Annotated in this window: 46 protein-coding genes and 1 pseudogene; 19 read left to right on the top strand and 28 right to left on the bottom strand. The window is 50.0% G+C overall.

From position 1 onward, the window contains the following. The first annotated feature begins 496 nt into the window (after window positions 1–496). Entirely contained in the window at window positions 497–5,503 is a 5,007-nt protein-coding gene (locus tag C233_RS0110015) for an N-6 DNA methylase (protein WP_026314821.1), read from the top strand. Between the two features lie 674 nt (window positions 5,504–6,177). On the opposite strand, the gene C233_RS0110020 is transcribed toward C233_RS0110015, so the two are convergent. The 5 genes from C233_RS0110020 to C233_RS24510 all read right to left on the bottom strand — a co-directional run bounded on the left by C233_RS0110020 (window position 6,178) and on the right by C233_RS24510 (window position 12,212). Continuing rightward, window positions 6,178–7,836: an ATP-dependent helicase gene (locus C233_RS0110020; RefSeq protein ID WP_018667460.1), complete on the bottom strand. Its 1,659-nt coding sequence runs from the start codon at window positions 7,834–7,836 to the stop codon at window positions 6,178–6,180. Next, the gene (locus C233_RS0110025) at window positions 7,821–9,866 is read right to left on the bottom strand and encodes an AAA family ATPase (RefSeq protein ID WP_018667461.1); all 2,046 of its coding nucleotides are present in this window, start codon (window positions 9,864–9,866) and stop codon (window positions 7,821–7,823) included. Before C233_RS0110025 ends, C233_RS0110020 begins: the two co-directional genes overlap by 16 nt. 95 nt (window positions 9,867–9,961) lie before the next feature. Further along, the gene (locus tag C233_RS0110030; RefSeq protein ID WP_241217545.1) at window positions 9,962–10,486 is read right to left on the bottom strand and encodes an RloB family protein; all 525 of its coding nucleotides are present in this window, start codon (window positions 10,484–10,486) and stop codon (window positions 9,962–9,964) included. 40 nt (window positions 10,487–10,526) lie between these two features. Continuing rightward, the gene (locus tag C233_RS0110035; protein ID WP_018667463.1) at window positions 10,527–11,759 is read right to left on the bottom strand and encodes an AAA family ATPase; all 1,233 of its coding nucleotides are present in this window, start codon (window positions 11,757–11,759) and stop codon (window positions 10,527–10,529) included. Window positions 11,760–11,930: 171 nt separating this feature from the next. Beyond that, the gene (locus C233_RS24510) at window positions 11,931–12,212 is read right to left on the bottom strand and encodes a hypothetical protein (protein ID WP_128081937.1); all 282 of its coding nucleotides are present in this window, start codon (window positions 12,210–12,212) and stop codon (window positions 11,931–11,933) included. Here C233_RS24510 and C233_RS0110045 point away from each other — a divergent pair. The 8 genes from C233_RS0110045 to C233_RS0110085 all read left to right on the top strand — a co-directional run bounded on the left by C233_RS0110045 (window position 12,199) and on the right by C233_RS0110085 (window position 15,528). Continuing rightward, window positions 12,199–12,750 carry a hypothetical protein gene (locus tag C233_RS0110045; protein ID WP_018667465.1) on the top strand — a complete coding sequence of 184 codons (552 nt, stop codon included), beginning with the start codon at window positions 12,199–12,201 and terminating at the stop codon, window positions 12,748–12,750. The two genes, C233_RS24510 and C233_RS0110045, sit on opposite strands and share 14 nt — an antisense overlap. Beyond that, the gene (locus C233_RS0110050) at window positions 12,747–13,235 is read left to right on the top strand and encodes an SLOG family protein (RefSeq protein ID WP_018667466.1); all 489 of its coding nucleotides are present in this window, start codon (window positions 12,747–12,749) and stop codon (window positions 13,233–13,235) included. The genes C233_RS0110045 and C233_RS0110050 overlap by 4 nt, the downstream gene beginning before the upstream one ends. A 21-nt stretch (window positions 13,236–13,256) precedes the next feature. Continuing rightward, window positions 13,257–13,526, top strand: coding sequence for a hypothetical protein (locus C233_RS0110055; protein WP_018667467.1), 270 nt, complete (start codon window positions 13,257–13,259; stop codon window positions 13,524–13,526). 407 nt (window positions 13,527–13,933) lie between these two features. Next, complete coding sequence (locus C233_RS0110065; protein ID WP_018667469.1) at window positions 13,934–14,221, top strand: hypothetical protein; 288 nt, start codon at window positions 13,934–13,936, stop codon at window positions 14,219–14,221. Between the two features lie 11 nt (window positions 14,222–14,232). After that, entirely contained in the window at window positions 14,233–14,475 is a 243-nt protein-coding gene (locus C233_RS0110070; protein ID WP_018667470.1) for a hypothetical protein, read from the top strand. Further along, window positions 14,472–14,798: a hypothetical protein gene (locus C233_RS0110075; protein ID WP_018667471.1), complete on the top strand. Its 327-nt coding sequence runs from the start codon at window positions 14,472–14,474 to the stop codon at window positions 14,796–14,798. Before C233_RS0110070 ends, C233_RS0110075 begins: the two co-directional genes overlap by 4 nt. Before the next feature lie 20 nt (window positions 14,799–14,818). After that, window positions 14,819–15,172, top strand: a complete 354-nt coding sequence (locus tag C233_RS0110080) for a hypothetical protein (protein WP_018667472.1) — start codon at window positions 14,819–14,821, stop codon at window positions 15,170–15,172. An 11-nt stretch (window positions 15,173–15,183) separates the two neighbouring features. Beyond that, entirely contained in the window at window positions 15,184–15,528 is a 345-nt protein-coding gene (locus C233_RS0110085) for a hypothetical protein (protein WP_128081936.1), read from the top strand. Between the two features lie 81 nt (window positions 15,529–15,609). Here the strand turns inward: C233_RS0110085 and C233_RS0110090 are convergent, their stop codons facing one another. Together C233_RS0110090 and C233_RS0110095 are read right to left on the bottom strand one after the other, a co-directional pair. Continuing rightward, window positions 15,610–16,365 (bottom strand): LEM-3-like GIY-YIG domain-containing protein, encoded by a 756-nt coding sequence (locus C233_RS0110090; protein ID WP_025068906.1) that lies wholly within the window; start codon window positions 16,363–16,365, stop codon window positions 15,610–15,612. A 14-nt stretch (window positions 16,366–16,379) separates the two neighbouring features. After that, window positions 16,380–16,982 carry a recombinase family protein gene (locus tag C233_RS0110095; RefSeq protein WP_018667476.1) on the bottom strand — a complete coding sequence of 201 codons (603 nt, stop codon included), beginning with the start codon at window positions 16,980–16,982 and terminating at the stop codon, window positions 16,380–16,382. 513 nt (window positions 16,983–17,495) lie between these two features. On the opposite strand from C233_RS0110095, the gene C233_RS0110100 reads away from it, so the two are divergent. The 7 genes from C233_RS0110100 (at window position 17,496) to C233_RS0110130 (ending at window position 24,090) form a co-directional block, all read left to right on the top strand. Then, window positions 17,496–18,485 carry a hypothetical protein gene (locus C233_RS0110100; protein ID WP_018667477.1) on the top strand — a complete coding sequence of 330 codons (990 nt, stop codon included), beginning with the start codon at window positions 17,496–17,498 and terminating at the stop codon, window positions 18,483–18,485. A 35-nt stretch (window positions 18,486–18,520) separates the two neighbouring features. Then, complete coding sequence (locus C233_RS0110105) at window positions 18,521–18,973, top strand: hypothetical protein (protein WP_018667478.1); 453 nt, start codon at window positions 18,521–18,523, stop codon at window positions 18,971–18,973. After that, window positions 18,970–19,320, top strand: coding sequence for a hypothetical protein (locus C233_RS0110110; RefSeq protein WP_018667479.1), 351 nt, complete (start codon window positions 18,970–18,972; stop codon window positions 19,318–19,320). Before C233_RS0110105 ends, C233_RS0110110 begins: the two co-directional genes overlap by 4 nt. An 18-nt stretch (window positions 19,321–19,338) precedes the next feature. Next, window positions 19,339–19,830, top strand: a complete 492-nt coding sequence (locus C233_RS0110115) for a hypothetical protein (RefSeq protein WP_018667480.1) — start codon at window positions 19,339–19,341, stop codon at window positions 19,828–19,830. Window positions 19,831–19,927: 97 nt separating this feature from the next. Further along, a complete protein-coding gene (locus C233_RS0110120) occupies window positions 19,928–20,764 on the top strand; it encodes a hypothetical protein (RefSeq protein WP_018667481.1) in 837 nt (278 codons plus the stop codon). A 224-nt stretch (window positions 20,765–20,988) separates the two neighbouring features. Continuing rightward, window positions 20,989–22,449, top strand: coding sequence for a MobV family relaxase (gene mobV / locus C233_RS0110125; RefSeq protein WP_018667482.1), 1,461 nt, complete (start codon window positions 20,989–20,991; stop codon window positions 22,447–22,449). A gap of 174 nt (window positions 22,450–22,623) precedes the next feature. After that, complete coding sequence (locus C233_RS0110130; protein ID WP_025068905.1) at window positions 22,624–24,090, top strand: OmpA family protein; 1,467 nt, start codon at window positions 22,624–22,626, stop codon at window positions 24,088–24,090. Between the two features lie 103 nt (window positions 24,091–24,193). On the opposite strand, the gene C233_RS22570 is transcribed toward C233_RS0110130, so the two are convergent. Both C233_RS22570 and C233_RS0110140 read right to left on the bottom strand, forming a co-directional pair. After that, on the bottom strand, window positions 24,194–25,264 hold the full coding sequence (locus C233_RS22570) for a phosphoribosyltransferase family protein (protein ID WP_241217542.1): 1,071 nt from the start codon (window positions 25,262–25,264) through the stop codon (window positions 24,194–24,196). Between the two features lie 56 nt (window positions 25,265–25,320). Then, window positions 25,321–25,572, bottom strand: a complete 252-nt coding sequence (locus C233_RS0110140; RefSeq protein WP_018667485.1) for a hypothetical protein — start codon at window positions 25,570–25,572, stop codon at window positions 25,321–25,323. Between the two features lie 87 nt (window positions 25,573–25,659). On the opposite strand from C233_RS0110140, the gene dnaN reads away from it, so the two are divergent. The 3 genes from dnaN (at window position 25,660) to C233_RS0110155 (ending at window position 28,668) form a co-directional block, all read left to right on the top strand. Continuing rightward, window positions 25,660–26,781 (top strand): DNA polymerase III subunit beta, encoded by a 1,122-nt coding sequence (gene dnaN / locus C233_RS0110145; RefSeq protein WP_025068904.1) that lies wholly within the window; start codon window positions 25,660–25,662, stop codon window positions 26,779–26,781. A gap of 79 nt (window positions 26,782–26,860) precedes the next feature. Next, window positions 26,861–27,439 (top strand): hypothetical protein, encoded by a 579-nt coding sequence (locus C233_RS0110150; RefSeq protein ID WP_025068903.1) that lies wholly within the window; start codon window positions 26,861–26,863, stop codon window positions 27,437–27,439. Window positions 27,440–27,606: 167 nt separating this feature from the next. Further along, window positions 27,607–28,668, top strand: a complete 1,062-nt coding sequence (locus C233_RS0110155; protein WP_025068902.1) for a DUF1848 domain-containing protein — start codon at window positions 27,607–27,609, stop codon at window positions 28,666–28,668. Between the two features lie 408 nt (window positions 28,669–29,076). Here the strand turns inward: C233_RS0110155 and C233_RS0110165 are convergent. The 19 genes and pseudogenes from C233_RS0110165 to C233_RS0110255 all read right to left on the bottom strand — a co-directional run. Next, window positions 29,077–30,147 (bottom strand): annotated as a pseudogene (locus C233_RS0110165) (ArdC family protein); the annotation flags it as partial. Between the two features lie 2 nt (window positions 30,148–30,149). Then, window positions 30,150–30,767: a hypothetical protein gene (locus C233_RS0110170; protein ID WP_018667491.1), complete on the bottom strand. Its 618-nt coding sequence runs from the start codon at window positions 30,765–30,767 to the stop codon at window positions 30,150–30,152. Window positions 30,768–30,808: 41 nt separating this feature from the next. After that, the gene (locus tag C233_RS0110175) at window positions 30,809–32,278 is read right to left on the bottom strand and encodes a glucosaminidase domain-containing protein (RefSeq protein ID WP_018667492.1); all 1,470 of its coding nucleotides are present in this window, start codon (window positions 32,276–32,278) and stop codon (window positions 30,809–30,811) included. A gap of 31 nt (window positions 32,279–32,309) precedes the next feature. Further along, window positions 32,310–34,946 (bottom strand): MutS N-terminal domain-containing protein, encoded by a 2,637-nt coding sequence (locus tag C233_RS0110180; RefSeq protein ID WP_018667493.1) that lies wholly within the window; start codon window positions 34,944–34,946, stop codon window positions 32,310–32,312. A 17-nt stretch (window positions 34,947–34,963) separates the two neighbouring features. Continuing rightward, window positions 34,964–36,796 carry a hypothetical protein gene (locus C233_RS0110185; RefSeq protein ID WP_018667494.1) on the bottom strand — a complete coding sequence of 611 codons (1,833 nt, stop codon included), beginning with the start codon at window positions 36,794–36,796 and terminating at the stop codon, window positions 34,964–34,966. Window positions 36,797–36,800: 4 nt separating this feature from the next. Continuing rightward, window positions 36,801–37,085 carry a hypothetical protein gene (locus tag C233_RS0110190; protein ID WP_018667495.1) on the bottom strand — a complete coding sequence of 95 codons (285 nt, stop codon included), beginning with the start codon at window positions 37,083–37,085 and terminating at the stop codon, window positions 36,801–36,803. Window positions 37,086–37,108: 23 nt separating this feature from the next. Further along, the gene (locus tag C233_RS0110195) at window positions 37,109–37,936 is read right to left on the bottom strand and encodes a M23 family metallopeptidase (RefSeq protein WP_018667496.1); all 828 of its coding nucleotides are present in this window, start codon (window positions 37,934–37,936) and stop codon (window positions 37,109–37,111) included. 30 nt (window positions 37,937–37,966) lie between these two features. Continuing rightward, a complete protein-coding gene (locus tag C233_RS0110200) occupies window positions 37,967–38,602 on the bottom strand; it encodes an antitoxin (RefSeq protein ID WP_018667497.1) in 636 nt (211 codons plus the stop codon). A 33-nt stretch (window positions 38,603–38,635) separates the two neighbouring features. After that, window positions 38,636–39,289 carry a hypothetical protein gene (locus C233_RS0110205; protein ID WP_164835499.1) on the bottom strand — a complete coding sequence of 218 codons (654 nt, stop codon included), beginning with the start codon at window positions 39,287–39,289 and terminating at the stop codon, window positions 38,636–38,638. A gap of 54 nt (window positions 39,290–39,343) precedes the next feature. Beyond that, a complete protein-coding gene (locus C233_RS0110210) occupies window positions 39,344–40,036 on the bottom strand; it encodes a hypothetical protein (RefSeq protein ID WP_018667499.1) in 693 nt (230 codons plus the stop codon). After that, a complete protein-coding gene (locus C233_RS0110215) occupies window positions 40,017–40,523 on the bottom strand; it encodes a PH domain-containing protein (RefSeq protein WP_128081935.1) in 507 nt (168 codons plus the stop codon). The genes C233_RS0110210 and C233_RS0110215 overlap by 20 nt, the downstream gene beginning before the upstream one ends. Beyond that, window positions 40,520–41,770 carry a toprim domain-containing protein gene (locus C233_RS0110220; RefSeq protein ID WP_018667501.1) on the bottom strand — a complete coding sequence of 417 codons (1,251 nt, stop codon included), beginning with the start codon at window positions 41,768–41,770 and terminating at the stop codon, window positions 40,520–40,522. Before C233_RS0110220 ends, C233_RS0110215 begins: the two co-directional genes overlap by 4 nt. Window positions 41,771–41,816: 46 nt before the next feature. Next, complete coding sequence (locus C233_RS0110225; RefSeq protein ID WP_018667502.1) at window positions 41,817–43,430, bottom strand: hypothetical protein; 1,614 nt, start codon at window positions 43,428–43,430, stop codon at window positions 41,817–41,819. 31 nt (window positions 43,431–43,461) lie between these two features. Then, a complete protein-coding gene (locus C233_RS0110230; RefSeq protein ID WP_018667503.1) occupies window positions 43,462–43,686 on the bottom strand; it encodes a hypothetical protein in 225 nt (74 codons plus the stop codon). Window positions 43,687–43,692: 6 nt separating this feature from the next. Further along, window positions 43,693–44,457: a DUF4099 domain-containing protein gene (locus C233_RS0110235; protein ID WP_018667504.1), complete on the bottom strand. Its 765-nt coding sequence runs from the start codon at window positions 44,455–44,457 to the stop codon at window positions 43,693–43,695. 214 nt (window positions 44,458–44,671) lie between these two features. Continuing rightward, window positions 44,672–45,292: a Fic family protein gene (locus tag C233_RS0110240; protein WP_018667505.1), complete on the bottom strand. Its 621-nt coding sequence runs from the start codon at window positions 45,290–45,292 to the stop codon at window positions 44,672–44,674. A 75-nt stretch (window positions 45,293–45,367) separates the two neighbouring features. Further along, window positions 45,368–46,393, bottom strand: a complete 1,026-nt coding sequence (locus C233_RS0110245; RefSeq protein WP_018665808.1) for a tyrosine-type recombinase/integrase — start codon at window positions 46,391–46,393, stop codon at window positions 45,368–45,370. Next, window positions 46,380–47,303, bottom strand: coding sequence for a tyrosine-type recombinase/integrase (locus tag C233_RS0110250; protein WP_241217659.1), 924 nt, complete (start codon window positions 47,301–47,303; stop codon window positions 46,380–46,382). The genes C233_RS0110245 and C233_RS0110250 overlap by 14 nt, the downstream gene beginning before the upstream one ends. A 76-nt stretch (window positions 47,304–47,379) precedes the next feature. Beyond that, window positions 47,380–48,627 carry a site-specific integrase gene (locus tag C233_RS0110255; RefSeq protein WP_039747134.1) on the bottom strand — a complete coding sequence of 416 codons (1,248 nt, stop codon included), beginning with the start codon at window positions 48,625–48,627 and terminating at the stop codon, window positions 47,380–47,382. Between the last annotated feature and the right edge of the window lie 145 nt (window positions 48,628–48,772).

The raw sequence follows: 48,772 nt of genomic DNA on the forward strand, positions 1-48,772 counted from the left end.
ACGTGAACACGCCCTTTCCCCGTCGGCGTACAAGTCCGCTGATAGGGAAAGGGCAAGTTCCTTTTTTGTTTGCCCGGCAATCCGTCTTTGTTTTTTGACAAGCCTTTCCTGTTATATCCCCTTTTTATGGCCATGCCGAACCTTTTTTAATGCCCATTATCCTGTTATGACCGGACAGAATCCAAAAATAAATCTGCTTGTCCATTTATAGCTGACCGCCTTCCTTTTCTATCTATTCCACACGGAATTATTGCATTCTGCCATTCGATGCTCTGCCGCGGGTATTTTGCTGCAAAATAAATGTGGCGCGTCTTGTCGTTGCAAACCGTCCTTGGCAGAAATCTTCCTTGGCGCTTCACTTCAAGCGTATTTCCGCAGTCCGGTTTGCCGAAAAGCCATTCCGCCCCATTCCCGGATGCAGAAAAATACCCCGCAGCAGGCCACCGAAGAAAGGCCGAGAGCAGGGAAAGAACAAAATCTGTCAAATATGAAGACTATGAATTACAACAAATTGCAAGCATTGGAAGCAAACACGGCAGCCATCGCAACAGCCTACCAAGTGCGGAACGAGAAAAGGACGGCGACAGCAGCCGAGCGAGAAACCCTTTCCCTGTATTCAGGCTTCGGGGGTATCAAAGAGGTACTGGACTTGGGAACAAACAAGCCCATGCCCGAAAAGATGAAACAGGCTTTAGACCATCTTGTGCGCATACTGCAATCCGTAGCACAAGGCGATGAAACGCTATACAGGGAGTTTGTGGATAGCATAAAGGCATCCGTCCTCACCGCTTTCTATACCCCGAAAATTCTCATTGAAGCAGTGGCTGACCAAATACAAGTCACATTCCGAGCCCACGGTTTGCCAATGAAATCCTTTCTTGAGCCATCGGCTGGAATTGGCGGTTTTCTGCCAGTGGCAATGCCCGACACCTGCAAGGCAGCGTTTGAAAAGGACTTGGCGACAGGGCTTGTGCTTTCTGCCTTGCACCCCGATGCAAAGACTGTCATTAACGGCTTTGAAACCATCGACACACAGGAGTTGGAAAACGACAAGTTCGATGTGATAGCGTCCAACATACCTTTCGGCACGATAAACGTGTTCGATACGAATTTTGAGCGCAGGGGTACACCTTACAAGCAATCCCTCAAAGCCATTCACAACTATTTCTTCATCAAGACGATGGAGTTGCTGAGTGAGGGCGGCTTGCTGGCTTTCGTCACGTCAAGAGGCGTGGCTGACAGCCCGTCCAATCGCTTTGTGCGTGACTATCTGGTGCATCATGCCCATATCATCACCGCCTTGCGCTTGCCCGACACGCTTTTCATGCAGACGGGTGGCATCGAGGTAGGCAGTGACCTTATCATCTTGCAAAAGGACAGCCACAAGCATGGCCTCACCGCAAGGGAACGCCTGTTTTTGGAAACGTGCAGGGAGCGCACTCCGCAAGGCATGGAAACGGAATATGCAAACAAGGCATTCTCTTTGCCGCAAAGCACGTTATCCACAGGCACGGCCATCGGCACAAACCAATTCGGCAAGTCGGTGCGCAAGTACGAGTGGAACGGCACAGAAGAAGCCATGCTACAACGGCTTACCGAGATATTGAGAGCCAATTTCACCCACTATTTCAAGCCCTCCCTGTTGGGTGGGCAAAAGCAAGCGCAGTCACAACAGGGAGCGATACTATCCCTCTTTGACCTTTTCGGGGAAGCCACGGCAGCGGCACAGTACAAGCCAAACACAGGAAAACGACCCTACACGGACGAAATGCCCGGTTGGATGAAAGACGGTGCGTTGGTGCTGTTTGAGGGTCAGCTTGGCACTATCCTAAGCAGACGAGCCGACCGTTTTTCTGAAATGACCGCATGGTTCAGTCCTATTAGAGTCAATGGTGCGGACATGGAACGGGCAAAGGACTATCTTCCTGTGCGAAAGGCTTACTTTGAATTGTCGGAGAGCGAAGCGGAAACAAGGGAAGAGCAACCCTTGCTCCGTGAGCGGCTGAACAAGGCATACGATGCGTTTGTGGCCAAATGGGGCAACTTCCATGCAAACGGCAACAAGGAACTGGTGACGCTTGACAGCCTGGGATTGGAGGTGTATTCCATCGAAATGCAAGCACATGGCGAAGTAGTGAAAGCCGACATCATGCGCGAGCCTGTGGCTTTCAAGAAGATAGATATGTCTGTACGCCTTACCCCGATGGAAGCGTTGGCTAGCAGCTTGAATTATTACGGCAAGGTGGATATGGATTACCTCGCCCAAACCACAGGCAGTAGCGAGAACGAAGTGATAGATGCGTTGGAGGGCGAAATGTTCTACAACCCCGAAACAGACTGTTGGGAAGAAAAAGGGCGCATACTTGCCGGAAACGTGATAGAAAAATGCAAATTGTTCGCCGGACATATCCACGGCCTTGCAGGACAGGCAAGGGGCTGGACTGAAAAGACGGTAAGGGCGTTGGAAGATGTCACGCCCGAACTGATACCTTATGAGGAGCTTGACTTCAACATGGGCGAACGGTGGATTCCGACCGAGGTCTATGCCGACTTTGCCGAGCATTTGTTTGGGGTCAAGGCCGATGTGATGTACTTTGAGGTGAACGACACCTATGTCATATCCCTGCATGGTTATTCCCCTGCCGCATACAATCTCTACTGTTCGCATGGTTACACGGGCGAGAAACTGTTTGCCTATGCCCTGCATGATACCGTTCCCGAAATCAAGAAAGAAGTGATGCGTGGCGGCGAATATGTGAAAGTTCCCGATGAAGAAGCCATGCAGGAGGTGGCAAACAAGATACAGGAGATTAGGGGCAAGTTCAATGCTTGGCTTGACAGCCAGTCTATCGCCGTCCGTGACGAGTTGGTAAGGCTCTATAACGAGCGTTTTAACTGCTATGTGCGTCCGTCCTACGATGGCTCGGCACAGACCTTTCCCGGACTTTCTTTTGAGCAATTCCCATATAAAGAACTTTACCGCTCACAGAAAGACGCTGTTTGGATGATTAAGCAGAACGGCGGCGGTGTATGTTGGCACGAGGTCGGCGCAGGGAAAACGATGGTGATGTGCGTGGCGGCCTACGAAATGAAACGCTTGGGCTTGGTGCAGAAGCCTTTGATAATAGGGCTGAAAGCCAATGTGCATGAGATAGCCGAGTGTTTCAGAAAGGCATATCCTTTTGCCAAGCTGCTCTATCCGGGTAAGGAAGATTTCACTCCAGCCAGCCGTGAGGAACTTTTCAGCAAAATCAAGAACAATAATTGGGATTGCATCATTCTGACACATGACCAGTTTGCCAAGATACCGCAGTCCGAACAAACCATGCTGCGCATCATGCAGCAGGAGCTTGACGATGTGGAACGCTCCCTGCAAGTGTTGGAGGAGAGCGGCATGGCATGGCGAAACCGCCGTATGCAGAAGGGATTGGAAAGACGGCAGGAAAACCTTAAATCCGACCTTCAATCACTGAGAAAACGCATCGAGGAAAAGAAAGACAACGGCATAGACTTCCATACAATGGGCATAGACCACATATTTGTAGATGAGTGCCACTACTTCAAGAACTTGATGTTCCAGACACGCCACACAAGGGTGGCTGGTATCGGCAACAACCAAGGTTCTCAAAGAGCCATGAATTTACTGATTGCCATCCGTGACATACAGGAGCGCACAGGCAAGGACTTGGGAGCTACGTTCCTTTCGGGTACGGTGGTGGTGAACGCCCTGACCGAATTATATGTGCTTTTCAAGTATTTGCGCCCCAAGGAACTTGCCAAGCAACGGATAAGCTGTTTTGACGCATGGGCGGCTATCTTTACAAAGAAAACGACTGACTACGAATTGAACGTGACAGGCTCCATCAAGCGAAAAGAACGGTTTAGGACTTACATCAAAGTACCCGAATTGGCGGCTTTCCTGCGTGAGATAACGGATTACCGCACGGCAGAAATGATAAATCTCGACATTCCCGAAAAGAACGTGCGGTTCCTCTCGGACAAGCCGACTATGGAACAGGAGGCGATGATTGAACGGTTGGTGCGTTTCGCCAACAGCGGTGAATGGTCGGACTTGGGCTTGGAAATCCCTGCGCCCGAACACATGGACAAGGCGAAGATGCTAATCGCTACCAACGTGGCACGGAAAATGGCTTTGGATATGCGCCTGTTGGGCGACCAGTTCAGCGATGACCCTGCCAACAAAGCTTCACGTTGCGCACAGACCATCTATGAGTATTATGTGAAATCGAACGCCCACCGTGGCACACAGTTCGTGTTTAGCGACCTTTCCACATACAAGCCGAACGAGTGGAACATCTGCCAAGACATCAAGGACAAGCTGGTGGCGATGGGCATTCCTGCCTCTGAAATCCAATTCATCCAGACCGCCAAGACCGAAAAGGCGAGGAAAAAGATATTTGAGGGCATGAACAACGGCACTATCCGTGTGCTGTTCGGGTCAACTTCCATGTTGGGGACAGGTGTCAACGCCCAGCAGCGGGCGGTGGCGGTGCATCATTTAGAGATTCCCTGGCGCCCAGCCGACTTGGAGCAGCGCAACGGTCGGGCGGTGCGCAAAGGCAACACCGTGAAGCTGTGGGGCGGCAACGTGGTTGACATCATCATCTATGGCACGGAAAAGACCTTGGACGCTTACAAGTTCAACCTCTTGCGCAACAAACAGCTTTTCATCAACCAAATCAACAACGGCACTATCGCCGTGCGCCGCATAGACGAGGACGGCATGGACGAGGACACAGGCATGAATTTCGCCGAGTTCGTGGCCATCCTTTCGGGCAACACCGACCTTTTGGAAAAGGCGAAACTTGACAACAAAATCATGCAGTTGGAAAAGGAACAAGCGGCTTTCAACAAGGAGCGTTACCGTGCGGAGCGCAAGGTTGGGGGCAACCGTCAAGAGATAGACACCTGCAAACGCAACATCGGGCGCATGACAAAAGATTGGGAGTATTTCAACACGCATAAGGAAGATTGCGCCATTGAGATAAACGGTGATACCCAACTGACAGCCGAGGAAACAGGGCGAGCCTTGCATACACTGTCAAGGAAACACCGTGGCGACTTTACGCCCATCGGCTGTTACAATGGCTTGCGGTTGTTAGTACGCAGCGAGTACCGTCTTGACGGCAGCTTTGACCGCAACACGTTTTTCGTGGAGGGCAAGAGCGGCTTGAAATACAAGTGCGGTATGTCCGGCTCATTGCCACCGAGTTTTGCGGCGGCTGCGGTGTTCCCACAGACCACCTTGGAAAACATACCCAAGCTGATGGAACGCCAAGCTGAGCGGCAAAAACATTTGGAGGAAGAAATCATCACCTTGCAACAAGTGATGGCAAAGCAATGGGGCAAGGAAGAAGAACTTAAACGGCTCAAACAGGAGTGTAAGGAGTTGCAGGAGCGCATCAACCGCACCCTTGAAGAAGCGGAACGCCCAACCGTACCGACACCCGGCACCGAGCCGGTGACAGTACCGGCGGCATAGGCATCATTCATATTTGACACCCTTCTCCTGCTTTGTTGAGAAACACGGCAGGGGATTTTTCCATTTGCCAAAGCAAGGTCTTTGTTTGCAACCCAAGCCGACGGGCAGACAAGCAGCCCTATACCTATTATATATAGGTGCGCAGTCGCAACCATACCTGCGGTTCCCGCCACTTGTATCTCTCCCTGCTTTTATGGACTTGTGCCATTTTCCTTTTATACCAGACATACCCGGCTTCCCCGACCCGGAATAATCAGCGGAAGCCTGTCCTTGCGCACGTCTGTCCATTGGGCAGACCCACGCAAGGAGGGCAGACGGACGCACGTTGTCCTTGGCAGGCACACGGGAACTTCAGCCTTGCTGAAACAACCTCGTATGCCTCTCCCCGGTCAACAAGCGTCCTCTATTGTCTGCCTTACAGGCGATTGTTTGACCCACCCAAGCCGAAAGTATACAACAGTTATAGTGTCCAACTTTTTCTCTACTTCCTTGTTTCCTTTTCCTCTTGTATTTTCCTATCACCATCTTCCGTTCCATACGCTTCCCGCACCTGCCTGGATTATTTTCCCACAAAGGTAACAGGCCGTTGCAAGCCCTTGCATACTTATTCTGCAAATGGCTTCCAATCTGGAGGTTTCAGATGCACACTTACTTCTTTAGAACTCACGCGTAGGTCACGATACATGTGAAATATTAATAGGTTTACCTTCAAACCTTGCTCGGTTTTCTGCACTCAACGTAGGCACATTAATAAACAATCGTTTAATAGCACGACTGGCAGCCACATAATATACCCGATGTGCATTGTTGCCATTAAGGTCTGGTGATAGCAGGAACTCTATGTCATCTTCATCTTTCAAAATGACAAACACATTATCAAATTCCTCTCCTTTTGATTTATGGATAGTCTTATGTTTATCATTTGAATCACCATACTTCACCCCAAGGGCAGCGTTGACGTATGTATGGTTCACGTAGAAATCCTTGATTGTCTTCCTTTTTATCATAGGCATCTTGATATGTAAATCACTCACCAGAAAATTGTAGAAATCCATCAGATTTCCGTCTTTGTAATCCTTATAGCCATTCAGCAAGCATCTTAGAACCACGATGGTTTGTGACCTATCGCGATTGATAATGTCTAACTGATGCCAAGCGTTTCGCAAGTCATTCATTCTTGTATATTCTACGGCTTTTATCAACGCTCTTATCATCATCTGACGACCTACATTGCTATCAAAATCTATTTCTAATACTTTCTCAACCTCCCTCACCCCGTTCTTTTTACGCATCGAATTGGCAAGTACGTTTTGAAAGGCCAGCGATTGTATTTCGTCTGTTCCACTCTTTTCTATGCTTTGTTGGTAACAGTTAAGCATATCGCCTACAAGCAATTCTGGTACCATCCCTTCTGACCCATTCAGCCAATCTTGCGAAAAATCAGTCCTGATGATATTCAGCAAGTCTATTATCTGCTTCGTACTACGTCTATTTCCTCGTATCTCATACTCCTGCATCCCTGATACAGTAAAATTGTCAAATTGCTGCACCGTAGCACCGAGAAAGTCATAAATTGATTGAGCTTTGTCGCCAACCACACCCACAATCACCCCTTCATTGCCTAATTGGGTCAGAAAGTCAACTACAAAAGGTATTGTGTCTTGAAATTCGTCCACGAAAATATATGGATATCTGGCCTTTATCAATTTGTATAAGTTAGGGTATCTCGAAAGTAAAATACAAGAGAAATACAAAATATCATCAAACGATATATACCCTTTCCTCCAAAGCCATTTTTTGAATTCCATATAACAATCATTACTCACAAACCATTTGCCACTCTTCTGTGGATATTTAGGTTTATAATGTTTATATTCATGACTTTCATAGCACCACATAGCTTTTCCCAGTCCTTTCAGAAAAATTGTTGTATCTATCCACGATTTTCCCATGGCTGTTAATATCTGTGATGCTACACCTCCAGATTTGAAATTTGAGTCATCTATAACAACAAGTTCATCAATCTTTACCTCAAACTCCTGAGCTACCAAATGAACATAAGGTTTTATCACATTGGCATACAAGAAACTGTGGATGGTACATACCTCAACCACATCATTTCCCATATTCAAACGTGAAGTGATGGTATCAATACCCACGTTGGTATAAGTGATACAAGCCACCTTCTTCACCACATTAAGTTTGTGGCTGTTTGACACCACATTCTTGATATGACTTATCAGCCAATGCGTCTTTCCCGCACCAGGCCCAGCACTTACCTTAAACGGTTCGTCTATAGGTATGGTTTGTTCTGATGTTATGATAGTAGCCATGTTAATGCGTCAACAATATATTTGGGTACATTGAACTCTTTTCTATCTGCTGCAGGTTCCTCTAGATTAGCCATAAGTGCCACGTTTAGTTCCAGTGCATTGCTGCCTTTTGAAACGGAGTTCAAATAACGTGATGCAAGTAAGGCTTTTCGTTTTTCTTCATCCGACCATCCCGATACACCTATAGATGCCTTGATGCGGGTATTTGCCTCGCTACTTCGCATTTTACTTATCATCTCGTTCACATCCTGTTCTGCCATCATAGCTTTTATCTCCTTCTTATTGGAAACAGAGTTAGTCAGCAGCAGTTCACAATCGGGATTCTCACGCATTATATCATATTCCAGTGTTTTTCCATACTTTACATCTTGCCTGTAGAACCTGATGTTGGGATGGTCAGCATATTGATCTACCTCTGCATCTGCATGATGCTTATAGTCGTAGTTTTCTGTATCTATATTGTACTCATATGGGTAGCAAACTTCATATTCCCCGTCAGGTTCTTTCTTTTTTCTACAGGGGTCAATGTCAGTCAAACAGACTATCTTCTTGTTGATAGTGTATGGATTGTTCGTATCAAACAACTTTAGAAAGTGGTTGAAATAGCGACCACCCATATTCACTACCAGTACATGCTCATCTGTAAGGTTTTTATTCATATATCTAGCAAAGACTGGAAGCAACAACTCCTCTGCAACGCCCTCAACGAATATCAATCTGTTAGCAAAAAACATATCCGCTTTGGTTGCATCCAAAAATCTCTGAACATATTGCTTAGATATCACATCTTCAACATTATCTTCTCTATAAATGACACGCGGATAGCCAACATTAATCTGCCCTAATACTGGTGAAGTTAGGCAAATCAAGTCATCTAGTTTCACGGCTGATGCGATCTGAGTAGAATGTGAAGTCATAAATATTTGGCGTACATGTCCATTGGCATTGTTATCCTGTAGAAACTGTAGAAACTTGTATTGCATAGCTGGATGCAGGTGTGCTTCACATTCTTCTACAGCGAGGAATGAGAGTACCTTGGCATTGCGTTTCATGTAGGTGACGCTACTGTCTGCCTGCATTTTTGCAAGCAAAAGCGACATATAGATTAGATTGTTATAACCTAATCCATTATACGTTGCTGGCACTTCTATACCAACAGTATACTTGATAATCATTCTCAACACTGCAAACATCTCATTCTCCGTTACCTCTCCATCAAAATTTGGCACGGCTCCATTGAATGTCGCGCCTGTATCGAGTGCGTACTTCAGAAATACATTCTTCCCATCCTGTAACCTATCTTGTAAAGTTTGCATCAGTGGCCTAGACTGTTGGACAAAATCATCTCTTAAGGCTTTCAACTGTTCCTTTATCTCATCCTCTGTCTTTGTGGTATCATTCTTAACCGAGTAATCAATGAAGAAATTCAGAACATCCCTAAGGAGCGGATTATAACCAGCATATAGGTCGTGACTGACATCCCGAATGGCATCAAGGAACTGGAAGTCAATCTGACCCAAAGCATCATTAACGCTTACACCTGCCATCTGACTTCCACCAGAGCGATAGCTCCTATAGAATCTGATGTAGTCATGATTTATGATTTTCCATATATCTTTGGCTGTAGTAGCTCTAGCAACATCTGTTTTATAGTTATCCTCTTGTGTGTCATCCAATTTAAACTCGTATCTCAATTGTGTTTCTTCGCTTAATACTGGATCTGTCATCATGCCAGAGAACAGCCCCATTTCTGCTGAATCCAACTCTTCACCATCACTTCTATGAAGGACAAGAATTATTTGGATACGTGGAGATCGCTGTTGAAGCGTTGCCACATCTGTTTCATAAAATAAGTCACTCGTACCCAACCTACGACCATCACTATAGCCAAGCACTAACCCTATTGCACGAAGCAGGTTACTTTTGCCTGTATTATTATGTCCTATTATGACATTTACTCCTTCATGGAAAGGTACCGAAGCATCCTTGAAGTTACGGAAGTTTGAAATTTTAATCTCTTTGATATACATAGTTTATATTCCTTTCCTTAACCTAACTTGGGTTGAAAATTCTTATACTTATTGCATATTGATGTTATGAAAAGTGTATCTTTAGTTACTTTCGCTTATCTATGTTCGTTCTCCAATTTCCGTATCAGCTTATAGACACCCGAAGAAGGGTTGTCGAATTCAGCCAAGTGCATGGCTCTATCTATGGCAATGGGAGTGTATTCTTTCAGAAAATCTTTCTGCTTGTCGGTAAAAACAGATTTCGCATATCTCTGCCAAACGGGATTACTGTCCCTTAGTGCCTTGATGACCTCGTCACTGCTGACAGCCGACCTTTGATCTTTCGCATGCAGCAACAGCCAAAGTTCAAAGCATGGGTTGCTCAACAAGAGGCCGGCTTTACACGAACGCAGTTTCTCGTTGATGGCCTCTACATCCATATCATACATGAGATATGCCTGCACGTCGTCTTCCCGTGAGATTTTCAGTTCGTTTGTCCGCTTCTCGACAAACGAAGGCGATACCCTCGTGCCAGCCACGCGCGATACAATCCTGATAGGCAACTTGTACCATCTTTTCAGCAGGTTCACGTAACTTTCCTCCGTCTCACCCTCGCAGATAACGAGAATTATCTTTCGCATCCGCATAGGTGCGGTTTTTTCTCTCTTGCTCGCCATCGCTTCAGCCCTCCAATATTTGCTTGATGCTCTCGACGGACGAGTCCACGTAAGGCACTGCATCGAAGCGGCCTTGTATATACCCTTTCTCGGCATCCATATTCTCACGGAAATCCTTGAAGTCGTACAGGGAATAGACGATGGTGGCAGCATTCTCAGTCTTGTTTACAAAGACAATCTGGTCGCGCCGCAGCCGCTTCACGTCTATCAGGTTGGTATTGTGCGAGGTAAACAACAGTTGGCTGCTTTCAGAGGCATGTATCAGGTCGAGTATGAAATCGGCCAAACGGGTGTGAAGCCCCATGTCGAACTCGTCCATCATGATACTTTTCCTGTTCTTTACCACATCCAACAGGCGGATGAGTATTTGGAAGAGTTTCCGTGTTCCGTTGGACTCTTCCATATCCATATCGAACATCACATCGCCCTGGTTGCGATGAACGGTATTGAAACGGAGGACATCCACGAGCCTGAACGACAATTCCGTTTGTCCCGCAACCGGAAGCACGGGTGCCGGTATCTGTTCCTTTCTCACCTTGATGTCGGTGATGTCGGTGTCGCAAATTTCCAAGGCTTTCAGTATCACTCGCTTGTAGGTGTTAAAACTGTCTAGTACCATCAGGTCGTTCACGTTTACCAGCCCGAGAAGGAACTGGTTCATGAAATACCGGTACAGCATTTGGGCAAACGGCCGGTTCATGGAACTCGCACGGCTTAGGAACAAGTTTTTGTCGCTTGTGTTCAGTGCCACATCCATAGGCTTGGTGATTGCCCCGGCACCAAAGCTGTACTTGCCATCGGCGGTGCGCACGAACACCTTGGCACGGCGACCGACTGGGTAATGGTACAGGCTCTCGCTTATGATGCGCTCGCGGGTAAGCTCGAAAGCATACTCATATTCCACATCCTCGCACACGAAATCTATCAGGAAGCGGCTGGACTGATTGGGGCAACCGTCGAACTTGAACGGCTCGAAGTTGAACGTCACGCCTTCGTTGTGTTGATGCGACTCCAGTATCATCCGACAGCAAAACGAGATTGCTTTCAGGATGTTCGACTTGCCTGACGCATTCGGGCCGAAAAGTCCCACAGACTTGAGTACGGGCACACCTTTCCAACTCATCACATTATAGGACAACTCCCGGGCTTGAGCAGTGTTAATGCTGGCAGCCCTGAAATCGATTCTTATCCTATCCTTGATGGAGAAGAAGTTTTCCAATTCGATTTTCAGTATCATTTAATCCTTTATTTTGTAGTTATGTTGCAAAAATAGCCTTTAAGTTTGATGTTTCAGCCAATTTATAAGGGAATCATGTAATTTAAGTACACTTTTAACATTTCAGACCTGATTGTACAATCTATGCCTTGTACCTGTCATAACCCAATACACCTCTTGTATCATTCCCAATCACCATCTTCCTTGTTCTATGCCATCCTGCACCTGCTTCTGGTTATTTCCCTGCAAAACTAACAGGCCGTGTCCAAGCCTTGCAAATCCGGCAAGCCACCACGGGTGGTTGCGGAAATCTTCCTTTCTGTTGCACGGAAAGCGTATTTCCACCACCGGATTTGCCGGTTGTCCTTTGCCCGTTGACGAGGCAGAAAAATAACCCCGATGCTGGCTTGTAAAGGAGCCGAAGGCAGGGGAAGAAGTCAAACCCTCAAAAACAATGGCGATGGACAAGAACATAACAGGACAGGCAAACAAAGTAATGGTGTGGCTGATGAAATACTATCCGGTACGCATCAAGAATGTGGGCGAGCAGCAAAAGGCTGACCGACAGACTATTTGGGACTTCAAGGACGGGCGGGCATACGAGCAAGTAGCCCTAATGACCGCCAAGCACTTGCAAGAGCTTTTCGGCAGTCGGCTCACAAGCATCGTATTCACCTGCGTACCTGCATCAACGCAAGAGAAGAACGAACTGCGCTACAAGCGTTTTTCGGAAAGGGTATGCGAACTCACCCATGCCATCAACGGCTATCCCCATATGCAGGTGTCGGCAGGACGGTTGGCAGTACACGAACACCGAAAGGACGAAACCGAGGCTCGGACGGCACAAATGGCAGACTATGACACTGATTTCTTCAAGGGCAAAGATGTGTTGCTCTTTGACGACATCATCACCAAAGGCATATCCTATGCCACCACAGCCGACAACTTGGAAGCGTGTGGGGCAAACGTGTTGGGCGGTTTGTTCTTGGCAAAGACATTCTACAAGGTATGATGATGATACGGACAGATATTACAAAGACGGCAGCGTTCACAGGACACCGTTTTATCCGCTACAAGGACAGACAGCAGTTAAAAACCAATCTTGAAAGGGCAATCACGGGTTGCTACCATTCGGGCATCCGCCACTTCCTTTGCGGCATGGCGGCAGGCTTTGACATGCTTGCGGCTGAAACACTGTTGGCGATGAAAGCCGACTATTCCGACATCCGGCTGACAGCCGTCATTCCTTTCCGTGGGCAATCCTGCAAGTTCAACCCGGCGGACAAAGAGAGGTATCGTTCCATTCTTGGCAAGGCTGACGATATGGTATGCTTGAGCGAAACTTACTTTGACGGCTGTTTCCTTCGGCGTAACGACTATATGCTGGAGCGAGCCAGCCACATCATCGCCTACTACAATGGCGAGCCGAAAGGCGGCACGTTCTATACTTGCCGCAGGGCAAAGCGCATGAATTTGGAGATAACCAATTTATACTAACCCATTTAACCATACAAACGTATGATTACAGCGAATATTGAATTTGGCGGTGTGGAGTACCCATGCCGCATGGTGAAAGACAACCAAGGCGAATATCTGATTATAGGCTGCACAGCCCTGCTTGATGCTTTGCAGCCCGGCAGTTTTGAGGACTGGAACGAGGGATTTGCCAGTAAGGAAGCATCGGACATCTACGATGAGATTTTTTTCTTCACCGATGAGCGTACCCTTGCCTTGCCCGACAAAGAGCTGGTAGAAGAGCTAAGGAGGGATAATCTCGAATGGTTCTGACAAGGGAAATCCATGTGGGAGAGGTCGGAGTACGACCTCCCTGCATGGACTACCCAGCCCGGTTCCACTTATAGCACTTGCTTTACCCGGTTTTATCCCTGTTATACTTGCCTAATTCCCTTATCCTCTCATAGCCAACCATTGCTCCTTTTATACCTGTCTGCATGGCATTTCGCTCTTGCCCCTCACTGTTTGGCTTTCCGGCTGCGAATGTCGGGCATCGCGCTTGACCTGTTACGCTTTGAAATGGATTTCTTGCGGAATCTTCCTCCTGCGGAGCGTATTCGGCAAGAAAAAGCGTCAGGTGAAGCAGGACCGATGTCCGGACCAAGCATCCGTAAATCCCAAACAGGCTTCGGGGAAAGGAGCCGATGAAAGGGAAAAGTTTCACTTAAACATCTACGGATATGAACAAGAAATTTGACAACCTCAAAGAAACGAAAGAGTACCGCCTTGCCATGCAGGTGGAAAATGCGTTGAACGACTACGGCTTTGACTATGCAACCTTTGCCGCCTCCATCCCACTGATGCACCCGACTTTGCAGCAAAAACTCTATAAGCTATTGAAGGAGTGCCTGGTGGTGATAGCCGATGACAAAAGGCGGTATGATGACCGCAACCGTGCATCGCATGAGGAAGCAAAAGACATCGTGGCTTACTTGGAAGAGAACGGACATTATATCCCACACATCTAAAACATTGGACCATGGAAAAGAACGCTGTGTATCTGGTTTACACCTTGATTGAACAAAATGACTGCGTGTCAGACTGCCATGCCTTGTATGCCACCCTTGAACGTGCGAAAGCCGCCATGAATGTGGAGATAGAGGGAGCAATGGAGAATTTCGGCAAAGGCGAAGTGCTGCACGACCTTGAACGGCTGTATGAGTTCCGCACGGAGGACGGCTATGGGTTTACGGTAGGAATTGATGAAATGGTGCCGCTATGAACAGGAAAAGATACAATTACATTCGCAGGCTGGTGGAGAAAATTACCACCAGCCCCTCCAACAACATGGAGTTCTGTTATTATGGGCATTTGGTAAGCCTACAAAGTGGCACGACCGACTATGTGGATATAACGGTTTACAACACGGCTGACCGTTATTCGGGCGAAACGGCTGATTTCAGCTTCGACTATTGGACGAAGGAGCTGGACATTGGGTACACGGAAAGCGACAGTCTGTTTGATGTCATAGTGCAAGCATTCTGGCGCATCTATGGCAAAAGGAATGTCAGCGTAATCATCGAGGAAGAAGAAAATTTTGACTAATCATAATAATAGAATTGAATATGGATAAAGATTTTGTATTAGAGATGGCGAATGCCATCAAAGACCAACTGGTAGGCATGACCCCGTTGAATGTCATTCGTTCATGGGGCATCGAAAATTTTGTGGCAACGGAATACAAGGGCATGGCAGCCCTTAAATTCCATGTGCAAGGACGGTTGTTCAGTGGCAATGTCATCATCGCTTACAACGCATTGGACTACTACGAGGTTTATTTGCAGAACTATGCCGGCACAGAGTGCATCGGCGAGGAAGTGTATTTCGACGAACTTGGCCGTGTCATTGATGAAGCCATCGAGCGGGGCAAGGACGAAGCCGAGTATCAACGGTTTCTTTGGAAGGAATGTTTTTCATAAACGGACAACTTATGATTACAAGAACATCTACGCCCCAATCCATCGGGGCTGTCCTTGACAGCATGAAGCACAACGCCCTGCAAGCCGTCAAGCAAACAATTCAAGAGGGGCAACTCCAATCCGTGCCATTGGGCGGTGATGTCCGCATGGGTTGGACTGACGAAGATGGTCGCACACGCAGCGGAACGCTAACAGGGCTTAGCTTTGACGGAGAACGGTTGAAAGTACAAGTGGCAGACCATTCCCTGCCCTTTATCTTGGACGAACAGCAACTTCCATGCGGTAGCCACATTTGGCTGATGCAACTGAACGATGCCCTCCAAAACACATTGGCCCGGCAAAGGCAGACAGCCTGACTGATGTAACTATGGGATAGTTTGGGTATGTGATTTCAAGTAAACCATACCCGTCTATCCTTTTTCCCATTTAGCAACAAGTCAGAAATTGATGTACCTGACAGGGGATTGGCCTTGCACATACTCCGACACATCTTTGTTCAAGTATGGCGAATTAAGGACTTCTTCACCCTCAAAGGCGTAACGTGTCCCTGCAAACAATTTGGGTTCTTCGACAGCATACCATTTATGCGGTTTGAAAACGGCACGGACAATTCCCTCATATACGGCCAAGATATAATCTGCGGATTGTGCCCTGCCCACATTCACTTTCCAGTATTTCCGTGCCTTTTCGTACATATTTTCCCTTTTGTACACTTCCTCCACATCGCCTTTAGGTTGGTATGTGCGGTTGAGCTTGACCGCCATCAAACGGTCTTTGCCAAATGTTGTCAAAGGCTCGCAATCATATAAGGCATTTATCTCCTCTGTTGATTTGATGCCCTCATCCCATTGATGATGCCCGGCCTGGATATTGGTCAAGACGCTTTCCAAATTAAAATCATGGAATGTCAGCAAGTCGATAAGGGTCGATTCCACGATATAGGCCTGCTCATCCGTGAGGTTGTGCCTTATTATATAGTGTTTCACTTCTTTGCCATCCTGAATAATCTCCCTGATAGTCTGGAGTTTCAGCGTTTCATCTGTTGATGTCATGGCACATAAGGCGTGTTGGAACACACGGTTTCCATGCCCTTTCCCTATATAAAATATCCGGTTATTCCTTGGGTCAACCAAGCAATACACATAATAATTGAGCTTGTCTATGACGGACTGGTTGAATCCTGTTCGTTGCATGGTCGCCAGCCTTTTTAGTTGTCTTTCGCCTTGCCCCGGAAACGTTTCAGTTCCACTCCAGCATCCTTCAGCACACGGAAAATGGAACTGCGGCTACGGAAGCCGCTGGTCTTCCAAATATCATCAATGGTGTACCCGCTTTTATACATATTCACCACACGCTTATTCCGTTCCACACGCCCGTAAGCGGCTTGGGAAAGCACCTTTGTCCCTTTTGTCCACCGCCCCGGTTGGGATGTCATTTTGCGCACTGCGTTAGCCTCTTCGGGCAACCGGGCAATCACTCTAAGCAAGTCCGATGTCTGGGTTTCAGGGAACAGTTCATTGTCCGAATCAATGCCGTCATGCAGGGCAATCAACCGTACCGATTTTATCCTGCAAAACTCCAGAAAGAATGACAGCTGCCGTGCACCCTTGACGGCGTGCGCGAGTTTGGAAACGACCAGCGTGTCTCCCTTGCCGATGCTCGCCAATAGTGTGTTCCATCCCATTCGCCATATCCCTTCTTCGGGCTTTTCTTCCACGATGCGGTCACAGCCGAAGTCCTCCATCCATTTCCTGTCAGCCGCTCCCTCCGCATACTTGGGAAGATACGGCAAGTAGCCTAGTATAGCCATTGAATAGTTCTGATCTGATTAGTGTTTCGGTTGCAAAAGTATGATTTTTCTGTGGAAATGACGGTGGATTCCATAGGAAACTTGTTCTTGTGGCCACAAACTTTTGTACACGCAGTTGTCGCCTTGTACGGCAGATGCCCTGCACAAGTCGCCACCCTTGCCGACAGCTCTTTCATGCCTGTTTCAAGGCCCAATACCCCTTTATGCCCTTTGACCGACAAAAATCTTTTTTGTGTCATTTGTTATCCACTAACAGACTGACAAACAATTAGTAAAATCATATTTCGAGTATGATTTCATAAGAATGAATAACAACGCAATACCCATAGGCGCATTGTAAATCCCTTGCTATAATTTTGCGCCGTCAATAACAAATTTACTCCAATGAAACAGACAGAATCAAAAGAACGGTTGGTCAGATGGCAGGTCAAACCGCTGCGTATTTCAGGTGGCAATTGCCAATCATTATCAACTCTAAAAAATCATACTACAAACATCGTTCGCCTACTCTTGATGGCAGCACTGCTCTTGGGATGCCATCCTTCCCATAAAGATGACCTCACCACGGCAGAGGAAGCGATGGCGGCTTACAACGATTTCTTCCAATCGCTCAAAGGTAGAAGAAGTGCCGGCACGGACGAAATCATTTCGTTGACCAAAGAATGGAAAAAGCTGGATGCCGCCGTGTCATTTGCCCTGTCAAGTGACACGGCAAACAACAGACACGCCCATGCTAACGGCAACCATATTGCCCTCGGCGACTCTATCGCCTTGCAAATGGCACACTTGATAAACAACCCAAAAAGGAGCTTTGCCGACTACCTCGCTGTAATACGTGGTTTGAACGATGTAGAAATGGACTCCATGTCACAAAAGCTGGCCGGTTCCGTCCATCTATTCTACCGCAAGGCAAGCGCAATCCCTGTTTATAAAGGCAGCGGCAAAGAGGTAATCCGCATGTATAACAAGTTATTGGAAGGTAACCTTGCCAAAGGTCTGCGAACCAAGGAAGATGCCATTGACTTCCTCCGGCAAGAGGATGTGGCGTTCCGCTCGTTCCTGCTTCATTTACCATCGCTTAGTTCCGGGAACACGCCATTGGACGGCATTACCCGAAACACCGGAAAGGTTATACGCGGCATCATCGGTCTTGCCGGCAAGGAGCAGCCTGTGTTCGGGAAATCCGAGGTGGTCATTCTGTTGACAATGCGCAATAACAGGCGACTTTTGCAGAACGCCGAAGCCTGTGTGGATGGCTTGTCACGCTTGCATATCACGGACAACGGGCAAGCCGCCGCTTACCTATGGATGATCCTGCAACCGTGGATTTTATTCGACAGCTTCGCCTATGCGCTCATGGACGAAGAACAGTTGCGCACAATGGAGAAACTGGCAGAACGTATGCCCCAGACTTTGGCCAAACTGAAAGGCATTGACTTTCCTTTGAAAACGGAAGAATTGCCCACAATCCTGATGAAAACATTCATTTTGGGCTACGAATAACAACACCGATATTAATCAAATCATCAAACGACAATATGCAAAAAGAACAAATCGACCGGTTCATCACGCTTGCATCCTTGGAGATGCCGGCGTTGGTTTCACAAAACCTTTTCCAAGGAGCGGAGGTGTACGAGGATTACGCCTTGCTCACCTTCCACCTGCCCAAAGTTTATCCCATCGAGGAACTTATCGACGAGTTGGAGGACCAGATGGAACTGGTACTCCTATACCACCATGTACCGAGCAACGACACCCCGTTCGGCCAGCGATGCTGCGCTTATTCCAATCCGCGATTCGGCCACATGCACAAGTTGAATGTGCAAGCTGACGACCGCATGGAGTGCGACACGCTCTATGTGACCCTCTACGATTCATTGGAGGTGATGGGCAGCGAACTCCGCGAGGAACTTGCGAGGGTGGCGAAAGGCGGCAAACTCCTGTACGCCGTCAAGGAAGAGGAACTGCTCAAAGACTTCATCTGCCTATGAAGGAAGTATTGTACAGGCAACTAGCCGCCACCATCCATGAGTGCCGCACGTGGGTGGATGTGCTGGATACCGACCGTACCGGCCACTTCATGCTGCACTCCGGAGGCGGCTTGCATCCCATCCGTTGCAGGGTACTTTCCTTGGTGGCACGGACAGCTCATGGTGCCTATTCAAAAGGGCATGTGTGGGATATTCCCGAATATCGTCTTGACCGTGCGGTGAACTCGCTCAAACGTCGGCCGGGCTTCAAGGAACGTTGCAGGTTGGGCACGCTTTCCATGCAAGACGCGGAGGACATCATCCACCTCGCCTCGCACAAACTCATCAACTTGGAACTTGAACTGTAACCCTCAAATCACCAGACAATGATTATCCCCATCCTTTATATGCTTTTCATTCTGGCGTATGCCGTCGTGCCGTTTCTCTATAAAAGCAAATGCCCCGCCATGCTACAGTTCTATTTGCGCATGGTTTGGAGACGCAGCTTCCGCAGGTGCTACACGCTGGCCATGCTTGCCTCGCTCATGGTGTTCCACTTCTACCATCTGAATGCCTTTGGAAATGTCTATGAACTGGCCTGCTCATCCCTTGTTTGCGTAGCCTTGTATTCTCACAAGAATACAGAACGGGCGTTTGACTTCCTGCAACGGAAACGCTGTTTTTTCTGGGTGGCAATGGCGGCGATGATACTGATTTTCGTTCCGCATACGCTGCCCCTCAGTATTACGGTGGCCACAGTCGTATTCGGTGCAGTGTTCTATCCTCCGCAGACTGTACGGGCGGCTCCATCCGATAAGCTGAAAGAATACTTGGAATCGCCCCACAGCATTGTGGAGGACTATTACAGATGGCAGTAGAAAACCTTGGCCAATGGAAAGATTGCTTACATGAGAGCCTTTCCCTGCCATCCATTCTGATTTGATTGAACAAGATAACGATTAAAACATATCGCGCATGAAAGAAAATCAAACGACCAAATACCGCATCCAAATCGACAGTGATTTACTCGCATACCTCAATCCCGAATCGGGCGAAAAATGCACAAAAATGGCTGCGTTCCGTAACCTTGTGGAGATAGCCAACGGGAACAAGAAAGAGTTCCCTGCCATCGCCAAGCCCTTGCCTGAAGGACAAGTGGCATTGACGGTCAGCGGACTTGCCAAACATTGGAACTGGCACCGCACCACGGTGAGGAAATTCCTATCCACATTGGAGGAAACAAATGCTGTCAAAGTCATTGGCCGCAGCGGCTATTTCATCCTTACTGTCACTTGTGTAGTGCCGAACGGGGAGAACTCCCAAGCTCCTTTGTTGTCGGAAGAGGAACTACTCCTGAACCACTGGCTCAGTGGCTACCTCACCATCGAGGAATCGGTGGAGATGCTTGCACACTTCATCACCGAAACGGATAAACTATTTGTTTCAGAACCGACAAACAAACGCTCCGGACGACAAGCATCCACCGGTGAACGCCTGCACAAGCTGATAGCCCATACCATCCTCCAACGCACAAGCATCATTCCAGCTGATGAACGGGTGAATAAAGCCCTCGAACGACTGTACGTGGACGAATGTGGCAAAGACCTTGCGCGTTTCCTACAGCGGTTGACGCTCGCCGGATTGCGGCTCATCGAGACAAGAAACCTGCGGGAAGCACAAGCCACTTGTAGCGGCAATGAAACTGCCGACACCATTCTACGGCATTATCTCCCCTTTATAACGCAAGAAAAGCCCCACAACGGGCTTAAACCGCATGATGAAACCAAACCCACGGGCGAATTGGAAAACTAAGTTAGGATGGTTTGTTTCCCCTGCGCTGTGCTTCACAGGACTACGTACAAAGCATCCCGGCAAGCCGGATGGGTAAAGACGGAGGTCTTGACCTCCGACCCTGACGACAGGGCTTGCCCACGAAGACTGGCTCTGCCTGCGTAGCCTAATACGCACTTTGCCCCAACCGGGCAAAATGCAGGAACCGCCCAGGGCGGCAGCAAGCTGAAAAAACAGACTGAATTATGGCAAATGACATCAAACAGGTATTGGACATCAGACCCGGAAAGGGTATGAGTGTGGGCCAAAGCGACGAGCACCAGCGCAATTGGACGGAAAAGGGTTGGGACTGGGCAACGAAGCATGGCAATTATGACCGAAGCCGTGATCACCTCAATTTCGAGGTTGTGAAAGGCGGCATCATCCAGCCGGTTGATAAGTCAAGGACTATCACCGGACGTATGGCCGATAATCTGCGTGAGCGTGGCATCACCGACCCGAATGCGAAATTATGCGAACCGAAGTACCGCACCGTGGCGAACATCATCTTTGGCGGCTCCAGGGAGAGGATGCACGAAATAGCCTTTGGCAACCAAAGGGTGGACCTCACGCACGGGGCTGACAATTCGCATATCCGGCGCAACAAAGACATAGAGCGTTGGGCATTGGATGTGTACAGGTTTGCGTGTGAACACTGGGGCGAGGAAAACGTCATCGGCTTCTATGTACACCTCGATGAACTGAACCCTCATGTGCATTGCACCGTAATACCGGTGGATGAGCGGAATAAAATCTCATTCAACAAAGTTTTCGGTGGGAATATTTATGATTCCAAGAAGCGTTTCTTCGCACTCCATGATGAGTTTGCCAAGGTAAACGAGAAGTGGGGTATGAAACGCGGCAACAGCATTGCCGTGACTGGTGCGAAACACCGTACAACGGAAGAATACCGCCGTGCGTTGAGCGAGGAATGCACGACCCTGGAGGAACAGATTGAGAACAACAGAAAGTTGCTCGGAGAGTTGCTTGCCGACATTCGCTTTGCCGAGAAACGAGTGAAAGGACTTGGTACGATGATCGCTAACTTAGAGGAGAAAAAGAAGCAGATGATTGCCGAGATGGAAGCCCTTGCGGAAGAGTTGAAAGCAGGCCGTGGCGATTCGGAGGAATTGCGCAAGAAGATAAGCAAACTCGACCTTGACTTGCAGAAAGTGCTTGACAACCTCACCGACAAGCGCAACAAATTGGGAATAGCGGACAAGCAACTCTCAGAACTTCGCCAGATAGAGGAAGAAACACGGGAACGTGCGTTGGAATACCGCCGGGACCTCAAAGCGGCGACTTACGACTTGGAACATCAGGTGCGCTATCGCCTTGCCGATGCACTGTTGGGCGACATATTGCATGAATTCAAGTCATTGCTTCCTACATTGGACGGTGAAGGCCAAAGCCTGTTCGATGATACGCTGCTGAAAGAAGTGGCCGAGCGTGGCGAGGATATTTTCAAATGCGCCATCTACCTCTTTGCAAACTATGTGGACTTGGCCACAACATTTGCAGAAAGCCACGGCGGCGGAGGTGGCGGCAGCGACCTACCTTGGGGGCGCAATGAGGACGAGGATGACCGGGCGTGGGCAAGACGCTGTCTGATGCAAGCAAGCCGGATGATGAAGCCCAAAGGTGGCAAAAGCGTCCGCCGGAAATGACAAGGCAAGTGATTTTCAACAGCCTATTTCCTATGCCTTACAGTATGATTGACAGTATGATAAATTGCCGCTACCGAAATTCTTGTTAAGCACGAGTTGAAAGAGGCTTTCGGCCTTTTTGCAGACGCGGCGAATCATTTCTTTTGCAAACAGAAAACAAATACACAGATAAATATGATAAGGAGATTTTTATTGCTATCTGTATTGTCCCTGCCACTCATGGCAAGGGCGTACAATGTTCCCATGACGGACACCATCCGATGGGAGATTCTTCCGCAGTGGGAGGAATTGTTGCAACCGTTGGAGCCGGCCTATTTGGAGAATGCCGTGGAAGTTTCCCCTTGGCGTGGCAACTGGTTCGTGGACGTGTCCGGCGGCGTGTCGGCATTCGTCGGTTCACCGCTTGGTTGTGGTGACATCTTTGACCGAACAAAGCCAGCATTGTCCGTCTCCGTGGGCAAGTGGTTCACACCGGCCATCGGCACACGAATCGCCTTCCAAGGCTTGCAGTTCAAGGACGCACAACTTGAATCAAGGGACTTCCTGCATCTCCATGCCGATTTGATGTGGAACGTGTTGTCGGGTTTCTCACGTACCAAAGAGGATTTCCGCTGGGACTTGGCTCCCTACGTTGGCTTGGGCATCCTGCACAATGACGAATTAGGCCGCCATCCCTTTGCCGTTTCTTACGGGGTACAAGGACGATACCGCTTGACCGGCCGCCTGCACCTCACGGCAGAACTTGGCTGTGCCACCACCTTCAAGGACTTTGACGGCATGGGCGCAGGTAACAAGTGGGGCGACCGTCTGCTATCCCTAACCGCCGGATTTTCCTATACTATCGGAAAGAAAGGCCGGAAACGTGTGGTGGATGCCTCCCCTTACATCGGGCGTAACGAACGGTTGACCGGCTATGCCCGCAGCTTGCGCAATGAGAACGAGCGGCTCCGGAAGATGAACGGCAATACCACCCGCATCATTGCTGAATTGGAGAAGATATTGAAGTTGGAAGGGCTGCTGGACAAGTATGTGGACAGGCTTTCTTCGATGAAAGACGAACGTGACGGCAAAGGCTTGACAACCGGCTATCCCAAGAATAATTACAGCGGGTTGAACTCGCTTCGTGCAAGGTTGCGAGATGCCCAAGCGAACAAGGACAAGCATAAAGGCGATACCGCTTTTATCCACAGTAAAAACACCGTTTATAGGACATACGACATGGATTCCACTTATAGAAGCGGTGGTTCCTTCCAAAGCAATGATTCCATTGTTTCAACCTTGCCTGTGGACGGCAGGTATATCGGCCCGCCCATCTATTTCTTCTTCGTGCTGGATACTGACAGGCTTACCGACCCTTCGCAGTTGGTCAACCTGGACGGCATCGCCCGGATTGCCAAGAAGCACGGGCTGCACGTCCAAATCATCGGTGCGGCAGACAGTGCCACCGGCAACGACACCATCAACAACGGCTTGTCTCAAAGACGTGCCGCATACATGGCCGGAGAGTTGCAAAGACGTGGCGTGGATGCCGATAAGATAGAAACAGTTTCAGTCGGTGGCATTAACGATTACAATCCCGTAGAAGCCAACCGCAATGTTTGTGTAAGGTTGCTGTTACCATCATCGGACACGACAGATTAGGTGCTTGTTGTTCATAATAATAAGAATGGCTTGAAATAACTTATTTCATTGGTTTGAACCAAGGATTCTTAGGGGTTGGCTGGCTTGTGAAAGCCGGCCAGTCTTATATCCGCAAGTCAAATTCAGACAAGTCGTCGCTGCAAGGTTCATCGCTCTCCGGATCCAACGGCAAGATTTCCTTTTTTACCACTACATTCTTCCCTTTTCTTTTGCCATACCACAAGTTTATCATGCTGTTCCCATGAATAATCGTCCTGTCGGGCATCCAATCAATGTCTTCCGGTTCTTCATCATAGACACCCCATTTACGACGTTGGTATGGATAATCCACAACGGTATCTTCGGGCTTGGATTCATATTTCCCCGCATCATCTTCCGACCAGCCTAACGCTTCCAAATAACACCAGAAAGCATTGGGCATTTTGAATGTCTCGGCGGCAAAAATGGCACCTACCACCTTGCCACCGTCCGCTTCCACTTCCTTTCTGAAATCTTGCAGGCTATTCCCTGTTGTAAGGATGTCATCCACCACTAATACCTCCTTGCCCGCCAAGTCCTCTTTGAAGAAATAATTTTTCTCCAATGTAGCATTTCCTCTGTCCTTTTGCAGGTGCAAACTTTCCCTGTCGCCCGTGTAACGGACATACGATATGCCGCACACAAGTTCCGGATATTCGTCATGTACATAGTCCGCCATCGTTTTGAACCGCCTCCAATATTTGCGCTGTGTACTGCACGGCATGAACATGACAATGGTACCTGGTTGGGGTTTCAATCTCTCTATTCCGGCCACAAGGAAACGGATGCCATCATGCTTGCCGTCCTTGAAATCCAAAATGGATTGGCAGAACTGTTTTTGTGCTTCACTCAAGTATGGATTGTACCGTGACGGGAAGTAATAGTCCGTAAATACGCAGGGGATTTTTTCACTTTTGAACACTTTCAACGGCTGATGGACGGCAGCAAACCTTGCAACGGTGATGGGGAAAATCTTTCTCGCTTCCTGGTTGCCTGCCAACACCGCCTTGCGGGTGAATTCCCTGCGCAGTTCCAAAGTAGGCGCATATTGGGCGACGGCACAATAGGCATCGCCCAGTTTTTTCTCCAATACCGTGTAAGTGCCAGTATCAGGATTAGCAATACTATGATGATAAATTGTTCCATCTGTTTTCATTTGCTTACATAAAAGGCTGCAAAATTAGCAAAACCGACAGAAGCATGAAGTGTTTTTCAAGAGAATGTCAAAGCAACAGTTCCACTTTGCCACCCTTTTATATGCTGACAGTTATCCAGCTGTACAGACTCTTTACCGCTCGCGCTCATGCCCTTGCCGCCGGGCGTATTTTCTTGTGCGAATTTCAGTCGTCCGCTGTTGATGCCGAAAACTTTTGGGACGAAGGCAGGATGTAGCGGTTGTCCCGATGGCAGGAATCTTCCTTTCCCTTGCGCCAAAGCGTATTCCTGCCAAAAAGTTTGCGCCATAGGCGGGCGGCTCATCCTGCACCGAAAAATAACTTCCTGAGACAAGGGCAAGCAGCCCGATAGCAGGGAAATAAAAACATCATCATTATGAGATTTACAGTATCATCAACCGCAATGGCGAACAAACTGGCTGCAATGGCCAAAGTAATGAACAACAAACCGGCACTGCCCATCCTTTCCACGTTCATGCTGGAGGTGAAAGAAGACACACCGCTGGAAGTGACCGCCTCCGATTTGGAATGTGTATGGCACGGCTCGCTGGATATTACAGGACAGGAGGGAACAGGCAAAGTGTGCATCACGGCGTCCACCTTGTTGGAGGCAGTGAGAAATCTGCCCGAACAGCCGATTACCTTCACCATTAATGATAATGACAAAAGCGTGACCATCCACTATTTGAACGGACATTACGACATGGCAGGGTTTGCCAGCGATGAATATCCCATGATGCAAGAAGAGAGTGACATTCGCTTCGACATGGACGCTGCCACATTATGCAATTCCATTGACCAATCGCTTTATGCCGTTTCATACGATGCCCAGCGACCTGTAATGACAGGGATAAGCTACACTTTTGCAGGTGAAAAGGTGGAGTGTGCCGCCTCCGATGGACACAAGTTGGTGCGCAACACCTATCCCTTGGCAGGAAATGCGGAAGATTGCCGTTTCATCTTGTCGGCAAAGACAGCAAAGATTGTCAAGTTGTTGTTACAGAAGAAGGAGGGCAACGTGGAAGTGTCATACAACAAGCGGAACATTGTGTTCAAAACCGACACGGACAGCTTTAGCACACGGCTGATAGAGGGGGTATATCCCAACTATAATGCCATTGTTCCTACCAACAGCGACAAGGAAGCAACCATCGACCGCCAAGCTTTGTTATCTGCCATCCGTCGTGTGGGCATATTCGCGGAAAGGACGAGCCGCCAGCTTGTATTGTCCTTTTCGGGAATGGCTTTGCTCCTCACAGGACATGACTTTGACAATGCCACTTCGGCCGAGGAAACCGTATTCTGTGCCTATCAAGGGGATGAAATCCGTATTGCTTTCCACGCCGAGAACCTCAAAATGGTACTGGAGAACATAGATGCAGCCGAAGTACGCTTCCGCATGAGCGAAGCCTGCCGTGCCGCCATCATCGAACCAGTATCAAGCGATGGCCAGTCGGAACACTTGGCTTTGCTGATGCCGATGATGTTGCCCGAGTGACACAACAAAAAGTACAGGGTGTTCCCAATGCCCTGTACCCCATCCAAACATATTATCTAACCAACAAACATTTACAATCATGCCTAATTGGTGTAACACATCCCTTGTATTCAAGGGTGACAAACAAGAAATCAAAACCCTTTACCAAACGATGAAAAGGTTGGAAAGGCGCAAAACTCCATTGGTAGAAAACGGCTTTGGTACAAACTGGCTGGGATGCCTTGTCGAAGCCTTGGGTGGCCATTGGAAAGAAACCTATTGCCGAGGCACATGGTTTTCTTTGGAATGTCAAGGGAATATTCTGCGTATGGAAACCGAAACTGCTTGGTCACCCTGCATCGAAACATACGACTTCATCTGTCAAAAATTTCCATCACTGAACTATTACTACCGCTCCGAAGAACCGATGATGGCGGAATACATGACTAATGATAGCGATGGACGTTATTTCAAAGAGCGTTACAACGCGGACGTGAATGTTCCTGATGGAGAATTTATGGTGGAGTATTTTAACCGTATGGAAGAAGCCCTGCAATGGATAGCTGAAATAAGCAAGTGCGATATACAGTCGGAAGAAGATGTGGAAGCCCTCAATGAGCAATGGCATACTGGCGACAATGAGGGATATTGTTACCTGCATCATTACCGAATAGCCTAAACAGGCTCAAATCAAACGGATGGTGCGGTTCATGGGATGCCTTACAGGTTTCCCATGCCGCATAAGCCGTCCATACATAGGTTGCCACATATTTTGTTGGCAATAATCACATGATAGAAAACGGGATATGGTTTATATTTGTTTATTTTGCATAGAAAATCACCGATATGAACAAACGAAACATTATATTGGAAGATGGCGGCAATGCCGTGGCAAGTTGCCCGGTCATTGTTTCCGCAAGCCGCAGCACCGACATTCCGGCGTTTTATGCCGACTGGTTTTTCCATCGCCTCCAAGTAGGTTACTCGGTATGGACAAACCCTTTCAGCAAAGTCCGGAGTTACGTATCTTACAAGGATACAAGGTTTATCATATTTTGGTCGAAGAACCCGTACCCCTTGTTGCCTTATTTGGATATTCTGCGAGGAAAGGGCATAGGGTGTTATATACAATACACATTAAACGATTACGAACTCGAACGCTTGGAAACAGGTGTTCCTCCATTGGTGGAGCGCATAGACACGTTCAAGAAACTGGCCACACGTTTAGGCAAGAAAGCCGTGATATGGCGTTTCGACCCCATGCTGCTCATGGAAAGCCTCTCCTTGGACGGCTTGCTTGATAAGGTGGAACGCATAGGTGACCAACTCAAGGGATATACCGAAAAAATGGTGTTCAGCTATGCCGACATCGCTAACTATAGAAAGGTAAAATCCAATTTAGACAAGAGCGGGATATGTTACAGGGAATGGACGGAAGGGCAGATGGTTGAATTTGCAGAACGCCTTTCCGAGTTGAACAAGACGAATGGTTGGAATTATGCCTTGGCGACTTGCGGTGAAAAGGTGGAGCTTGCCCGGTATGGCATAGCTCATAACCGTTGCATCGATGCCGACCTCATCGCCCGCTTGGCTTGGCAGGACAAGACGTTGATGAAGCACATGGGTGTCGAAGTCAAAGAAATAACCTCGCACGGCCTGTTTGATGACGGCTTGTTGCCGCCAGGTGCCATACCATTGCCGGGAAATCGGTATTTCATAAGCCGACATAAGAAAGACCCAGGCCAACGCCTGTTTTGTGGCTGCATGGCTTCCAAGGACATCGGGGAGTATGACACCTGCCCCCATCTTTGTGAATACTGCTATGCCAATTCCTCTAAACCTTCGGCATTGGCTAACTGGGAGCGGCATCAAAATAATAAATTTTCAGAAACAATTACAGGTAAATAATGGCTATGGGCAAATATGATTTTATCAAGAAGGGTGCCACAGTCTATTGGCATGACCCGGATGGCGGTTTATCGGATGGGGAGTATGAGATAATATCTGCTCCTGAAGAAATTGAAGAGGACAGCATCATTTTAATAGCTTCCGATTGTTCGGAGGCAGAAGTTTTCCCCACGGAATTGTCCTGTTGCTGAAATGAAATTACAAAAATTGGAAATGGGTCAGCCGTTGGGAAATACCCCACGGCTGACATTTTGATACATGATACAGCATCCGTTTGCAAGAACGATTCCTATTTTACCTACCTCGGCGATATGGCACATAGTCTTCCGCTATAGCCCCCACCAGTTCCCTGTCCTCATGCGCCACCTCCTGCGTATTGCCGTCACCGTCCACATCCATGATGTCCGGCTTGGCTTCGATGCGTTCTTGCACGGCATCAATCTGCTGCGAAATCATCGAGGTAGCCCTTTTTACATCGAACAAGGTCGTTTTCAAGAACTCCGGTGATTCCTGCAAGCTACCCAGCCACGATTTCAAGTAAGCCGCTGATTCCTCTTTTATCTGTTTTACCATGCCATACCGCGAGGCCAACAGCGCACTGCCCAGTTCGGCCACCAATTCTTCCCTTGCATACTCCTCCGACCCAAATGCGGCAGGTTTCAAACGGTTCAACCGGCTTTCATGCCCGGAGCTGTGAGTCATTTCATGCAGCATGGTACCGTAATAGGACTCCCCATCTACAAACTGCGACTTTTCAGGGATAACAATTTCGTCTTTGCTGATACTGTAATACGCACGGTCTTGGTGCATGGGGCGAATGGGGCACACCCATAGCCCTTTATCCACCATTTCGTCCAATGGGGCGAACGAGAATGACTCACCTTCCAATTTTACGGGTGGTTTCAGTGCATTGGCAGACCGAATCTTCTCGTATAGTTCGGGACGAGCCTCGCGGAGGTTGGTCTGGTCCACATTGAATACGTTATATACGTTCATCTTCGGATAGACATTGTACCGCTGCTTTTCCTCGTCCGACAGCCGCTTGTACTCGTCATATTTGATTTTCTCTTTCGTTTCCTTGTCCACTACGGTAAAGGTGGTGATGAACACTGGAAACGATTTCTCACCTTTCTGCACGGATACCAACGGCAGCTTTTCCCCGTTCTCATCCACCAAAGGCTGACGCGAGCCGTCCTTCTTCTTGCTGTAATTGAGTGAAAGCGCGGCATCGAAGGTGCAAAATACAGGAAGCTCGTACCCCCTTTTCTCACATTCCAATGCCAACATGAGGGCATTCATCCCGTTGTACTCCCTGCCCGAAAGATTCTTTGGCCATTTCATCATGCCTTCTGTAAACCAAGGCTTCGACCAGTCCTTTTTCAAGGTGGAAATCTTTTCTATCATCAGTTCCGTGAATCGTTCCAACGCCCGGTCTTCCGCCGACGGGCCATCCCTATGGTAATCATTCCTCTTTGCCATGCCTACGCTTGTGTTTGGTTGTTATGCTCCTTTTTTACCCATTCTGCCAACTCTTCCACCCGGCAAGCAATGTTGAGTTTGTCAAGGTAGGCTGACAGTTCCAGCTTGCCTTTGGCTGTTATACCTGTCTTGGGTACAAGGAATGCCTCCCGCTCAGCTGAGAAACGGATGAAACGCACCCAAGTGAAAGCGAAGGCATCGCCATCTTTCTCGGTACTGAAAGCCGAGAACACCAGATACTTGCCGCCTTTTTTATCAGTCTTTTCCTCCACCTGCTTGCCGATGGTGCCGCGAAATTCAATGTCGCCCTCTATGTTGTCCTTGTCGGATGCAGGGGTAAAATCCACTGCATCGGCATGGAAATTCAAGTATAGGTTGTCGCTGCGCTTGCGAAAAGTGAGCGTGCCTCGCATTTCTACCTTTGTACCCACAGCATATGGGTTGGTGTCCGATTCACCTCCATCCATTGACACGGAGATTTCCACTTGCTTGCCCGCTCCCGACTTGGCGGGAATGGTGGTCTTGACACCAAAGCAGATGAATGTTTGTCCCTCGCTATTGGTCCGCACCGTCGCCGCCCGGCTGACCGTGCCGTTGATTGTCACATTGCATTTAATCATATGGTTATCCTTTATTGGTGATGTATTCGATATTTTGTCTATTATCTCATTTGCAGGTTCTCGCCTTGTCCGTTACGTTGTTCCATTCCCTGCTCATAGTTCCGAGCCACTTGCCCGGAAAGGGCGATGCCGCCCACAATTGCCGCCACTTGGCTGCGTTTCTGTTCTGCCGTGGTACCCGTATCGGAAAGGACAAGGGAAAGGCGGTTCATCTCCGATGCGGTCAGTTCATGCGAGAAACTGCCGTCGCCACTGTCGATATGCAAGATGGGGCGGCCGTTGTCCTGCACCTCCAACACGCACTCCTTGCAGGCGGGCAGCAATGCCGAGAGGTCGATGCGTTTGCTCAAGGCCGCTTCGGTAGCCATCCTCATCTGTTCCTCCTTATTGTCAATCTGCATGGCGAGAGCCATAAGCGAGGTGAACATAGTAATGGCCATTTCCACAATGGGGTCAGTACCGTAACCGAGGTGCTCGTTGCTGTCCTCCGATGAAAGTAATTTCTTCATCCACTCATCCGGTGACAGGCCTGCGTCAATAGCCGTGCCGTCTGTGGCTTTGTATTTTGCCAATAAATCCTTGCCATCGTGCAGCAGTTGCAGGTTAATCTTCCCCTTTTGGGCAATCTCAGCCAAATATGCCGCAGGGTCGATGTCACGCCTTGTACCGTCGGTGGAGAGTTGCGCCACACCGAATTGGAGGTTGTCACTTGACACGCCCACTTGCTGCCCGGCGTTTACCGTATCGCCCACTTTGGCATGGGTGCTCGTCAGGCCTTGGTAGCTGACCTGATAAGTGGTTCCATCTGCCCGTGCATACTCCACGGTCAATGATTTGCCGGCATCCACTGCCACGACCTTGCCATTGTCTTCCGTGGCCAATACGGCTTCATTGTCCGTTGGAAGAGTGATGCTGCGCTGTTCGCCAAACGGCACAGTCACCAACAGAAACTCTGCCCGTTCCAACGGAAAGGCATAATCCTTGCTCTCTCCGGCAAGGTGGCTGTCCCTATCCTCACCCGGTGTCCGGCCTTGCGCTTTCATCTCTTCCATCACCATGCGGTCGTACTTGTCAAGCCCGTTCCGCTCAATGATGCCGATGAGCGAGGCAGCGTAGTTGCCTCCCGTGGCATATCCCGCTTGTTCCAGTCCTTTCGCCCAGCCTTGGTAGTCATCAGCTTGCAGGTCGAAACAACCGGTGTACCGCTGGTTCTCCGAAAGGAAGCGTGAATGGTGTTCGTAGGAATCGGCCACGCTGTCATAGCTGCAAAACTTCTCATTGGGTTTGTCATCTGTGTACAAGCCATACTTGCCGCCACCGTCCAACCAGCCTTGCGTGGCCTTGATGCCGAAATGGTTGTTCTCTTTCTTTGCCAAGGTGCTTTCGCCGTTGCTGCTTTCCAAAATGCCCTGTGCCAGTGTCACGGAGGCCGGAATCCCATACCGACGCATCTGCTCCATCGCATATGCTGCGTATCGCTCCGCGTATGTTTCGTTCTTGCTTTTGCCCATATCCAAATCTTATGATTATCAATACCTGTTATTATCGTCCACGACCCATACGTACCTCATTCTCCTTGCTTATTGTCTGCTCGGGGTTCTCCAACTGGTCACAGATGGCTACCCGTTGTCCAGCTCGGATAAGTTTGGGAAGATGGGTGTCCAAATCCCCGAAGGGGAAGGAAACGATGTCTGCTTTATCTCCATGTACTACATCAAGTCCTAATATCCGTGAGGCGGTCTGTGCGTCTTCCTTATAGGCCACATAGTTGTCGCCGGTCCGGAACAGCAGCACGGCATCGGGGTGCTTGCCTTTAAGTTGGTCGTACTGTTCCTGCATGGCCGGGGTAAATGGTTGTCCCTTGGCGTTGGCATCAAATGCTATGCGGGTTTGTTCCCCTTGATGGGATTCTTGTGATTGGGCCTGTGCGTTTGCCTGTTGCAACACATCGGCAAAGAGCTTGGCTGCCAGACAGGTCTTATATTCGGCCATATCCTCCGCCGCCCACATTCGTTGCCACTGCTGGGGTGTCACCAGCCTCGGCTGCACTTTCTCTATGCCGTCGATGACCGGGGCGCAGAGAATGCGCTCGTCCTTGGTGCGGAAGATATTCACCCGCTTGATTTTGGACAGGTCGGCATTCTCGGCGGGACCAGCAAACAAGTCCACTTTCAGTTCCGGCCTGTTCTGTGCCAGGGCGTAGTATTTGTTAGCCAAGTCGTGGCGGACTTCGGCAGATGCTTCTTGTTGACCTTGTTTGATGGTGGTAAAGAAACGGTTGACATCCTCTTTGTCGGGATAGACGCTGAATGACGTTTCTCCCTGCGGTTTGAGGTACAACGCCCAGCGTCCGTCATCGTCACGCAACATCTGTATGCGGTCGAACTGTACGGAGGTTGCGTTTTCTACCGCTTCCGACACGTCGATGTACGAGAGTGTCCGCAGTTCCTTGCCCTCCAATTTGGCCGTGGTTACCTCCTTGCCCTCAAAATAACTGTCATCGGGACGGAAGCCCAGCAAGCCATCCTTGTTGAAGAAGCGGACGAATGTAGCCCCTTGCGCCCGCAAGGCACTCTCGATACGTGTTTTGGAGAAGCCGGGCAGGTTGTTCGTCACCGCCTTTGCCCCGCGTTCAGACCGCTCTTGGGCGTTCATCACCTCGTCCGGTGTCAAGCAGTATGGGCGTTTGTCGCCATCGGGAAAGGCCACATGGCCGCCCTCCAACGCTCCGGCCGGCAGCACGACATCCACGATGCCCGTCTGCTTGTCGCGCACGATGACCATCTCCTTGGTGGAGCGGTCGGGTATCCCCTTCAAGCTGTCCGACACCGTATAGCTGCCCTTGGTATTCCACTCGGCGGGCATATATTCCTTGCAGGACTCCGCCATCTGTGTGCCGTAATGGACGGCTTCGGTAAAGGCGATTTCCATCACTTCAGGGTCTTCATCATGCACCTTTAACAACGCTTCCTCCACTTTCTTGTCATAGAAGCCCAGATTGAACTTTTCCAGGAACGCCTGTTTCTCGGCGGGAGAGGCGAAATTCCGGCTGTCCACACCCATGCCTCCCTTGCGGATGATGTCGATCAGAATGGCGCTCTCCCTTGAATCCACTTGCGGCTTCTGTTTCTCGCGCAATTCGGTGGTGCGCTTGTGATCAAGCAAGGTCGCGTATTCTATCTTCTCGCCACGCTCTGCCTTACGCATCACCTCCACGGCATTGTTCACGTCCGTTTCGATGGCTTCCAACAGGGTGGGGTTCTCTTGCAGTTCCTGTGTCCAGTATTCCACCAAAGGCAGGCTCTCCGCTGACATTTTGGCCGGCAGGCCGAAGTCCATCATCTTCACTCCGGCAGCGAGTTCGGCCACCAGCCGTTCATATTTCACGGCATCTTCCGATGGTGCTTTCCCACCCTGCATCACCATGCCTTCACGGGCAAGGCGTTGCCGGTGGCCGGTGGCGCTTGCCACTTGGCGCACCAATTCCTGCACATAGTCGGGGTAAGAGGAAAAATGTTTTTGGTCTGGCATATAGACGGCATCCTTGGCGGTGTCGTAACGGGGTGTGCCGGTACCGTCCTTGCGTATGGGCACGAGGTTTTCCTTGATTTGCGCCACGAAATGGTTGACGGCATTCCGCAACTGCCGTTCTTCCGCTTTAAGATTGCCCCGGTCGTTGATGCCGCCGTGGTTCTCCAATAGGGCACGGTAGGTTTCGGGAATGGAATCGGGCAGCGTGGTCTGGTCCACGTTGAACAGGATGCGTATCTCCCGGTTGCGCACCCCTTTGTATTGTTTCCGCTCTTCCTTGTCCAACTGGAGGTAGTCTTCCCTCGACATCGTGTCGCTCGGGTCATTGCGGTTGACGTACTTCTCCCATTTGTACCAATGGAACGGCACTCCTTTCTCGCCTTGCAGCACCGCCTCGCCGTGTTTCTTAGCTTCGTTGAACGAGAAATAGCGGGCGGTCTTGTAACCGCCACGGTCGGCGTGCATACCGAGTATGAGGGCGTTGAACGGGCTGACTTCCGGACCTTTCGGGTAAAACCTTGGAGCCGTCCTGCCCGAAGCGTTCAACCAATAGCCGCCGCTGCTTGCCGCGCCATTCAATGCGCCCGACAGCAGTTCCTTCTCCCGTTCCACGGCGGTTTTTTCTTGTGGGCTTTTGTCCTTGCTCATATATCTTCAGTTTAGTTTTACTTGATACCAAATGTCCTTTCCCTGCCTTCTTCCAAGGTCTGTTCCGATGTGCGGTAGTTTTCTTGGGTCATTTGCCTTGTTTCCTCATGCTTGGCCAGCACGGCATTGGCGAGGGTATTTATCGGCAATGCTCCTTCCCGGCAGGCTTCGGCGGTATGGTATGGCAACAGGATGCTGCACGGCACACCGTCGATGTCCATAAAGAGGTTGTCTCCTTGCAGTACGGGATGGGCGAGCCTTGCATTCAACGGTTCATCGGGATAGGGCTTATACAGCTGTTTGGCCGGTGTTTCTTCTTGCCGCTCAAGAGCCTCCTGTCCGGCCTTGTTAAGCAGGTTCAAGCCGCCCATGCCTATCAGCACCATTTTCAACAAGGGGTTGCGGACGAACATGCCTAGCAAGATGGAGGCAATGGGCAGCAGGCTGTCCTTTACCCCGAATGATTTGGTATGACCGGTGAACAAGCCTATCAGCACATCGGGAAGCATGGAAACAACATAGCCCAGGTTCCTGCCCACACCGCCGATACCGTCTAATCCGAATGTCCTGAGCAGTCCATCCCAACCGTTTTCATTAGAGGGCTGTTGATCTGGTTGTCTAGTTTGTCGGGGCGATTGTGGCATTTGTGGCTCGTCCGATGTCGGTCCTTGACTGTCTGATGTCGGTGCTTGCCCGTCCGTAGAAAGGGGGTTCAAGCTGTTTATACCCTTTGGTTCTTCTTGCAAGGCTTGTTGCTCAGCCAAGTATTCTTCCTCATGTCCGGGTGCCACAACCAAGGGCATATTCTTGTAGCGTTCATCGTTGCGTTTGTCTTCAAATATCTCGGGAAACATTGACTGGAGGCTGGGAAAATCCGGTAGGGTATTCTGCTCCATCCAATCCGCCCATACCGGTCTTTCGGTAAGGATGCCCATCGGCTTGGCCAATTGGCTGTTGACCGACAGCACATAGTCGTTCTCGTAGGATAGGATTTTGTTTCCTTGCTTGCGGAAGCCAGTGAACACGTTATCCTCCGCACCGAACACGGCACGGCTGATGCAATCTTCTACGGTGGGCGGTTTCTTTCCGGCATTCTCCTTGCCCTCGATGTACCACTCCACACCGTAGGAAGCGGCTTCCAAGCCCACCGTTCCTGCCAGTGCCGCCCAAGATGCGATGCCGCCGGTAGCCACGGCATCGGCAGCCAATGACACGCCGCGTCCGGCCCACTTTTCCCCGGTGGAAGGGTTATAGGCGGCCTCGCCCCTTGCGGCTATCTCCTGTTGTAAGGGGGAGCGCATCAACGAATCGGCAAACCCGAACAAGCTTCCCTCCATGCCCTTGCGCAGCACATATTCCACCGATGACTTGGGCATCTGCTCTTTGACCATGCGGTCAACCATCATCTGCTCCACCCGGTAGTCCACGTAGGCGTATGCAAGGTCGCTACCTAACCGGGCAGACAGCTTGTTGTACTGCTCCTTGCCAATCTCGGCGACCACGGCCTCCCGCCATTCATGTGCCAACAGTGCCAGGTCGGATGTGAATTCCTTGTTACCGGCGATGCGTTCGCGGCACATCTCCACATAGTCCTCGGCGGTCTTGCTGTTCCATTCACCCGTCAGACGAAGGTACTGCAAAGTGGTGTCCGGCATACCCGTGCCCCTGGCGGCAAAGCTGCCCAGCAGCCCCATCGGACTGAGGGCGAATTCGCCGATCTCCTCCGCCTGTTTCTTGCCGATATAGTCCTTCACGCCACGCATGACGGGGGCGAAATGGGTGTCAAAGTAGCTTTGCAGGCAGTATTCCACTTCGGCAAACCGCTCGTTATGTCGTATATCCTTGCTCATGATGTTAGGTGATGTTAAGTTGCTTCATCAGTTGTTCCTTGGTCTGTTCGATGGCGTTGCGGCAGGCTTCCATCTGCTTGGGATAGTATTTCTCCAGCAGGGTGTCCTTGGCTATCTCATCGTGGATGAACCCCACCGCTGTCTCCCGGTTGATCTCCACCGAGGCTTCCCCGTCCTCCTTGTTGTTGAACCAGGCTTTCGTCCACCAGCGCAAACCGGCCCGGTCGGGATAAACGGTGACAAGCCTGGGTATGTCGAAGCTACGCACGTCTATCTCCAGTCCTTCCAACGGGTCGGTGACGCCGATGGCGGCTACCGCTTCGTCAAGTCTTTTTTTTTACCGCTTTCGTCCAACGTGGAGAGGAACACCCCGTGACGGAACGCCAAGTAGTCCAGGAAGTCGCCTATCAGCAGGTTTTGTACCTTGGCGGCGATGGGTATGGAGCGGCTGCCGATGCCGAGCGGGTTGGCCAACGAGGGTATCACCTCATAGAAATAGTTGCGGATAGCCGAAAGCGAGAAAATATTGCGTAGCGACTGGACGGTATGGCCGGATACCTTGTATTGTCCGCCCGCGATGTCCGTAAGGTAGTCGGGATAGAAGCGGAGCATCAGTTGCTCGATTTCCTCCCGGTCATCGTCATAGTCAGTGGGTATCTCCATTTCGAGGGTGTCGAAGTCGGGCATACCGGTATGTCCTTGTTGCTGCATCATCTTCAAATTGCCATAAATCATGGTGAGAAAGTCGATGGGGTTGATTTCTTCTCCGTCATACCGCACCTCCATGTGGAGCAGGTCGCCGCTGATGGCCAACACGCTCCCTGCCTTTACCTTTGCCCCGAACGGTGCCATCGCCCTTGCCAAATGGGCGTTGATCACTTCATACTTGCCGTACCGTGTCACTTGGAACAGCCCGTGCGTGGGGTTGCTCCCGATTCCCGTCACCACGCCGTCGGCCACTGCGGCCAGTATGTACCGGTGCGTGCCGAAATCCACGCCGTGGTGGAAAAACTGCTCGCCGGTCTTGGGATGGGTCTGTTCCCCATAGACCAAGAGAAGTTTCACTTCACCGTCCCGCACCTCAAACGGCATACAGTAGCCGCTTGCGGAAACAAGGTTCATTTCTTGTGTATAGTCCATATTCTCGTTATTGTCAATTTTCTTTCCGTTTTATCTTCGCATTCCTCCCTGCCGTTCTTGCTCCTCTTGTTGCGTTTGCCCCACAGGTTGCGTCTGCTCAGTCCGTGAGTGGTTACCGATAAGCATCATGCCCAGCAGCAGGCCGCCTATCTTGCCTAACCAGCCGAAACGGCCAAACACCAACAAGGCGGAAGCTACCAAGCCGAGCATTCCCAAGCCCGACACGTTTCCTTTTCCCAAGTTGGAGAAGAAATTGCCGAACATATCCAAACCGTTCCCACCAGTTATGTTGCCTAAGAATGTTCCGATACCTCCCCATGTCTGGTTCATGGTGGAAACGCCATCCTTTACGCCTTGCAGGGCTTCACTTGCCTTGTCAACAGCTTGTTCTACACGGCCTGCGGCTTGTCCGGCCATTTCCACTCCTTTGTCCACGTTCTCTTCACCGACCAGCACGTCGGCCACGGTGCGCACCACCGGCTTGTCGTTCACGATGTTCTCCCACGCAAGGTAACCCATGCCGCCTCCGACGACTGCGGTCTTGGTGGCGTGCCCGAATCCGGCAAGGGTGCGTTGGGGATGCACCACCGCCCCGCTCATCGAGCGGGTGACGGGGTTGTTGACCAGTTTCTTGCCAAAACCCAGTATTCTTGCCCATCCTGCCATATCCTATAATATTTTGTAGTTGTTTTCATCCGTTTATAAATCTCCGTTTCTTCTCCATCTGCGCATGGCGGCACGGGCGATTTCTGCCTTGTCCGCTTTTTGCGGCCTTGCCCCTTCATCGATGGTCGCCCACACATCGGCCAGCGAGGTGTATTTCACCGCCAAAGTCAGGTGGCGCAGTTTTTGGTTCATTGCTTTCAACTTCGGCCGGATGCCGAACACCAATTCTATCCGTTGTTTCTCGGTCATCTTGTTGTCGCTCAGGCATACTTGCCGGATGTCGTTCACGATTTCCACGCTGCCCAATATCAGTTCTTGATAGATGCGGTTGCGGTTCGGGGTGAGTGCCACGGCAATGGCATTCCCTGCATGGCTGCGCAGTTGGTCGTTCAGGCTTCCCATGTTCTCGGCCAACTTGCCTACCTCGTGGTAGAAGCCGTATATCTGTGCCGCATAGCTGATGATGTCACGGAAAGAATCGAGGTAGTCGTTGAACTTCCGTTGGATGTCCGTCGTGCCTTCCACTTCCTCCCGTGTCCAGATATGCCCGGTGGTCTGCATCAGCATCGCCCGTTCCTGTGCCTTCAACTGGTCTTCCGCCTTTTCGGTATAGAGGTAAACCATCCCGGCCAGGGTCGGGTCGATTTGCGCCTTTAATTGCAACGAACAGACAAACAGCAAGCCCATTATCACGATATGTTTCTTTATCCCTCCCATGCTTCATTCATCATTATTTTTTCTTCATTGAATGATTTTTGCCGCCCTCCTCCATCTGTCTAAGGCAGCATGGGCCACTTCCCCGTTGCTACGGTCTATCATCCCGGCCGTGACGCTGTTCCACACGTCTGTCATGGTGTAGTAGCGGATGCTCAGATGCAGCAGGTACAGTTTCTTGCTGAAAGCATCCAGCCTGTCGGACAAAGCCCAGAGGGTTTCGCTCCGTTCTGCACCTGTCAGCATGTTCTGCGGCCCTCCGGTAGCTACGGCATTTCTGAGTAGCGTATAAACCGAAACAAGTTCAGTGGCCGTTTCAATGTAGAGGTTGTTCATGCTCATCGTGGCGACAATGCCTTGCGGATTGTGGGTGATGGCCTTGCGCAGTTTGCCAAGAGTGATGAAAATGCGTACCCCGTCCTCATACAGGGTGGTGGCTGCTTTCAGCGAGGAGGCATAACCTTCCACCGTTTGCAGGTAGTCGCTGTATTTGCGTTCCCATTCATGAATGCGGTTGAACTCGGCGGCGATGGTGTTCTGCAAGACCGCCGTTTTAGTCTGGCCTTCAATCTGGTCTTGTATCTGGCTATTGATAGCCTCGTTGCCTTCTGCCAAGGCCAACCATTCCAAAGGGTTGGTCTGTACGAATTGAGCTTGTACCCGGATGCCGGCGCACAAGGCAAATACGATGGCCCATATCTTAACGGTTCGTGATTTCATAGATTCCCTTTCTTCGTTTGTTCAATTCTACCCGTCCACGGATGACAGTCACCAAATCGTCATTTATCCCCATGCCGATGATGTCAAGCTGTGGCGTGGTGCGGTCGCCTGAATGGACGCTCACGGTTTTCAGCCCGCAAAGTTGTTGCAGCAGGTTGCTCCGCTCGGCGAAATCCACTACCCGGTATAGTTCCACGTAATCGCTGCTCCGGGTAATCACCCCATGTTCATATATCAGTTGTTCGTCCGTAATGCGGTAAATCATGCGTTTGAGGTAGATAAAACGGTAAGCCAAGACCAACGACATGGCCACTGACAACCAAAGCAACAATCCCTTGAACGGCATTCCGTCCATCCCGGCACAAGCGTAACCGCACAGGTCGAGCGTCAGCAACGGCAGGTTGTCGATAAAAAACTGCAACGTCCGTGGTCGTAATTGCAGGGTGCCGGGTAGCATGAATGGGGATTGTGAATTAATCTGTGTCATCGCCTGAATCTGGTTTGTTTTTCTTCTGTATTATCTTGTTCCATGCTCTCGTCCATCCGTTTGTCCAAGAGTTGGTCGTTCCAGTCCTTGTAACCCTCGCTGGGAGGACGGTAATCGATATGCTGTTTATCCAAGCCGAGTTCCTTACAGATGGCGTCAAAGTCAAAGGTGGCCACATTCATTTCGTGTCGCCCATATTTGCCGGTCAAGTCGGTGACAACCAACGTGTCCTTCTTGGTCGTATGCGAGTTGAATGTCCGTCCGTTCATCTGCAAGGCGAAGTTCACGGCATAGAGTTGTCCCGCACGGTCGCGGTCGAAACAGAGGTGGTGGTTGGCTTCAGGGGTCTGTTCCAGCATCCCGGCAAATTGCCTGATGCTTGGTGTGCCGCCCGTGGAAACGAACACGGCGTTGCCCAAGTCGGCGTATGCCACAGTTTCCTTCTTTTCGATTTGGTAGAACGCCATCGCATCGAAGGCGCTCTCAAACCAGTACACATCCTTGGCTCCTGATAAGGGGGCTGTAAAGCCCACATCGCTACGATGGCTGTTGAGTCGGCCTATCCACATTCCTTCCGTGGCGTTGCTCCCTGCCGCCATGCCCTTGTAGGCGGTCTTGCCCTCGGCATTGGGGCGGCTGCGTTCTTCCAAGCCGACAATCTGTTGGCCCGGCCACGCCGGCAGCGACAACGGAAAAGCGAGGTTGGTGAATGACTTGCCGTCCGTCCGGTGCTTGGAGGCAAGGCAGAAATGGCTGCAGAAGGCACGTTGGGTGTCGAGGTTTATGCCCCGGTTCTTGAAATAGGGATAAAACTTCTTCTGGCTCTCCCAATCGTCCATGCGGAAGGCTTGCAGGTCGTATTCGTCGATATCAAACGGTTTGCCCTCCTTGCCGGGGTTGAATATCCTTGTTTCACGGATTTCCTGCGGTTCGTTCAACAGGCGGCGGCATACGAGGTTGACCAACCGGTCGGCGGACATCCCCGGAGTGTATTCGGCAAAGAAGTGGGGATGTTCCTTGATGAAGGAGATGACGTTGTAGTTCTTGCGTTCGGGTGGTTGGAAGCAGCAGAAGCCGTTGCCGGTGACGATGAACTTGTCGCCGCGCACCCTGCGCCCGTCGCTGTCAATGCGGACATACGACGGATAACGCAGTCCGTCACGACGGTTCAGCCGATAGCCTGCGTCCACCAGCAATTCCTGTATGCTCAGTCGCCTCTTGTAATCCTCGTAAGTCAGTTCTGCCATGACCAATTCTCAATTCCCCATTCTTAATTCTTCATTCTTCGTTGAATCACATTCCATGCCGCATCTCATGCTGCATTCGCTCCGTGTTCACGGCCGCCTCGTAGTTGCGTGCCGCCACATCCATCGGTGTGTCCACACCGGGCTTGAAATAGCAGCGTGGGGGTGGAGGGCCGTGCCTTTCTAAGTAGATGTCGGGGCGTGGGCCACGGCCCAGTTCGCCCATAACGGCCACGCCCGCCAACAAAGCCGCCCCGATTTTCGTTCCCAACGGCACGTTGTCCCTCGATTTCATGTCCACTTCCCCGAATATCTTGGAAAACAGTTTCAAGCGGTGGTAGTCGTCGATGGCCATGAACTTGTCATATTGCTTCTGGGTGATTTCGTGGCTCACGGCCTCTCCGTCAATGACGGCGGTCATACGGTACTTGCCCTCGATCTCGGTGGGCTCTACCCGAATCTCGTCCACCGTTACCTCCCGTCCGTGCCGCCCCTCCCTGTACCAGCCCTTGTCGGGATGGATATAAGCAAGGTCGTTACCGTCCATCACCACCGTACCTTTGGGCAGCTCCCTTTCTTCGGGCACTACGGATAACCCTTCATTGGCATATTGTCCTTGCCCGCCTTGCAATCCCTGCATTCCTTGCTCCAGTTGCTCCGCTTGGGCAAGCTGGCGGTTCAGGTCTTCAGTGACAGCCGGATGCAGTTCGATGGCAATCATTTTGTCGCTGTTCAGCATATCCATCGTGATGGGAACGGAAAAGTCCTCTTTGATGATGCCATTGATGATTTCCAGCCGCTTTTCCACCGGCATTTCCTGCGCGGAATTGTGGGTCAATGCAGCCAGTTCCTCCTCTTTCAAGTCATATTGCAGGTCTGCGGGAATGGAGGTGGATTGTATGGTCAGCGTCTTGCGTTCGGGGTCGATAAGTATGCCGTGGCTTGCCAGGCATTCCTGCCATTTCTCATGGGTGAAATAGACAGGAGAAGTAATGAGGGTGTGATAGGGCTTGGCAGGCTCGGTGGGGCGTGGTCTGGGTTGTAAGGGTGTGATGACCGTTTCCAGTTCCTCCAACACATCCTGCCCGGCCACCGTAGCGGTGGGATGCCCCTTGTAGTAGAAGCCATAACCGCCGCTCTGCAACTCTCCGGGTTTCATGCGTCCGTCAGGCCGGTTGGGCACTATCGGTGCGCCGGGATAGTAAAGGTTACCGCCGATGCGTCGCAGGTGGAAGCCGTCCTGCTGGCGGGGTGTCCAGCCGAGGAAGCAGGCTCCCCAAGGGTGGCGCAAAGGAAATGGGTGTCCAAGCCGCCCGTATTCGCCCGCACCGATGCGGTAGCCGTGCAGCCCCATGGCCACTCGTCCGTTGGCGTTCCGTGCGTGTACGAAATCCCTGGGCAGGTCGAAATCTGCCGCTACGATGCTGGCGAAGGTGTTGTAGCACCTTCGGTTTGCGTAGTTCGTGCCCCAGTCGGTCAGTGCCTGCAACTGCTTTTCGGTAATGGGATAGGAAAGCAACGGGGAGTCATGCCCCTGCACAAGCAGGACGAAGCCTTCGCTACTTCCCGCTATATGTCCTCTCATGCCGTTGCGGGCCAACAGGTCTCGCATCTCCGGCGGCAGTTCCAAGGGGCGGGGGTTGGTATTCTTTCGTATGCTCATCTCAGGTTATTCTCATGCTGTTATACGATAATCAGGCATCGCCGCTGGCGAGTGCCGTTTCTATCTCCTCCTGCTTCATGTCGAGAAAGCGCAAGGCGGTGTCGTCGTCCATTGGCAGGTCGCGCAGGCGGCAGTACTTTTCGTATTCCGTCCTCCATTCCCTCGAATGGTGCCATACATAGTCTTTCCAACCATATTCACCGCTCTGCACCTTTTCCACAAGGGTTTCTTCCGGGTAGTATTCTTCTTTTGACATGACGCCTTATAGTTTGGGAGTGTTGGCGTTCTGCATCCTGTGCTGGCTGCTCCGCTTCAACTCGTTCCACATTTCCTCGGTGTAGTCGTCCTCGTGCACATAGTCGAGACCGCCCTCGCCGTCTGCGACCCAGCAGCCAAAACAGCCGAAGTTGTACTTGTCCCATTCGCGTTTCGCTTCCTGCTTCCATTGTACACTGTCACCCGCGCACACCAACAGGCCCGTAGGCTCGTTCAGGTCGATGCCGATGGTTATCAGTTCATCGCCCTCTGCTACGGTCAGCGGTTCACCTACCCGTAGGCAGTTGATTTCCGCATGGGAGAGGTGGAACTCGTCGGCTATGATTTGCAGGTTGCGCCCGATGACGGGTGTGGGCACGGAAAGGATCTGCTTCGTGCCGGAATCTATCTGGTGGAATGCCTGCACGGGGTTGTCACTATCGCCTTGCATCGGTGCAATGACCGCCTTTCCTTCCAGGAGGCGTTGTTTCTGCTCTTCGCTGAACCGCTCCAAGCGGCTCTCCACCAGCACGGGATAAAACAGCACATCGGTGGTGCCGTCCTCACGCCGTACCAATGAAAAGCGTGTCCGGGTATGGATGGTGTTGCCTTCCGAATCGTCCACACGAATGGGCAAAATGGGTGAACGGCGGCCCGAATGGATGGCTTGCAGCACATTCACCGGCAGGTCGCCTATCATCTCCCGTGCCAGCCCGAATTGTTCGAGGATGCCGTAGGGCACTTCCTCCTCGGGGAATTTGTATCTGTTCATTCGTCCGAAATTTATTTGTTCTCGGACAAATGTAAGACGGCTGCAAGCGGCAAAAGAAAGTGCAAGAAGAAATCTGCCCGGATTTAGGCTTAATTATGTTGGCAACCGAAAATCATACTGTCAATCATACTTCAAACGAAGAATGGGGCTTCCCTAAGCACGTTCGTGCCGGGAAGCCCCATTCGGGTATAAGTCGTTATGTTTACAGGTACAATTAAGACTTTTCAGCCTTGGTCGCTACATACATTTGATTCCTGCTGGTTGGGTTGTCAGGTTCTGTCATTGACAGCAGGCCTTCAGTTATCAAGGGAGAAATATACACGCGCTTGAAGTTTACCCTGTCTTTCAAATTGAGCATATTCATTATTTCCAAAAAACTTTTGGGTTCTTTGCAGAAATCCAAAATCAACGCTCTCCTCAAGTCCTTCTTGATGGGTTTTCTTGGTGGGTTTTCTTGGTGGGTTTTCTTGATGGTTTTTTCTTGATGGGTGTTCCCGATGGGCAACGTCAACACCACATAATCGGGCTGCACTTCTTCGGTCAACTTAGGCTCATCCCAACCTAATTCTTTCCATCCGGCCAATATCTTGTCCACACCGCTTCCGGCTTTTTCTGCCTTGCCCAACAACATGAACATTTTTTGCAAAGTCGGATTACGGCAGATGCTTCTTCCTCCTTTAAAGTATTGTTGCTTCGACACTAACATCATGCCGGGGTTGGAGAAAGTTAGTTCCGTTTCCGTTCTGCGTATTACAATGTTGCCTGTTGCATTCAGGTCTTGATGGACTATGCAGTATGTAAAGTCCCTCATTATGTAAAGTCTGTCGTCGTTCATATATACGTTATTGCTGTTATTCAGCAAATTAGTTACATAAAAACTTGGACAGACTTTACATAATATCAGAGCGTATTAGTATTTGGTCTGTAAGCTTTTGAGATAGCCAAGAAGGTTTTTGTTGTCTTGCCAAGACGTTTTACCTTCTTGTACTATTCCCGGATTCAGTTTGGACAAGGCTCTCTGTTTCATCCTTTCACTTGCTCTCGCATACACTTCTGTAGTGGTAGTAGAGGAGTGTCCAAGAAAGTCACGGATGTAAACAAGATTAATGTCTGCTTCAAGCATGTGCATTGCTTTTGAATGCCGGAAGCTGTGACATCCTATGTTGTCAGGAAACAAGTCCGGATATACTGTCCTCGCCTTTGCGATGTATTTTTTGACGATGTTCAGCACTGCCATTCTGCTCATTTTGCTTCCCTGAGGATTCGGGAACAATGGGTGACATTGGTTTTCCGGTCTATACAGATGCTTTTCTTCCATATACAGCTTTAGGTTTGTAACCTGAGTGGCCGAGAGTGGCACGATTCTGGCCTTGCCTCCCTTTCCATGAAGCTTCACAGAAGATGTCTCATCAAAGCGTAGGTCTGAAGGAGTGAGGTCTAATAGTTCCTGGACGCGACACCCACTGTCATAAAGCAAGCCGAGCATTACGAAGTCCCGTCTTCCCTTGGCTGTTTTCAAGTCCGGTTGTCGCAAAAGCAGTTTCAATGCTTCTATCTGCAGGTATGCCATTTCCGGCGAAGATGTTTTCTTGCACTTTATTGAGAGTATGTCCTGCCATTTTGCGAGCCCTTCGACATTCCTGTATTGAAGGTACGCGAAAAAAGAGTGTATGGCACCGAGACGGGCATTACGTGTTGATGTGCTGCATTTGCGCTCTTTTTGAAGCCAGGCGAGAAAATGGATAATCCGCTCTTTCGTAATCTCGGCAAGAGTGAGATTCTCGGGCCGGACAAGTTCCTCAGTCTCCATGTATCCAATGAATAGTGTAAAAGTGTAACTGTAGGTCTTCACTGTATTGGCGGAGTAGCCGCATTCGGATGTAAGGTATCTGCCAAGAAAGTCGGTGAGATGCCTTGCAAAATCAGTCGTCTTCATAGTCGGCATCCTCCAATGATTTCCCCAAATCGGGGAACACACATTTGTAAGCCTCGTCCATCTTCAGTAGCAGATGAGGGTACATCTCTTGCGTGAGTCGTACATAACGGTTGGTCGCCTCAATCGACTGGTGCCCCATGTAAGTCATCAGTACAGGAAGGGCGCAATAGAGGTCCTTGCCTTCTTCTGTCAGTTTCACTAGTGCATTGACACAAAATGTGTGGCGTAAATCGTGCAGGCGAGGCCCCACACCCCGGCCTCCATGCCCTATACCGGCGCGTTGCAACACTTGTCTGAATATCTCATAGACGGAACATTCGGTAAACTTCCGGCCATCGGCGGAGGTGAAGAAAGAATTGTCGGCCTCCACAGGAAGGCTGAGTTTCTGCTTATACGCCACCCAGTCCTTGCACACTTCCCTGAGGGACAGCGACATTGGGACTATACGGTCTTGCCCGTTCTTGCATCCTTGCAATTTTAGCACTCCATGCTCAAAGTTCACATCACCATGATTCAGTTTCAATGCCTCTCCGATTCGTATGCCTGTTCCATAGAGCATTCGTATAAGACTGGGCATCACGCATTTTACGGAGTACATGTAGTGTCTCGACAGAGTAAGTTTGTCACATTCACGGAAGATGGCGGCCATCTCCTGTTTAGTGTAGATGTGAGGAATGAAGTTGCCCTTATACTTTGGCAGTTGTGGCACGTATGACGCATAGCCGACCTTCTGTAAGTATGCAGAAAAGCCTCTCAGCATGCTGATGCGGCCATATCTGGCATTGTCTGATTCCATCGGGAATGGCTCTGCCCAAGCCTCTGCCAGGTCCCTGCTTATGCCTATCTCAGTCTCGCCCCGTTCGATTGTAAGCTGGTCAAAACGCCTGAGACGCTCTTCAGTCTCTTCCATCTTGTATCCGAGGGATCTCTTATGGCTGACATACTCCGAGATCAGCCCGGCATAAATGCCATGGTTTGGAATACGGTTAGCCATACAGATTGTCGTAGAATGAAGATGAAACGAATGGCACGTCAAGTGCACACTGGCGCAGCATATCCACATTTACCCTTGTGTAAACAGTAGTGCTTTCCGCTGTGGAGTGTCCCAAAATCTCTGAGATGACAGGTATCGGCTCGTTCACGCCAAGCAGATTGGTGGCAAGGCTGTGACGCAAGGCATGGGGGCCATGCTTTCTTCCTGTGGAGTCTATGCCGGCAGCCCTCATCCAGTCTGCGAGGTTTGAACCCAATCCGCTTGCCTTCATTGGCCCATACGGTGCTTGCGCCTTTATAAACAAGTATGGGAGTTTGATGTCCGGACGTCCATGACGGATATAGTCGATGATGGCACTGCCCACCTCTTCCGACAAGGGTAGCACAACCTTCTTCCCCGTCTTCTGCTGTATCAGGGATATACGGTTGCTTTCCCATTCAAGGTTGCAGAAACGCAACCCGATGATGTCGGAGATGCGTAACCCGTATCGTGCTGCAAGCAGCACCATGGCATAATCGCGTTTGCCTTGGGGGTGGGTCCGGTCAATGGCATTGATTACCGCATTGACTTCCTCCTGTGTATAAACAGAGGGAAGTTTCTTACGGATGCTCCCTTTCAGTTTGTACACATCCATCCAAAGGCACTCCCTGTTGTCTGGCAACAGGCCGTTGGTGCAAAGATAGCGGAAGAATACACGGATGGTTATCACCGTGTTGTCTCTGTCGATAGGATTCTTTGCCTTGTCCAATATGTCAAGGAACGCCATTGCGTCAGCGACAGTAAATTCTTTGATTGTCTTCTGAGTATCTGCAAGGTAGGCATACAGCGTATATATACGCTCCTTGTAACGTTGGATGCTCGACGGAGCCTTTAGGTGGCTCTGCTCTTCGATGAAGCTGGTGAACGGACTGCCCAACTCTCCTTCGTAAGTTATAACCTTGGGAAGTATATGGCTTCGTCTTACCTCTCCATAATCCGTCATGTCGCTAAGCACGTCTATGTGGCGGACCCGCTCCTGTTGACGGTGGGTCAGTTGCTTATAGGCTTTGTTCCCATGCCAATCATTAAGAAAGGCATCGCCTACTTCGCGACTGTATAGTTCATAACCATTGGCTTTCATAAAGCTGGCCAAATGATCCCATGTGTGGTTGTATCGTTTGATACATGTATCCTTGTACATCATTGTACGCAGATAGGCTTCCACACGAAGCCTGATGTCTGGCAGTTTTGACTGTATCATATAATATAGGTGGTCAATGAGATGACCGACACTATAATATATTATGTAAAGTCGTTATGTCAAGTTCTGAGGCTATGCTTTTGATAATCAAGACACATCTCTTAGGATAGTTGCAGATATTGACATAATGTAATTGTTTACATAC

Origin of the sequence: Bacteroides gallinarum DSM 18171 = JCM 13658 (assembly GCF_000374365.1) — a bacterium.
Taxonomy (GTDB): domain Bacteria; phylum Bacteroidota; class Bacteroidia; order Bacteroidales; family Bacteroidaceae; genus Bacteroides; species Bacteroides gallinarum.

Excerpts from the sequence above, each read along its gene's own strand:
- C233_RS0110120 (WP_018667481.1), top strand. The coding sequence starts at position 19,928 with ATGAAAGAAAATCAAACGACCAAATACCGCATCCAAATCGACAGTGAT.
- C233_RS0110090 (WP_025068906.1), bottom strand. The coding sequence starts at position 16,365 with ATGCAACGAACAGGATTCAACCAGTCCGTCATAGACAAGCTCAATTAT.
- C233_RS0110245 (WP_018665808.1), bottom strand. The coding sequence starts at position 46,393 with ATGAAGACGACTGATTTTGCAAGGCATCTCACCGACTTTCTTGGCAGA.
- C233_RS0110110 (WP_018667479.1), top strand. The coding sequence starts at position 18,970 with ATGAAGGAAGTATTGTACAGGCAACTAGCCGCCACCATCCATGAGTGC.
- C233_RS0110050 (WP_018667466.1), top strand. The coding sequence starts at position 12,747 with ATGATGATGATACGGACAGATATTACAAAGACGGCAGCGTTCACAGGA.
- C233_RS0110215 (WP_128081935.1), bottom strand. The coding sequence starts at position 40,523 with ATGACACAGATTAATTCACAATCCCCATTCATGCTACCCGGCACCCTG.
- C233_RS24510 (WP_128081937.1), bottom strand. The coding sequence starts at position 12,212 with ATGTTCTTGTCCATCGCCATTGTTTTTGAGGGTTTGACTTCTTCCCCT.
- C233_RS0110055 (WP_018667467.1), top strand. The coding sequence starts at position 13,257 with ATGATTACAGCGAATATTGAATTTGGCGGTGTGGAGTACCCATGCCGC.
- C233_RS0110250 (WP_241217659.1), bottom strand. The coding sequence starts at position 47,303 with ATGGAAGAGACTGAAGAGCGTCTCAGGCGTTTTGACCAGCTTACAATC.
- C233_RS0110080 (WP_018667472.1), top strand. The coding sequence starts at position 14,819 with ATGGATAAAGATTTTGTATTAGAGATGGCGAATGCCATCAAAGACCAA.
- C233_RS0110240 (WP_018667505.1), bottom strand. The coding sequence starts at position 45,292 with ATGAACGACGACAGACTTTACATAATGAGGGACTTTACATACTGCATA.
- C233_RS0110025 (WP_018667461.1), bottom strand. The coding sequence starts at position 9,866 with ATGTATATCAAAGAGATTAAAATTTCAAACTTCCGTAACTTCAAGGAT.
- C233_RS0110195 (WP_018667496.1), bottom strand. The coding sequence starts at position 37,936 with ATGGACTATACACAAGAAATGAACCTTGTTTCCGCAAGCGGCTACTGT.
- C233_RS0110170 (WP_018667491.1), bottom strand. The coding sequence starts at position 30,767 with ATGATTAAATGCAATGTGACAATCAACGGCACGGTCAGCCGGGCGGCG.
- dnaN (WP_025068904.1), top strand. The coding sequence starts at position 25,660 with ATGAGATTTACAGTATCATCAACCGCAATGGCGAACAAACTGGCTGCA.
- C233_RS0110225 (WP_018667502.1), bottom strand. The coding sequence starts at position 43,430 with ATGAGCATACGAAAGAATACCAACCCCCGCCCCTTGGAACTGCCGCCG.
- C233_RS22570 (WP_241217542.1), bottom strand. The coding sequence starts at position 25,264 with ATGAAAACAGATGGAACAATTTATCATCATAGTATTGCTAATCCTGAT.
- C233_RS0110155 (WP_025068902.1), top strand. The coding sequence starts at position 27,607 with ATGAACAAACGAAACATTATATTGGAAGATGGCGGCAATGCCGTGGCA.
- C233_RS0110140 (WP_018667485.1), bottom strand. The coding sequence starts at position 25,572 with ATGGCGCAAACTTTTTGGCAGGAATACGCTTTGGCGCAAGGGAAAGGA.
- C233_RS0110020 (WP_018667460.1), bottom strand. The coding sequence starts at position 7,836 with ATGGCTACTATCATAACATCAGAACAAACCATACCTATAGACGAACCG.
- C233_RS0110150 (WP_025068903.1), top strand. The coding sequence starts at position 26,861 with ATGCCTAATTGGTGTAACACATCCCTTGTATTCAAGGGTGACAAACAA.
- C233_RS0110180 (WP_018667493.1), bottom strand. The coding sequence starts at position 34,946 with ATGAGCAAGGACAAAAGCCCACAAGAAAAAACCGCCGTGGAACGGGAG.
- C233_RS0110100 (WP_018667477.1), top strand. The coding sequence starts at position 17,496 with ATGGCAGCACTGCTCTTGGGATGCCATCCTTCCCATAAAGATGACCTC.
- C233_RS0110130 (WP_025068905.1), top strand. The coding sequence starts at position 22,624 with ATGATAAGGAGATTTTTATTGCTATCTGTATTGTCCCTGCCACTCATG.
- C233_RS0110115 (WP_018667480.1), top strand. The coding sequence starts at position 19,339 with ATGATTATCCCCATCCTTTATATGCTTTTCATTCTGGCGTATGCCGTC.
- mobV (WP_018667482.1), top strand. The coding sequence starts at position 20,989 with ATGGCAAATGACATCAAACAGGTATTGGACATCAGACCCGGAAAGGGT.
- C233_RS0110065 (WP_018667469.1), top strand. The coding sequence starts at position 13,934 with ATGAACAAGAAATTTGACAACCTCAAAGAAACGAAAGAGTACCGCCTT.
- C233_RS0110075 (WP_018667471.1), top strand. The coding sequence starts at position 14,472 with ATGAACAGGAAAAGATACAATTACATTCGCAGGCTGGTGGAGAAAATT.
- C233_RS0110235 (WP_018667504.1), bottom strand. The coding sequence starts at position 44,457 with ATGAACAGATACAAATTCCCCGAGGAGGAAGTGCCCTACGGCATCCTC.
- C233_RS0110030 (WP_241217545.1), bottom strand. The coding sequence starts at position 10,486 with ATGCGAAAGATAATTCTCGTTATCTGCGAGGGTGAGACGGAGGAAAGT.
- C233_RS0110015 (WP_026314821.1), top strand. The coding sequence starts at position 497 with ATGAATTACAACAAATTGCAAGCATTGGAAGCAAACACGGCAGCCATC.
- C233_RS0110085 (WP_128081936.1), top strand. The coding sequence starts at position 15,184 with ATGATTACAAGAACATCTACGCCCCAATCCATCGGGGCTGTCCTTGAC.
- C233_RS0110205 (WP_164835499.1), bottom strand. The coding sequence starts at position 39,289 with ATGGGCTTGCTGTTTGTCTGTTCGTTGCAATTAAAGGCGCAAATCGAC.
- C233_RS0110070 (WP_018667470.1), top strand. The coding sequence starts at position 14,233 with ATGGAAAAGAACGCTGTGTATCTGGTTTACACCTTGATTGAACAAAAT.
- C233_RS0110255 (WP_039747134.1), bottom strand. The coding sequence starts at position 48,627 with ATGATACAGTCAAAACTGCCAGACATCAGGCTTCGTGTGGAAGCCTAT.
- C233_RS0110220 (WP_018667501.1), bottom strand. The coding sequence starts at position 41,770 with ATGGCAGAACTGACTTACGAGGATTACAAGAGGCGACTGAGCATACAG.
- C233_RS0110175 (WP_018667492.1), bottom strand. The coding sequence starts at position 32,278 with ATGGGCAAAAGCAAGAACGAAACATACGCGGAGCGATACGCAGCATAT.
- C233_RS0110045 (WP_018667465.1), top strand. The coding sequence starts at position 12,199 with ATGGACAAGAACATAACAGGACAGGCAAACAAAGTAATGGTGTGGCTG.
- C233_RS0110210 (WP_018667499.1), bottom strand. The coding sequence starts at position 40,036 with ATGAAATCACGAACCGTTAAGATATGGGCCATCGTATTTGCCTTGTGC.
- C233_RS0110185 (WP_018667494.1), bottom strand. The coding sequence starts at position 36,796 with ATGAGCAAGGATATACGACATAACGAGCGGTTTGCCGAAGTGGAATAC.
- C233_RS0110035 (WP_018667463.1), bottom strand. The coding sequence starts at position 11,759 with ATGATACTGAAAATCGAATTGGAAAACTTCTTCTCCATCAAGGATAGG.
- C233_RS0110200 (WP_018667497.1), bottom strand. The coding sequence starts at position 38,602 with ATGGCAGGATGGGCAAGAATACTGGGTTTTGGCAAGAAACTGGTCAAC.
- C233_RS0110105 (WP_018667478.1), top strand. The coding sequence starts at position 18,521 with ATGCAAAAAGAACAAATCGACCGGTTCATCACGCTTGCATCCTTGGAG.
- C233_RS0110230 (WP_018667503.1), bottom strand. The coding sequence starts at position 43,686 with ATGTCAAAAGAAGAATACTACCCGGAAGAAACCCTTGTGGAAAAGGTG.
- C233_RS0110095 (WP_018667476.1), bottom strand. The coding sequence starts at position 16,982 with ATGGCTATACTAGGCTACTTGCCGTATCTTCCCAAGTATGCGGAGGGA.